44 protein-coding genes (1 of these 44 running past the window's edge) are annotated in these 57671 nt (G+C 53.8%); 20 read left to right on the top strand and 24 right to left on the bottom strand.

Annotation, left to right across the window (positions count from 1 at the left end):
* The 4 genes from ACT3TF_RS16385 to ACT3TF_RS16370 form a co-directional block, all read left to right on the top strand.
* A protein-coding gene (locus ACT3TF_RS16385) for a tripartite tricarboxylate transporter TctB family protein (RefSeq protein ID WP_096281757.1) crosses the window boundary here: on the top strand, window positions 1-53 show its final stretch. The gene continues 445 nt to the left of window position 1, outside the view; 53 of the gene's 498 nt are visible here — the last part of the coding sequence; the start codon falls outside the window, past its left edge; its stop codon occupies window positions 51-53.
* A gap of 8 nt (window positions 54-61) precedes the next feature.
* On the top strand, window positions 62-1588 hold the full coding sequence (locus ACT3TF_RS16380; RefSeq protein ID WP_096281759.1) for a tripartite tricarboxylate transporter permease: 1527 nt from the start codon (window positions 62-64) through the stop codon (window positions 1586-1588).
* Window positions 1589-1596: 8 nt separating this feature from the next.
* Window positions 1597-3204, top strand: a complete 1608-nt coding sequence (locus ACT3TF_RS16375; RefSeq protein WP_444672576.1) for a gamma-glutamyltransferase family protein — start codon at window positions 1597-1599, stop codon at window positions 3202-3204.
* A 129-nt stretch (window positions 3205-3333) separates the two neighbouring features.
* Window positions 3334-5211 carry an ABC transporter ATP-binding protein gene (locus ACT3TF_RS16370; RefSeq protein ID WP_444672575.1) on the top strand — a complete coding sequence of 626 codons (1878 nt, stop codon included), beginning with the start codon at window positions 3334-3336 and terminating at the stop codon, window positions 5209-5211.
* A 141-nt stretch (window positions 5212-5352) separates the two neighbouring features.
* Here ACT3TF_RS16370 and arfA read toward each other — a convergent pair whose 3' ends face one another.
* Together arfA and dkgB are read right to left on the bottom strand one after the other, a co-directional pair.
* Window positions 5353-5502, bottom strand: a complete 150-nt coding sequence (gene arfA / locus ACT3TF_RS16365; RefSeq protein WP_096281765.1) for an alternative ribosome rescue factor ArfA — start codon at window positions 5500-5502, stop codon at window positions 5353-5355.
* An 84-nt stretch (window positions 5503-5586) separates the two neighbouring features.
* Window positions 5587-6405: a 2,5-didehydrogluconate reductase DkgB gene (gene dkgB / locus ACT3TF_RS16360; protein ID WP_444672574.1), complete on the bottom strand. Its 819-nt coding sequence runs from the start codon at window positions 6403-6405 to the stop codon at window positions 5587-5589.
* Window positions 6406-6497: 92 nt separating this feature from the next.
* Here dkgB and ACT3TF_RS16355 point away from each other — a divergent pair, with 92 nt between their 5' ends.
* The gene (locus ACT3TF_RS16355; protein WP_444672573.1) at window positions 6498-7757 is read left to right on the top strand and encodes an MFS transporter; all 1260 of its coding nucleotides are present in this window, start codon (window positions 6498-6500) and stop codon (window positions 7755-7757) included.
* Between the two features lie 106 nt (window positions 7758-7863).
* On the opposite strand, the gene cobA is transcribed toward ACT3TF_RS16355, so the two are convergent.
* Entirely contained in the window at window positions 7864-8766 is a 903-nt protein-coding gene (gene cobA / locus ACT3TF_RS16350) for a uroporphyrinogen-III C-methyltransferase (protein ID WP_441685253.1), read from the bottom strand.
* Complete coding sequence (locus ACT3TF_RS16345) at window positions 8726-11443, bottom strand: nitrate reductase (protein WP_444672572.1); 2718 nt, start codon at window positions 11441-11443, stop codon at window positions 8726-8728. Before ACT3TF_RS16345 ends, cobA begins: the two co-directional genes overlap by 41 nt.
* Window positions 11444-12126: 683 nt before the next feature.
* Between ACT3TF_RS16345 and ACT3TF_RS16340 the strand changes: the two genes are divergently transcribed.
* The 3 genes from ACT3TF_RS16340 to nirD all read left to right on the top strand — a co-directional run bounded on the left by ACT3TF_RS16340 (window position 12127) and on the right by nirD (window position 16491).
* Window positions 12127-13443 (top strand): NAD(P)/FAD-dependent oxidoreductase, encoded by a 1317-nt coding sequence (locus ACT3TF_RS16340; RefSeq protein WP_441685251.1) that lies wholly within the window; start codon window positions 12127-12129, stop codon window positions 13441-13443.
* A 68-nt stretch (window positions 13444-13511) separates the two neighbouring features.
* Complete coding sequence (nirB, locus tag ACT3TF_RS16335) at window positions 13512-16025, top strand: nitrite reductase large subunit NirB (RefSeq protein ID WP_444672597.1); 2514 nt, start codon at window positions 13512-13514, stop codon at window positions 16023-16025.
* Between the two features lie 46 nt (window positions 16026-16071).
* Complete coding sequence (gene nirD / locus ACT3TF_RS16330) at window positions 16072-16491, top strand: nitrite reductase small subunit NirD (RefSeq protein ID WP_444672571.1); 420 nt, start codon at window positions 16072-16074, stop codon at window positions 16489-16491.
* Here the strand turns inward: nirD and ACT3TF_RS16325 are convergent.
* Window positions 16460-17359: a MurR/RpiR family transcriptional regulator gene (locus ACT3TF_RS16325; protein WP_444672570.1), complete on the bottom strand. Its 900-nt coding sequence runs from the start codon at window positions 17357-17359 to the stop codon at window positions 16460-16462. The two genes, nirD and ACT3TF_RS16325, sit on opposite strands and share 32 nt — an antisense overlap.
* Window positions 17360-17609: 250 nt before the next feature.
* Here ACT3TF_RS16325 and ACT3TF_RS16320 point away from each other — a divergent pair, with 250 nt between their 5' ends.
* A complete protein-coding gene (locus tag ACT3TF_RS16320; protein ID WP_444672569.1) occupies window positions 17610-18935 on the top strand; it encodes an aspartate aminotransferase family protein in 1326 nt (441 codons plus the stop codon).
* Window positions 18936-18968: 33 nt separating this feature from the next.
* Window positions 18969-19538: a carboxymuconolactone decarboxylase family protein gene (locus tag ACT3TF_RS16315; RefSeq protein WP_444672568.1), complete on the top strand. Its 570-nt coding sequence runs from the start codon at window positions 18969-18971 to the stop codon at window positions 19536-19538.
* 80 nt (window positions 19539-19618) lie between these two features.
* Here ACT3TF_RS16315 and ACT3TF_RS16310 read toward each other — a convergent pair whose 3' ends face one another.
* Window positions 19619-20455 carry an alpha/beta fold hydrolase gene (locus tag ACT3TF_RS16310; protein ID WP_444672567.1) on the bottom strand — a complete coding sequence of 279 codons (837 nt, stop codon included), beginning with the start codon at window positions 20453-20455 and terminating at the stop codon, window positions 19619-19621.
* A gap of 216 nt (window positions 20456-20671) precedes the next feature.
* Between ACT3TF_RS16310 and ACT3TF_RS16305 the strand changes: the two genes are divergently transcribed.
* Window positions 20672-21604 (top strand): cation diffusion facilitator family transporter, encoded by a 933-nt coding sequence (locus ACT3TF_RS16305; protein WP_193063535.1) that lies wholly within the window; start codon window positions 20672-20674, stop codon window positions 21602-21604.
* Window positions 21605-21622: 18 nt separating this feature from the next.
* Here the strand turns inward: ACT3TF_RS16305 and ACT3TF_RS16300 are convergent, their stop codons facing one another.
* Complete coding sequence (locus tag ACT3TF_RS16300) at window positions 21623-22777, bottom strand: MFS transporter (protein WP_444672566.1); 1155 nt, start codon at window positions 22775-22777, stop codon at window positions 21623-21625.
* A 174-nt stretch (window positions 22778-22951) separates the two neighbouring features.
* On the opposite strand from ACT3TF_RS16300, the gene ACT3TF_RS16295 reads away from it, so the two are divergent.
* Window positions 22952-24340 (top strand): aminotransferase-like domain-containing protein, encoded by a 1389-nt coding sequence (locus tag ACT3TF_RS16295; RefSeq protein ID WP_444672565.1) that lies wholly within the window; start codon window positions 22952-22954, stop codon window positions 24338-24340.
* Window positions 24341-24363: 23 nt separating this feature from the next.
* Here the strand turns inward: ACT3TF_RS16295 and ACT3TF_RS16290 are convergent, their stop codons facing one another.
* The 14 genes from ACT3TF_RS16290 to ACT3TF_RS16225 form a co-directional block, all read right to left on the bottom strand.
* Window positions 24364-24723, bottom strand: coding sequence for an Ldh family oxidoreductase (locus tag ACT3TF_RS16290; RefSeq protein WP_319022235.1), 360 nt, complete (start codon window positions 24721-24723; stop codon window positions 24364-24366).
* A gap of 51 nt (window positions 24724-24774) precedes the next feature.
* Complete coding sequence (locus ACT3TF_RS16285; protein WP_444672564.1) at window positions 24775-26349, bottom strand: aldehyde dehydrogenase (NADP(+)); 1575 nt, start codon at window positions 26347-26349, stop codon at window positions 24775-24777.
* 28 nt (window positions 26350-26377) lie between these two features.
* Window positions 26378-27115 carry a FadR/GntR family transcriptional regulator gene (locus tag ACT3TF_RS16280; RefSeq protein ID WP_225734321.1) on the bottom strand — a complete coding sequence of 246 codons (738 nt, stop codon included), beginning with the start codon at window positions 27113-27115 and terminating at the stop codon, window positions 26378-26380.
* Window positions 27116-27173: 58 nt separating this feature from the next.
* The gene (locus ACT3TF_RS16275) at window positions 27174-28499 is read right to left on the bottom strand and encodes an enolase C-terminal domain-like protein (protein WP_096281794.1); all 1326 of its coding nucleotides are present in this window, start codon (window positions 28497-28499) and stop codon (window positions 27174-27176) included.
* Between the two features lie 156 nt (window positions 28500-28655).
* On the bottom strand, window positions 28656-29663 hold the full coding sequence (yiaK, locus tag ACT3TF_RS16270; RefSeq protein ID WP_096281796.1) for a 3-dehydro-L-gulonate 2-dehydrogenase: 1008 nt from the start codon (window positions 29661-29663) through the stop codon (window positions 28656-28658).
* Between the two features lie 131 nt (window positions 29664-29794).
* Window positions 29795-31288, bottom strand: coding sequence for a tripartite tricarboxylate transporter permease (locus ACT3TF_RS16265; RefSeq protein ID WP_225734320.1), 1494 nt, complete (start codon window positions 31286-31288; stop codon window positions 29795-29797).
* 40 nt (window positions 31289-31328) lie between these two features.
* Complete coding sequence (locus ACT3TF_RS16260; RefSeq protein ID WP_096281800.1) at window positions 31329-31835, bottom strand: tripartite tricarboxylate transporter TctB family protein; 507 nt, start codon at window positions 31833-31835, stop codon at window positions 31329-31331.
* 119 nt (window positions 31836-31954) lie between these two features.
* Window positions 31955-32896 carry a tripartite tricarboxylate transporter substrate binding protein gene (locus ACT3TF_RS16255; RefSeq protein ID WP_096281802.1) on the bottom strand — a complete coding sequence of 314 codons (942 nt, stop codon included), beginning with the start codon at window positions 32894-32896 and terminating at the stop codon, window positions 31955-31957.
* A gap of 80 nt (window positions 32897-32976) precedes the next feature.
* The gene (locus ACT3TF_RS16250) at window positions 32977-34317 is read right to left on the bottom strand and encodes an enolase C-terminal domain-like protein (RefSeq protein WP_096281804.1); all 1341 of its coding nucleotides are present in this window, start codon (window positions 34315-34317) and stop codon (window positions 32977-32979) included.
* Between the two features lie 96 nt (window positions 34318-34413).
* Entirely contained in the window at window positions 34414-35331 is a 918-nt protein-coding gene (kdgD, locus tag ACT3TF_RS16245; RefSeq protein ID WP_096281806.1) for a 5-dehydro-4-deoxyglucarate dehydratase, read from the bottom strand.
* A gap of 179 nt (window positions 35332-35510) precedes the next feature.
* Complete coding sequence (locus ACT3TF_RS16240; RefSeq protein WP_441686588.1) at window positions 35511-36272, bottom strand: metallophosphoesterase; 762 nt, start codon at window positions 36270-36272, stop codon at window positions 35511-35513.
* A gap of 35 nt (window positions 36273-36307) precedes the next feature.
* Window positions 36308-37120: an alpha/beta fold hydrolase gene (locus tag ACT3TF_RS16235; RefSeq protein WP_444672562.1), complete on the bottom strand. Its 813-nt coding sequence runs from the start codon at window positions 37118-37120 to the stop codon at window positions 36308-36310.
* Between the two features lie 779 nt (window positions 37121-37899).
* On the bottom strand, window positions 37900-38451 hold the full coding sequence (gene speG / locus ACT3TF_RS16230) for a spermidine N1-acetyltransferase (RefSeq protein ID WP_444672596.1): 552 nt from the start codon (window positions 38449-38451) through the stop codon (window positions 37900-37902).
* Between the two features lie 52 nt (window positions 38452-38503).
* On the bottom strand, window positions 38504-39742 hold the full coding sequence (locus ACT3TF_RS16225) for an NAD(P)/FAD-dependent oxidoreductase (RefSeq protein WP_444672561.1): 1239 nt from the start codon (window positions 39740-39742) through the stop codon (window positions 38504-38506).
* Window positions 39743-39857: 115 nt separating this feature from the next.
* On the opposite strand from ACT3TF_RS16225, the gene ltaE reads away from it, so the two are divergent.
* Complete coding sequence (gene ltaE, locus ACT3TF_RS16220; protein WP_444672560.1) at window positions 39858-40865, top strand: low-specificity L-threonine aldolase; 1008 nt, start codon at window positions 39858-39860, stop codon at window positions 40863-40865.
* A 34-nt stretch (window positions 40866-40899) separates the two neighbouring features.
* Here the strand turns inward: ltaE and fhuB are convergent, their stop codons facing one another.
* The gene (fhuB, locus tag ACT3TF_RS16215) at window positions 40900-42900 is read right to left on the bottom strand and encodes a Fe(3+)-hydroxamate ABC transporter permease FhuB (RefSeq protein ID WP_444672559.1); all 2001 of its coding nucleotides are present in this window, start codon (window positions 42898-42900) and stop codon (window positions 40900-40902) included.
* 182 nt (window positions 42901-43082) lie between these two features.
* Here fhuB and ACT3TF_RS16210 point away from each other — a divergent pair, with 182 nt between their 5' ends.
* Both ACT3TF_RS16210 and ACT3TF_RS16205 read left to right on the top strand, forming a co-directional pair.
* Entirely contained in the window at window positions 43083-44015 is a 933-nt protein-coding gene (locus ACT3TF_RS16210; RefSeq protein ID WP_444672558.1) for a siderophore-interacting protein, read from the top strand.
* A gap of 4 nt (window positions 44016-44019) precedes the next feature.
* Window positions 44020-44631 carry a cytochrome b gene (locus ACT3TF_RS16205; RefSeq protein ID WP_444672557.1) on the top strand — a complete coding sequence of 204 codons (612 nt, stop codon included), beginning with the start codon at window positions 44020-44022 and terminating at the stop codon, window positions 44629-44631.
* Here the strand turns inward: ACT3TF_RS16205 and ACT3TF_RS16200 are convergent.
* Window positions 44617-46263: a cyclic peptide export ABC transporter gene (locus ACT3TF_RS16200; RefSeq protein ID WP_441686530.1), complete on the bottom strand. Its 1647-nt coding sequence runs from the start codon at window positions 46261-46263 to the stop codon at window positions 44617-44619. The genes ACT3TF_RS16205 and ACT3TF_RS16200 overlap by 15 nt on opposite strands.
* A gap of 234 nt (window positions 46264-46497) precedes the next feature.
* On the opposite strand from ACT3TF_RS16200, the gene ACT3TF_RS16195 reads away from it, so the two are divergent.
* From ACT3TF_RS16195 to ACT3TF_RS16175, 5 genes are all read left to right on the top strand, one after another.
* Window positions 46498-47613, top strand: coding sequence for a GNAT family N-acetyltransferase (locus ACT3TF_RS16195; protein WP_319022231.1), 1116 nt, complete (start codon window positions 46498-46500; stop codon window positions 47611-47613).
* A gap of 23 nt (window positions 47614-47636) precedes the next feature.
* Complete coding sequence (locus ACT3TF_RS16190; protein ID WP_193063494.1) at window positions 47637-48932, top strand: lysine N(6)-hydroxylase/L-ornithine N(5)-oxygenase family protein; 1296 nt, start codon at window positions 47637-47639, stop codon at window positions 48930-48932.
* Between the two features lie 65 nt (window positions 48933-48997).
* On the top strand, window positions 48998-49942 hold the full coding sequence (locus ACT3TF_RS16185; protein WP_441686531.1) for an alpha/beta hydrolase: 945 nt from the start codon (window positions 48998-49000) through the stop codon (window positions 49940-49942).
* Window positions 49943-50095: 153 nt separating this feature from the next.
* On the top strand, window positions 50096-52273 hold the full coding sequence (locus ACT3TF_RS16180; RefSeq protein WP_444672556.1) for a TonB-dependent siderophore receptor: 2178 nt from the start codon (window positions 50096-50098) through the stop codon (window positions 52271-52273).
* An 80-nt stretch (window positions 52274-52353) separates the two neighbouring features.
* On the top strand, window positions 52354-53238 hold the full coding sequence (locus ACT3TF_RS16175; RefSeq protein ID WP_444672555.1) for an ABC transporter substrate-binding protein: 885 nt from the start codon (window positions 52354-52356) through the stop codon (window positions 53236-53238).
* A 61-nt stretch (window positions 53239-53299) separates the two neighbouring features.
* Here the strand turns inward: ACT3TF_RS16175 and ACT3TF_RS16170 are convergent.
* The coding region (locus ACT3TF_RS16170) for an amino acid adenylation domain-containing protein (protein WP_444672554.1) at window positions 53300-57671 on the bottom strand (4372 nt) is incomplete at its 5' end.

Here is a 57671-nt window from a genome sequence, read left to right as displayed (position 1 = left end):
ACTATTTATTTTCTGAGGTCTTCAATATCTATCTTCCCCGTGCCCAATGGTAAGGTGATTCATGACTGATGCTTTTCTCATAGCGTTAGGGGGCGTAACAGAACCCTATACGCTATTGCTAATGGCAGTAGCGACGTTTGCAGGTATTGTTGCCGCTGCAATTCCTGGTTTCACAATCACAATGGCCATTGTCCTCACGTTGCCACTCACGTTCGCCATGCCCCCCATGCAGGGCATATCGATCATGCTCTCTGTTTACGTAGGTGGCTTGAGTGGAGGGTTATTTAGCGCTGCTCTCTTGGGCATTCCGGGAACGCCTTCATCAGTGGCGACAACATTTGATGCCTTTCCCATGGCCAGGCAAGGCAACCCTGGGAAAGCACTGTCTTTGGGGTTGTTCGCCTCCTTCGTAGGTTCAATCATTTCTATTGCAGTGCTGATTGTCGCAGCACCTCCTCTGGCTCTTCTGGCCGTCAAACTAGGCCCTTGGGAATACTTCGCGCTTATTATCTTTGCGTTGACCGTTATTGCTAGCCTTGTGGGAGATTCTCTCATTAGAGGACTAATTGCAGGTCTTATCGGTATTGCCATTGCAACTATCGGGCCCGACCCATTAATGGGCCGCGAGCGGTTTACGTTTGGCTTTGAGATTCTAACGGCGGGGATACCCTTCCTCGTTGTATTAATAGGCATGTACGCTATGAGCCAACTATTGTCGGAATTAGAACCCACAAAAAGCAGCGGTCAGCACTCTTCAGGCTCATTAATTAGCGGTGATATGCGGCCTCATCTCTGGCAGACAGTAAAAGATATCGTATTAAAACCTGCCAATGTCATTCGCTCGTCTTTACTCGGCGTGTTTATTGGCGCAGTTCCCGGTGCGGGCAGCTCAATTTCAAACCTACTGGCTTATGATCAAGCGAAGCGTGCTTCCAAACATCCTGAAACGTTCGGTAAGGGGGAGCCTCAAGGCGTAGTTGCCTCTGAGTCAGGCAACTCTTCTACGGTAGGCGGCAGCCTTATACCGCTGATTGCGTTAGGTATCCCAGGATCACCCGCTGATGCCGTGTTGATGGCCGCGATCATGGTACATGGCATCAGCATTGGCCCACGCCTAATTCTTGATCATCCTGATTTGGTTTACAGTATGTTTATTGCCATGGCGATAGCATCTGTATTTATGCTGTTGATTGGTATTATTTTGATGCGCGTTTTTTTACGCTTATTGAATGTTCCCAAGTACATCATAGTGCCGGTAGTACTCACTTGCTGTGCAATCGGCACTTACACTCTCAACAACCGCTTGTCTGATCTTTATTTACTGGCCTGCATTGGCGCTGTGGGTTATATCCTAAAGAAACTGGATTATCCTCTTGCCCCCCTCGTTCTGGGCGTTGTATTGGGCCCTATCGCAGAAACTAACTTAAGACGAGCTTTTCAGACTAGCACTGACTGGACGCTATTTTTTACACGCCCCATATCTGCGCTACTCCTCACTCTAGCGGTTGTTTCCGTGGTTTACAGTATTTATAGCTATGTAAAACAGCGTCGTCTAATCGCTCAGCGTCTAGCTGCCACATCTAATTAGGAAGACTAATGCAAACTAATCCACATCATTATCCTTCTGCCTCACGCCGTATGGTTACCTTCGGTAAGCGTGGCATGGTTGCGACATCTCAGTCTCTTGCCGCACAAGTAGGCATCGATATTCTACGCAACGGTGGTAATGCCATTGATGCAGCGATTGCAACGGCAGCAGCCTTAACCGTAGTAGAGCCAACATCTAACGGGATTGGTAGTGATGCGTTTGCTTTAGTATGGGTAAAGGGTGAATTGCATGGGCTAAACGCTAGCGGCCCGGCTCCCAAAAGTATTTCATGCGACGCTATCAAAGCACTTGGCTACGATGAAATGCCTGCCCATGGCTTAGTCCCGGTTACCGTGCCTGGCGCTCCTGGCGCCTGGGCCGCACTATCAGAGCGATTCGGCAAACTGCCTTTCGAGCAGCTATTGGCCCCAGCAATAGAGTTAGCGGAGCAGGGCTTCGCCGTATCACCTCTGGTAAGCCAGCTCTGGGAAAAAGCTGAAAAGCGCTATGGCCAGTATGGGACAAAAGAATTTTCACCTTGGTTTGCGCATTTCACTCCCAATGGACATGCGCCAAAGGCAGGTGAGATTTGGCGCTCGCCAGACATGGCTAGGACGCTACGTGCCATTGCCTCTAGCAATGGCACTGCGTTTTATCAGGGAAGCTTAGCGGATGAAATAGATGCTTTCTCACGCCAGCACGGGGGCTTCCTGCGTAAAGAAGATTTACAAGCATTCAAACCAGAGTGGGTCAAACCTATAAGCGTCCGATATCGCGGCCACGACATTTGGGAAATTCCTCCCAATGGCAGCGGGTTAATTGTTCTTGAAGCATTAGGCATACTTGAGTCATTAGGTAGCGAACCAGCGGATCAGGTAGAAGTTCTTCACCGTCGTATCGAAGCAACCAAGCTTGGTTATGTGGATGGCTTGAACTACATTACTGAGCGCTCGGCGATGAAACCAAGCGTTGAGCAAATGCTATCGAGTGACTATCTTTCACAGCGTGCTGATCTTATTGGTAAAAATGCGATTGACCCTGTCCATGGCAACCCAATAAAGGGCGGCACCGTCTATCTGGCAACGGCGGACGATGAAGGCAATATGGTGTCTTTCATTCAAAGCAATTTTGAAGGCTTTGGCTCTGGAATAGTCGTACCGGGTACCGGCATTAGCCTGCAGAACCGCGGCTGGTCGTTCTCACTTGATCCGCAGCATCCTAATGCCCTAGCGCCTGGCAAACGCACCTATCACACCATAATTCCGGGCTTTATCACCAAAGATAATAAAGCCGTTGGACCATTTGGCGTTATGGGCGGCTATATGCAGCCGCAGGGTCATGTACAGGTGGTGACGGCCATGCTTGAAGATCAACTCAATCCTCAGGCAGCGCTCGATATGCCGCGCTGGAAATGGACCAAAGGCAAAACCATCGAAGTCGAGGCTGATTTCCCCAACCATTTAGCCTTAGCGCTGGCCCGCCGTGGGCACGACATCGTTAAGGTGGCCGATTCAATCAGCTTTGGCCGTGGTCAAATTATCCTGCGCGATCCTGAAACCGGTGTACTGCAAGGTGGCACCGAGCCGCGCACCGATGGGGCCGTATTACCCTGGTAGATCGCTTTCCTGCTCACATGCTCTCCGTCGCGTTGCCGTTTCAGGCAACCGGCGGTTGAACTAGCTATCCACGCTTAACCCCCGCATCATGGCACTACTTTTTTTACTCAGTGTTTTGCCTCTTCAGCTATGCCGTCATCACGTCAGCCTTCATCTTCTTCATCTGTGCCCTCTTCTTCAGCGGCCACTTCACCGCTAAGCGGCTTTTTGGGCGTCTTTCGCTATAGCCGTCGCGCGCTTGGTTTGGTATGGCAAACCTCGCGCTGGATGATGTTGGGATTAGCGCTATGCACGCTGGTCGCGGGCATCTTGCCAGCGGTAGCGGCATGGATTGGCCAATTGATCGTGGATGGCGTCGTTAGTGCTATGGACGCCCATCAGGCAGCGTCAAATCCCAACCTGCTGGCATCCATTGCGCCGGTACTCACGCTAGTGGGGATAGAGGCGCTCATCATTGGTTTAATCGCGCTGGCCCAGCGCGGCCTTTCGGCTCAGCAGTCACTTTTGCGTGCCATGCTGGGGCAAAAAGTGAACGTCATGATTCTGGCGAAAGCGAGTACGCTGTCACTCAGCCAGTTTGAAGACTCCGAGCTATACGACCAGCTGACGCGTGCGCGGCGTGAAGCATCTACGCGCCCGCTGGCGCTGGTCAACAAAACCTTTGGACTGCTGCAAAATGCAATCTCGCTTGGTAGCTTCAGTGTCCTGTTAGTGCAGTTTTCCCCCTGGGCGCTACTGATTTTAGTGGTGGGCGCACTGCCGGTGTTTATCTCGGAAGCTAAGTTTTCGGGCGATGCTTTCCGGCTGTTTCGCTGGCGTTCGCCGCAAAACCGTATGCAGATCTATTTAGAGACGCTGCTTACCCGGGAAGACAGCATTAAAGAGGTCAAATTGTTTGGCCTTGAAGGATTATTTCTTAAACGCTACCGCGCTATTTTCACCCAGCTATTCGCCGAAGATCGCCGCTTAACGCTACGCCGGGAAAGCTGGGGATTTTTGTTAGGTTTGCTGGGCACTCTGACGTTTTACCTTGCCTACGGCTGGGTCGTGGTTGAAACAATTATCGGCGCGCTGACGCTGGGCCAAATGACCATGTATTTAATGGTCTTCAAACAGGGGCAAACAGCCCTCTCGGCGAGCCTCACCGCCATCAGCGGCATGTACGAAGACAACCTCTACCTCTCCAATCTTTATGAATATTTGGAGCAGCCGGTTGAGCCCGAAAACGGCACGCTAACCCAGGGTGTTGCCCCCGGAGATGGCCTGCGCTTTGAACAAGTCAGTTTCTCTTATCCTGGCGGCGCCGATGTTTTACACGATATCTCATTGCATCTTGCCCCTGGCCAAAGCCTAGCCTTAGTAGGTGAAAACGGGTCGGGGAAAACCACGCTTATCAAACTGCTAACGCGGCTTTATCGCCCCACGCAAGGGCGTATTCTGCTCGATGGTAGCGACCTGCAGGAGTGGAGTACCCAGGCGCTACGTGAACGTACCGGCGTCATTTTTCAGGACTTCGTACGCTATCAGCTCAGGGTGGGTGAAAATCTTGGAGTCGGCGATACTCGCGCGTTTGACGACGAACAGCGCTGGCAGCAGGCCGCGCGCCATGGCATGGCCGATGACTTTATTGGCCGCATGGCCAGCGGCTACCACACTCAGCTTGGTCGTTGGTTTAAGAATGGGCGGGAGCTCTCTGGCGGGCAGTGGCAAAAAATTGCGTTATCGCGTGCTTACATGCGCAAAAACGCCGATATTTTAGTGCTAGATGAGCCCACGGCGGCCATGGACGCCGCCGCAGAGGCCGACATATTCGCCCGCTTTCGCGAGCATAGTCAGCAGAAAATGACGATTCTGATCTCCCACCGCTTCTCAACCGTGCGCAGCGCTGATCTCATTTTAGTCATCGATCAAGGCCATATTATTGAGCGCGGCACACATGAAGAGTTATTAAAAGCACAGGGTCGCTATGCAATGCTGTTTCAACTACAGGCAGAAGGCTATCGCTAAATAGATCACGGTAACAACACATCAAACCGCTGCTTAATACAATGCGCCAGACTGGCGATGAGGTAAGGTTTGGAGGTGCCAGAAGAGCTTTTGGAGATGCCAGAGGAGATATTGCCAAAACGCTGAGCTTAAACACTTCGCTTAAGCGGCTTGGCGATATCCCCTCAGACCCTTTTGATCTTTACGCGAGTAGCTTCCTTTGCCTTTTTTCGGTGCCTGCTGCTGCATTTTAAACATGGGCGTTCGCAGCTGCGCTTTTAATGCGTTGTCTTGGACCTTGCGCTGTTTCATCGTTTTATCCTTACGTTAAAAGATGCCTGTTCAAAACAGGCATCCCATCAGACATCGGCTATCTTTTAGTGTTCAAGCACCCGCTTACTCATCCCATGCCGGTGCAAAGCCGGGATTAGCAATACGCTCTTGGCGATCCAACATAGCAATATCGTCCATCTCACTGTCGCTTAACACTAAATCAAAAGCGGCAATATTGCTTTGAATATTACGCGCCTTAGTGGAAGAAGGAATGGTAATCATCTCACGCTGATTAACCCAGGCCAAGGCAACTTGCGCAGGGGTTACTTTATGCGCGTCGGCAATTTGCTTGAGGATCGGATCGTCCATCACCTTACCTACCGCCAGCGGCATAAATGCAGTCACCTGAATACCCAGGTGCTCGCAGTGCTCTGCTAGCTTACGGTTCTGCAGGAAGGGGTGAACCTCAATCTGATTGGTCAGAATTTCATCTTTACCCAGGATGCTAACCGCCTCGTCCACCTGATTGCAGGTAAAATTAGAAATACCAATATGGCGGGCTTTACCCTCCGCTTTGACTTCTTTCAGAGCCGTCAAATAATCGGCCATAGGCACGTCACCCTCTGGTGATGGCCAGTGGATCAACAGCAGGTCAACGTACCCTGTGCCCAGTTTCTGGAGACTTTCGTCTACGCTGGCCTTCAGCCTTGAGGGCTCCAAGTTGTCAAACCACACTTTGGTGGTGAGGAAAATATCGCTGCGGTGCACGTCACTGTCATGAATAGCCTCGCCAACTTCCGCTTCATTGCCATAAAACTGCGCCGTGTCGATGTGCCGATACCCGGCCTCAAGCGCTGCATGAATGCTCTGCTTGAGCGTTTCGCCCTCCAGGCGAAAAGTACCGAATCCGGGATTAGGAATTACATTTTGCATCATTAACATCCTTTTCTATTGATAGCGTGTTAACTAACATGGGGCAGCCACCCGCGCACTTCAACCCATGCACCCAAATCTTCGCCTACCATGATGATGCTATGACCTCTGCTACCCATTCACTGCCCAGCTCTTCGGAACCATTAGTACCGCTGCATCGCCAGTCCGGCTTTTTAAGCTTTTTGCTATCGCGATTAGCGGCGGTATTTGCCATGCAGATTCAGGCCATTGTGGTGGCCTGGCAGGTGTATGACATAACCCGAGACCCGATGGCCCTGGCCTATGTGGGCCTGGCTCAGTTTCTACCCATGGTGCTATTGCTACTGCCTGCCGGCGATTTTGTCGACCGCTTTTCGCGCAAACGTATCTTGCAACTTAGCTGGGTCGTTCAGGGCCTGTGTAGCGCGCTGCTGCTGACGCTTTCGCTAAATGGAAGTCAAAGCGTTAGCGGCTTTTACGCGGTATTAGCATTGTTCGGTGCCGCGCGGGCTTTTACCGGCCCGGCCTTACAAAGCCTGCTGCCCAATATCGTTCCCCGCGCGCAGCTTGCCTCTGCGATCGCGTTAAACAGCTCTATCATGAAAGTGGCGGTAATTCTTGGCCCGCTATTAGGCGGCATTCTGTACGGGCTAGGGGGTGGCAGCCTGGCGTATAGCGTCTGCTTAGGATGCTTTATAGCCGCATTATTTCTACTGCTGCCGGTGCCCATTCGCTATGTTGAGGCGGCTAAAACGCTGGAGAGTACCGCCATCAAGCGTTTTACCGCAGGCATTCGCTACATACGCTATCAGCCGATTATTTTAGGAGCGATTTCGCTGGATCTGTTTGCCGTGCTACTAGGCGGAGTGGTGGCACTGCTGCCTATCTATGCACAAGAGGTGCTGCACGTGGGGCCCGAAGGATTAGGCGCACTGCGAAGCGCTATTGCTGTCGGCGCACTGCTTATGGGGCTGTACTTAGGCATACGCGGCATCAAGCGTCGCGCCGGGCTGGTTATGTTTGTGGCGGTCACTGTTTTCGGCATTGCCAATCTGGTGTTCGCTTTCTCGACGTTTTTTTGGCTTTCGATGGTGGCCATGTTAGTGGCTGGCGCTGCCGATATGATTAGCGTTTATGTACGTACCACCCTGATTCAGCTCGCGACTCCCGATGAAATGCGCGGGCGCGTCAACGCAGTTAATATGCTGTTTATTGGCTCCAGTAATGAGCTAGGTGAGTTTCGCGCAGGCAGTATGGCGGCATGGTTTGGCGCCGTACCGGCAGCCATCATTGGCAGCGTAGGCACATTAGCGGTCGTTGGCGCATGGGTGAAGATTTTCCCCACCCTGCGCCAGGTCGACCGCTTTGACGACGCTCGTTGATACAAAGCACATATTAACGCGCCAGCAGCGTGATAGCGGTAGCGGGGCGCGCTCTAAAAGCGATAATTGTGCACAGTGAGCATGATGGGAAGAGTGGTCTTAAGGGTCAGAGAAGTGATGCAGCACAAACGTCGATAGACTTGCCAGCCGGCGAGGTGGCAACCCGCTGTACCACGCTACCCACCACAATCAAGCACGGTGACGGCAGAGGATTCTTAGCCAGCATGTCTGGCATGCTGGCTAAGCTGCCCACGAGCGACTGCTGGCTCGGCTGGCTGGCGTTGGCCACTAGCATGATCGGCCATTCATCGGGCAGACCTGCCTGGCGTAAGCCTTGGCAAATAGCGGCTACTTTGGAGAGGCCCATATAAAACACCAGGGTTTCATCTTTACGTGCCAGCGACGCCCAATCCGGCGTGCCCTCTTCGCGACATAGCTGGGCGGTCACAAAGCGCAGCTGCTGCGCGTGGCCGCGATCGGTCAACGGAATACCCATGCAGGCAGCAGCGGCTGAGGCGGCGGTAATTCCCGGCACAATAGTGGCAGGCACCTGGGCGGCTGCCAGAGCATCCAGCTCTTCACCCATGCGCCCAAACACCGCTGGGTCACCGCCTTTCAGGCGCACTACCGACTTTCCTTGTTGAGCAAGTGCGACCATCAGCGCGCCGATTTCATCCTGAGGAACGCTGTGATGGCCACGCGCTTTGCCCACGTAGTAGCGCTCGGTGTGGTGAGGAATCAGTGCCAGCACGTCATCGCCAACCAAGCGGTCATAGACAACGGCATCCGCCTGCATGAGCAGCCGAGCAGCCTTGAGCGTTAATAGCTCCGCATCGCCGCTTCCCGCGCCGACTAAGTAAACCTGACCGGCACGGCACTGACCCAAACCTCCCCGCAGCGGCACATGTAACTCCTCAGTAGGGCGAGCTGACGACGAGCACCCACGGGCCAACATGCGCATAAAGGCGTTAAGCCAGTTCAGTATTAGGGGTCTGCTTAGCGCGCGCATGGGGCCGCTCCTCTTCAATAAGTGACTTCAATTCGGGAATACAGCTGCCGCACTGAGTGCCGCAGGCGAGTCTGGCGCCAAGCGCTTCGATACTGATATCGCCCGCGCGAATGGCGTTAGTAATCGTGGTTTGGCCTACTTGATGACAGCTGCACACCACCGGGCCGGTATCGACGGCACCATCGTCACAGCCCGCTAATAAGCGCCGCCGGTGGGTATCGCTCAGCGTCGTCTCGTTAAAGCGGGATTCAAGCCACGCCAGCCCCGGCAGCTCGCTGGGCAGGCCGACCATTAGCCACCAGCGAAGCTGGCCATTTTCAACACTCGCCGCCCGCAGTCGCCCGCTGGCGGCATCTTGGCTGAGTACCGACACAGGCCCTGGCAACCACGCGCTAAGCTGTGCTAACCAGTCGCCGACCGGCTGGATATCGGCAAGTTGCCAGCGCTGTAAGCCGTGCATAGGGATGCGTGTCCAGTAGGCGCTAGTGCACCACGGCGTTGATTCAACAGCTGTATCAGCAATAAGCAGCGTGGCCTGCCACTCCACCCTTAGCGGGGCCAGCGCTACAGCACCGTGTTTGGACTCCGGCTGACCGGAGAGCGGGTCCGTAATGCTATCGATCAGCGCACTGCTTCTAGCCTGCTGAGTGAAACAGTCGGTCCAGTGAATGGGCACAAACACCTCGCCACGCCGCTGGGCATTGGCAATCCGCACACGGGCACGAAACTCCCCCTTCGCAGCGGTTAATACTGCCAAGCCTTGATCGGTAACACCGGCGGCGTGGGCATCGTCGGGGTGCACGTCCATAAAGGGCTCCGCGCGGTGATTCATTAAGCGCGGCGCGCGAGCAGTACGCGTCATGGTGTGCCACTGGTCGCGAATCCGACCGGTATTTAAACGCAGCGGGTAAGCGGCGCTAAGCGCTTGCTCGGGCCACTGCGGAACAATCGCCAGCAGCTTGGCGCGGCCATTCGCAGTGGCAAATTCACCCTCTTCAAACAGCCGAGCAGTGCCATTTGGTGCGGCCTTGGTGACCGGCCATTGAATCGGCGCTAAGGCGTCGTAGCCTGCGCGCCCTAGCCCGACCAGGCCCGAGATATCAAATAGCCGCTTTGGAGTGGCGTGTCTGGCGTCGTTCTCAAACCCTGACAGCCTTGCGTGCTCATCAAAAATTTCCCAGGGATGCGCATAGTTAAACGCCTCAACAAACCCCAGCTGTTTGGCGACTTCACAGATAATCCACCAGTCGTGGCGTGCCTCACCCGGGGGTGCCAACATGCCCCGCTGACGTGAAATACGTCGCTCGGAGTTGGTCACGGTGCCATCTTTTTCCGACCAGCCTGATGCAGGTAGCACGATATCGGCATAGGGCAGCAGGTCGGTGTGGGCCGCGCACTCGGATACAATCACCAGCGGGCATTTTTCCAGCGCGGCGCGCACCCGCGCCGCGTCGGGAAGGCTAATGACGGGATTGGTGGCCATGATCCAAAGCGCTTTAATCTCGCCGCGTTCAATGGCCTCAAATAGCTCAACGGCTTTATAGCCGGGGCTTGCGGGTAACGTTGGCGTAAGGTTCTCGGTTGCCCAAAAGCGGCTGACCAGATCAATCGCGCCAAGGGTGTTGTAATCCATGTGGGCGGCTAGCTGATTGGCAAGCCCGCCGACTTCGCGCCCGCCCATCGCATTTGGCTGGCCGGTAATTGAAAAGGGCCCGGCTCCCGGCAAACCAATTTTTCCGCCCGCTAGGTGGCAGTTAATAATCGCGTTGCATTTATCGGTGCCGCTGGACGATTGATTAACGCCTTGAGAATAAAGCGTGACCACGTGCAGCTGGCTGGCAAACCAGTAAAAGAAGGTTTCTAGCCGCTCGGGATCCACATCGCAGGCGACCGCGACATCAGCCACCGGCCCTGCTGACTGCTGGGCAGCCACCAAGGCATCGTCAAAGCCCTCGGTGTGGCGCTCAATATAAACAGTATCGAGCCTGCGATGCTGCGCCATCCATGCCAGTAAGCCGTTAAACAAATACGCATCGCTACCCGGTTTAATACCTAGGTAGAGGTCGGCGATTTCACAGCTGTCGGTCACTCGCGGGTCAATCACCACCAGACGCATCAGCGGGTTGCGCTCTTTAGCGACTTTAATGCGCTGGTAAAGCACCGGGTGATTCCAAGCAAGGTTGGACCCCACCAGCACTACTAGCTCGGCCTCTTCCAAATCCTCGTAGTTACAGGGAACCGCATCCGCACCGAAGGCGCGCTTGTAACCTGCCACCGCTGACGCCATACAAAGTCGTGAGTTGGTATCTAAATGAGGGGTGCCTAAAAAGCCTTTAAATAGCTTATTAGCCACGTAGTAATCTTCGGTTAACAGCTGCCCGGAAAGGTACGCTGCCACGCTGTGATTGCCATGCGCTGAGCGCAGCGAGTTTAAGCGCTGCGCGACGGTGCTCAGCGCGACGTCCCAGGTAACGTTGACACCATCCACTCGGGGATGGTTTAGGCGCCCATGATGACCCAGCGTTTCATGCAACGCCGACCCTTTAACACACAGCCGTCCGTAGTTGGCTGGGTGCTCAAGATCGCCCTCTACGGCGCACAGCGTACCCGCTTTCACGGTTGCCGTTACGCCACAGCCGACGCCACAATAGGGGCATGTCGTTTTCACCTGAGTCATAGCTACTCCTCGGGTTGCTGATTAACGCCACGCATAAAAAAACGCCCAGTCCTTTTCTCTAATGCGCTATATAAACGCATTGGGAGAAGAGGGCTGGACGTCGTTGCCACAGCGTATCTTCGTCGGTGCAGACTAATTCACTAACACCTGCCTATTTCCTGACAGTGACACATTTTTAACGGCTACTTATTTTTCTAACGGCTTTGGAGTTATTCGCTGCCGTCGCCTATCAATGCGCTTACTGCTTATTAACTCATTTATTATCTCGCTTATTGATTAGACAACTGCAAATGACAGTCCGCTCATCGCTATTTTCTAAATTAAATATTTAAAAACAGAAGCTTATAAATTAAAAAAATCATAACCGAGCATCTCAAATCCGCTCAGTACACGCTAAATGATGCCTGGGAGTGCATACCAAGCACTTAACGCACCATTGCCGTGCAGGCTTACATTCGAGCAGCTAAGTTAGCCACCTTAAAAATCCCTCTAAGCAACTGACATAATTACAAAAAAAATAATTTAAAAACAGTTGGCTAGATAATTGCTTTTTAATTAGATATCAAGATTTTAAAAATGCTATCGGGCAACGGCGCCCCTGCTACCTCTTCTGCTTAGAAGGTGTAGCAGGGGCGTTTTTTGTTTGGTGCTCAAGCAGCCGCAAAGACACAGAGGAGCCGCCCATGGAAACCACACCCCAGTGCTCATCCATTCGCCATCTGGTGATTATCGGAAACGGCATGGCGAGTCATCGTCTGATTGAGGCGTTGGTGAAACAGCCTACTCGCCCACAGCGCATCACGGTCATCGGTGCAGAGCCGACCCCTGCGTATAACCGTATTTTACTCTCGCCGCTGCTCGCTGGTGAAATGCAACCCGACGTACTGATGCTGCGCGACGCTGCGTGGTACGCAGATCAAGGCATCACGCTAATACTTGGCGAAAAAGTCGACACGCTTGATCGCGCCCATCAAACGCTCACCACCGATAGCGGCCGCACGCTCACTTACGATCACGTGGTATTAGCCACCGGTTCCCACCCGGCAATGCCCGACATTCCAGGCATTGAGCTTGGCGGCGTGCATGGCTTTCGCGACTTACAGGACGCCGCCGCGCTTGAGACCATTGCCCTTCAAGGAGGCAATAGCGTGGTTATCGGAGGCGGTCTGCTGGGATTAGAAGCCGCCGAAGGGCTACGTAAACGCGGCAATAATATCCACGTTAGCGTGCTCCAGCGTAGCGAGCGGCTAATGAACCGGCAGCTGGATACGACCGCCTCACACCTGCTGCAAAACACCCTGACCCAGCGCGGTTTGAATATCGTTACCGGCGCCCAGCTAGTAAGGCTAGAGGGCAATGCCCAGGGCCAAGTCACCAGCGTCCATCTTGCTGATGGCCGCAAGCTGGAAGCGACCAGCGTGATTATCGCCGCTGGTATTACACCCAATGCCGCGCTTGGCCATCACGCGGGCCTAGCGACGGAGCATGCCGTTTTAGTCAATGAATACCTCACGACCAGTGATCCGGCCATTTCAGCGCTGGGCGAGTGCTGCCAGTTTAACGGTGCTACTTACGGCTTAGTGGAGCCGATTTGGCGGCAGGTAGAAGTGCTCGCCGCCACGCTATGCGGCATTGCGACGCCTGGATACAGGGATGCCCCCAGCGCCACCAAACTCAAGATCAGCGGCATTACGCTTTATGCATTTGGCCCCACACAGCCCAGCGCTGAGCACGAGGTGCTGAGCTACCGCGACATCGAACGCGGCGACTATCGCCGGGTGCTGCTACGCAACGGGAAGATTGAAGGCGCGGTGCTTTACGGCGATACCGCGCTGGGCCCTTGGTACTTCGAGCAAGCACTCGCAGGTAGCAATCTTAATGACTGCCGCCAGGCGCTACTGTTTGGCGCCGCGGATATTGAAGTGCTGCGTAGCGCGGCTGCTGAAAATTCGTCTGTCTCTTATGCAAACTCACCTCACACAACGCCGGAGGCAGCTTAGTCATGTCTGCTAAAAACTGGTCTGCTAAAAGCGGGTCTGCTAAAAACTTGCCTGCTAAAAACTTATCCATGCAAACAACGTCTACCCAACAGCAGCTTATTATTATTGGTAACGGCATGGTCGGCCACCACCTGGTCGAGCAGTTAGTCGAGAACGGTGCACTAGAACGCTATCAGGTCACCGTGTTTGGCGAAGAGCGCCACCGAGCCTACGACCGAGTACATCTTTCTGAGTACTTTAGCGGCCGCGATGCAGATGCTCTGGCGCTTTGCGAAGCGGATTACTACGCCCTTAGCAACGTGGAGCTGCGCAGCGGTGAAGCGGTGATCGAGATTGATCGCGCGACTAATGAAGTTATTACCGACCAGGGCCGCTACCCCTACGACCGCCTCGTGCTGGCCACCGGCTCCTATCCGTTTGTGCCACCGATTCCCGGCAATGATCGTGAAGGCTGCCTGGTATATCGCACGCTGGACGATCTTGATGCCATTCGCGCAGTTGCTGAAACGGCCACCACCGGCGTAGTCGTCGGGGGTGGTTTACTGGGGTTAGAAGCAGCCAATGCCCTGCGTGGTTTGAACTTAGACACCGCAGTTATCGAGTTCGCGCCGCGCCTAATGCCGATGCAGGTGGATAACGAAGGCGGCGAGCTGCTGCGCGAAAAAATTGAAGCGCTGGGCGTTCAGGTGCTCACCGAACGCGCGACGCAGCGTATTGAAGATGGTGAAGCAAGCCGCCATCGCATGGTTTTCCAGGACGAAAAGATCCTTGAAACCGACCTGATTGTTTTTTCAGCCGGCATTCGGCCTCGCGATCAGCTGGCGCGAGACTGCGGCCTGGAGATGGGCGAACGTGGCGGTATCGTGGTGGATAATCAGTGCCTTACCAGCGACCCGGCCATTCTCGCGATTGGCGAGGTGGCACTATGGAACCAGAGTATTTTCGGTCTTGTTGCGCCCGGCTATCAAATGGCCAAGGCTGCGTTTTCTACGCTAATGGGTGGCGACACGCTCTTTGCGGGCGCCGACATGAGTACCAAGCTCAAACTCCTGGGCGTGGATGTCGGTTCGATTGGGGACGCCCACGGCAACCAGAACCCCGGCGCTCGAATGTTCCGCTACTTGGACCCGATCAAACAGGAATACCGCAAGCTAGTCGTTTCCAGCGACGGTAAAAAACTGCTCGGCGCTATGCTGGTAGGCAACAACGGCGTTTATGACACGCTATTGCAGTATTATTCAAACGGCATTGAGCTACCTGCTGAGCCTGCGTCGCTGATTCTTCCCCAGAGCGGTGCGGCCCCTGCCCTTGGCCCCGGCGCACTGCCGGAAACGGCGATGATTTGCTCCTGCCATAACGTCAGCAAAGCCGACATTTGCGCCACTATTGACGGCGGTGCGGAGGACCTTGCTGGCGTAAAAATCGCCACGAAAGCCAGCACCGGCTGTGGTGGCTGTACCGCGCTACTCAAAAGCGTGGTCGACTATGAGCTGGAAGCTCGCGGCGTCGATGTCGACAAATCGATTTGCGAACACTTCGCCCATACCCGCCAAGGGCTCTACGATATTGTCCGCGTCGAAGGCATCAAAACCTTTACTGATTTAATTGAAAAGCACGGCAACCCCGATACTCACCGCCTAGGCTGCGATATTTGCAAACCCGCCGTAGGTTCAATTCTGGCCTCCTGCTTTAACGAGCCCATTACGGATGCCGCGCATATTCCTTTGCAGGATACCAATGATACGTTCATGGCCAACATGCAAAAGAACGGCACCTACTCGGTTGTGCCCCGCGTAGCCGGTGGCGAAATCACGCCTGACAAACTGATTACCCTGGGTGAGGTCGCTAAAAAATACAGCCTCTACTCAAAAGTCACCGGCGGTCAGCGAATCGATTTGTTCGGTGCACGCTTGGAAGACCTGCCGGATATCTGGAGCGAGCTGATTGCCGCAGGTTTTGAGACCGGCCACGCCTACGGGAAATCGCTGCGCACGGTCAAATCCTGCGTGGGCAGCACCTGGTGTCGCTACGGCGTGCAGGACAGCGTCGGCATGGCGATCTGGTTAGAGAATCGCTACAAAGGTCTGCGCTCTCCTCACAAGATCAAGTTTGGCGTTTCCGGCTGCACCCGCGAATGCGCTGAAGCACAGAGCAAAGATATCGGCATCATAGCCACCGAGAACGGCTGGAATCTCTACGTCTGTGGCAACGGCGGCATGCGCCCGCGCCATGCCGAACTGTTTGCCACCGATCTTGACGATGAACAGCTCTACCGCACTATCGACCGATTCTTGATGTTTTACGTACGCACCGCCGACCGGCTACAGCGCACTTCCGTCTGGCGTGAAAATTTAGACGGCGGCTTGGCATATCTTAAAGAGGTGATTTTGGACGACAGCCTAGGTATCAACGACGAACTGGAGCGCCAGATGCAAAGCGTGGTGGATACCTACCAGTGCGAATGGGCCGACGCCATCAGCGACCCAGAGAAGCTCAAGCGCTTCCGCAGCTTCGTCAACGACGACCGCCCAGACCCATCGATCATTATGACCTCCGAGCGCGGCCAGCTACGCCCGGCGTAAGCGATCCTGTGCACTGTCCCTGACACTGAATAAAACGAGGCACCCCATGACCGTAGCTGCATTGAAAGACGAGATGGATACGGCAGGCTTCAACCACACAAAGACGTGGCAAAAAATCTGTACCAAGGCCGATCTAGTGGCCTTCTCTGGCGTTGCCGCTTGGTTTGAAACCGCAAGCGGTCCGGCCCAAGTCGCCATTTTCCATTTGCCGGTCGACCCAAACGCCGCGGCGCTGCCTGGCCGCCCCACTGAGCTTTACGCCCTCGACCACTTTGATCCGTTCTCCAAGGCCAATGTGATCGCCCGCGGTATCGTCGGCGATATAAAAGGCGCAGCCGTCGTCGCCTCGCCTATCTACAAGCAGCATTTTCGCTTAGCAGATGGCCAGTGCTTAGAGGACGAGAACGTTGCGCTACGCACATGGCCAATCGCTTTTAAGGGCGACGCGGTTTGGATTGAGGGGTAGCCGTGGCATACGTTTTCAGTTGCGCAAAATGATCATCGGCACGCTGCAAGGCGTCTAATGATTTAGCTCGATCATGCTCAGCCAATAAGGTGCACAGTACTTCGGAGACGGCTAAGGCAGGGGTGAGCGTATGGAAAAAGCTGTAGCTTTCCGTGGCGCAAAAAATGGTGTGCGTGGACATTCCAACCAGCGGTGAAACTTCGCTGTCGGTGATCGAAAGAATGTCCAGTCCCTTGCCTTTAGCCAGCTGCGCAAGCGCTAGCGTCTCAGTCGCATAGGGTTTGATGGAGACGACGAGCACCACGTCATCCGCCGTCGCGCGGATGAGCGCGTCTCCACCGGTTCCCGCAGGCCCATCCAGATGGATCGAACGATCGCTTAACAGTGACATAACATAATGGAAATGCCATGCAACAGAATGACACGAGCGCAAACCTAACACGTATACCTTCCTCGCCGACCCCAGCCGCTCAGCGATGGCTTCAAGCCGCTGCAGCGAATCAGGCTCGCTGAGCCTAGCAATTTGGGCGCTCAGCCCATGCAGCATATGAGAGGCAATGTCGCTTTTGCGCGGCTCGGTATCTTCGCTGTCGCGCAGGCGAACCTGCGCAGCAAAGCCATCGCTTCCCCGGCGCAGCGCCGAGGCATAATGTGCCCGAAGTTCATCGTATCCTTGCATGCCTAAGAACTTTGCAAGCCGTGTCATCGTCGCGGGTTGCACCGCCGCATGACGCGCCAGCTCGCGCATGGACACCAGCGCCACTTCGTCCGGATACTCAAGCACGTAGCGAGCGGCCTGCTGGAGCTGCCCTGACATGGCATCGTACTGAGCAATAATCTGCTCTCTCAGAGGGTCGCTTTGCGCCATTCGTGTTGCCTCTTATCCGGCTCATGTCAGTGATTCATCATTCGTAGCCAGGCCGCTGAGACATAGGGTCCTCGCCGCTAAACAGCCCATGATTTAAACGTTACTGATCTAAAAAAACAATGATCTAAGTGTTTTATTATAAATATAATGATCCACTTGTTGCTAAAATCTATAGAGTTGTGCCAATCTACTTATCATCTAAAGCCCACACCGCCGAGTACTCAGGGCAGGGTAATACGGAGCAGACTCTATGACACGTATTCTTCATCGCGGCATCGGCGGAACGCTGCCTCATGCTGCGTCGGCGCAGGGCGTCTACATCACTGATACCAGTGGACGCCGCTATCTTGATGGGTCGGGAGGTGCTGCCGTTACCAGTGTCGGCCATGCTCACCCAGAAGTGTTGGCCGCCATGCGCTCGCAGATTGATCACCTTTGCTATGCGCATACGGCCTTTTTCACCACGGATGCTGCTGAAGCGCTTGCGGAGAAGCTAGTCGATTTAGCGCCCGAGGGGCTGAATTATGTCTATCTGGTCTCAGGGGGTTCAGAGGCCATTGAAGCCGCTTTGAAGATGGCGCGGCAATACTTTGTGGAGATTGGCGCGCCCCAGCGGCGACACATCATCGCCAGACGCCAGAGCTATCACGGCAATACTATTGGTGCTTTAGCCACGGGCGGCAACGCGATGCGCCGCCAACAGTTTCAGCCCATTTTGCCAGAAACTCATCACGTCTCGCCCTGCTATGCTTATCGCGACAAGGGCATTGATGAGCCACCGGAAGCTTACGCCGCTCGGCTTGCAGACGAGCTCGAAGCCAAGATTCTGGCGCTTGGCCCCGAGGAGGTCATGGCCTTTGTTGCCGAGCCCGTGGTGGGTGCTACGCTGGGTGCGGTCGGCTCGGTTGCGGATTACTTTCAGCGCGTTCGCGCCATTTGCGATAAGTACGGCGTCCTGCTGATTCTTGATGAAGTCATGTGCGGCATGGGGCGCACCGGCACCGTGTTTGCCTGCGAACAAGACGGCGTCATACCGGATATCGTCACCATCGCCAAAGGCCTGGGTGGAGGCTATCAGCCCATCGGCGCGGTAATACTGTCAGATAAAATATACGCAAGTTTTGCCAACGGTTCAGGCCAGTTTCAACATGGGCATACGTACATTGGCCACCCCGTTGCGGCCGCCGCTGCCAATAAAGTGGTTGAGATCATTGCCCGGCCAGAGACGCTTGCTAACGTTAATGCTATGGGTGCGAGGTTGCAGAGCGGCCTTGAAGCGGCTCTCGCGGCCTGCTCTCATGTTGGCGATATACGCGGCAGAGGCTTGTTTCGCGGTATCGAAATAGTCGCCGACCGAGAGTATAAAACACCTTTCGATCCGGCTAAAAAGATTCACGCTAAAATCAAGCGCCAGGCCATGGCACGGGGCCTGATCAGCTATCCGATGGGCGGTACACTGGATGGCACGTACGGTGACCATATTTTGCTGGCGCCGCCTTATATTATTGAGCCCAGCGATATCGATCTAATCATTGAGCGCATTGCCGATGCTATCAACGCCGCGATCGCAGAATAACGGCGATAACGCACTACTTGAACGGAGCCTCTCATGACGCCATCCCCCTGCCCGCCTATTGCTGACGCTGACTGGCCGAGCGATATTGCCGATCATCGCGAAGGTTTTGCCGGTGCACTGAATGTTTATCGCACCATGGCCCACCACCCGGCCCTGCTTAAGGCGTGGGCACCGCTGCGCCAGCATGTAGTGAAAGACAATGCGCTAGGACCCGAGCTCACCGAAGTGGTGATTCTACGCGCGGGCCTGCGTATGGAGGCGGCCTATGAATGGGCGCATCACGTCAGCCGAGCGCTCGCGCTGGGTTTCTCGGAGGCGCGGATCACGGCCATTCGAGGGATTCCAGAAGGCGTTGACGGCCTTATCGTCCAAGCCGTGGATGCGCTATTTGACGCACGCATGCTAGCGCCGGAGCAGGAGTCCGCACTAGCAGCAGCCATTGGGCGTAAGGCAGTGATCGATCTAATTGCGATGGTGGGTTTCTATTCGGTGCTGGGCTATCTGCTCAAGACCTACGACACGCCCCTTGATACCAATATTCAAAAGGAAGCAGAGAATAGGCCCGCGTTATTTTCGATAAACCCGACTGCCGCCTCTCTATAATCTGAGAAGATCATAAAGGCAGAATCGCCGCCTATAGTAGGCGGCGATCGTGGCGATGAAAGCGCCTATAAAGCACTTTTTTAGCTATTCAGAAACTTAATCAGCGCCTGATTAAACTCTTCCGGATGGGTAGCATTGACGCCGTGGGGCCCGCCTTTGATAACTTCTAGCGTCGCATTGGGCAGCATCTCTTGCGCCCGTTTACCGCTGACTTCAAATGGCACGATGCCGTCTGAATCGCCGTGCAGCACTAATGTAGGAATATCGATCTTAGGCAAGTCCTTGCGGAAATCGGTGTAGCTGAAGGCTTTGATGCAGTCATAAGTCGCTTGCGGTGAGGCAAAGGCAGCAATATCGCGGTGATAAAGGCGGTTAGGCTCACTGACTAAATCGCTACGCTCACCCGCGGTAAAAAAGTCTTTGGTAAACCCGTCTAAAAACGCGAGACGATCACCGGTTACCCCGTCTAAAAATTGATTGATCGTGGCATCGTCCAGTCCACCGTCCGGGTTGTCGTCTGACTTATACAAATAAGGTGGCACCGCCGACGCAAACACAGCCTTACTGACACGCCCTGTGCCGTAGCAGGAAAGATAGCGCGCCACTTCGCCGCCGCCCATTGAAAAGCCCACCAAGGTGGTATCATTCAGATCAAGGATTTCGATAAGCTTCTTTAGATCTGACGCGAGTGTGTTGTAGTCGTAACCACCGTCGGGCTGAGTAGACCAGCCGAAGCCACGACGATCATAGGTGATCACCTTATAGCCCGCCTCCACCAGCGCAGGCACCTGCTTTTCCCAGGAACGCCCGCTTAATGGCCATCCATGGATGAGCACAACGGGCTTACCCGCTCCGCGAACTTCGTAATACAGTTCTACCGGCGTGCCTTTCTCCGTTCCTACGCTCAGCATTGGCATCGTTTAACTCTCCTATTGGGCGTCAAGTGAATCAAACAAACACATCATCAGATGTTAGAACTTATGTTAGGACTTACGATCCGGCTTGATCGTTAATGTGAGGCCGCATTTGAGCATGAGCCACCTCTGCGCTAAACAAGCATTCGGTATGTAACTAGCAAAGTTGCTATGCTTACCGGCTCTATTATCTCTGTGTGTATTGGAGCAAAAAAGTTCGTGAAGACAGAATCAAGTACGTTAGCGTTCTCTGCCTTTATGGCACTGCTGATCGGCTGTGCTGGCATTACCGCCACGCTGGCATCTAACTCTCAGGCGATCTTGCTGGATGGGTTGTTCAACCTTATCTATTTCAGCATAGCACTGGTGACGATTAAGGTAAGCAAACTGGCGAGCCGTCCCGATAGTGAATCCTATCCGTTCGGGTATAACTATTTTGAGTCGCTGGTAAATCTATGCAAAGGGCTGCTTATTTTAGGCGTTTCTATTTTTGCCTTGGTGGATGCTGTCGCTGCGCTACTTACCGGTGGCCGTGAAATATCGGCGGGAATCGCCGTCCTGTATGCGCTCTTTGCCACCGCCGTCTGCTCGCTAACCGCCTGGGTGATGCATCGCAGCCAGCGTCATGTTAATAGCCCGCTGGTTAGCGCCGATAAGCTCAACTGGATGGTGAATAGCTTAATCTCTGCCGCGATCTTGATGGCGTTTTGCCTAGTGGTGCTTTTTGAGCAGATGGGCTGGTACACCGTGCTGCCCTATGTGGATTCAGTGTTGGTGATTGCCGTCGTTATTCTGTGCTTAGGTGTGCCGGTACGTATGGCTTCCCAAGCATTAAGAGAATTACTCAACAAAACGCCTGAAGAAGCTATCGCAGAGCCTGTACGCCAAGCCGTAGCGCGTGGCCTCGTTGACATTGATACCGTAGAGGTGCGCGTGCGCATGGTTCGCCCCGGCCGCATGCTGTATGTCATGGTGCACGTAGTGCTGCCTGAAACAGCCGATGTCTCAATCGCAAGCCAAGACGAACTGCGCGGCCGTATTGATAACGAAGTACGCCGTTATTACGCGCCGGTGGTATGCGATGTCGTGTTTACTGCCGATACCCGTTGGGCAGCACCCTCTTGTGGGCTATTGGTCAAAACGGACGTTTAAGTACCGATGACGCACTAACTACTGCGCCCTTCGCAACAAACCAATGGTGACGACGACTCCGCCAACCAATGCGAGCCCAAACAGCGTTAACGCGAGCGTATGGCCCACCGCATCAATCAGCATTCCCGTACTTATCACGGGAATACTGAAACCCATGTAAGCCATCAGAAAATAGCCCGCGCTCGCTTGAGTAGACAACATACCGGCAATTTCTAATACGCCGCTTAATCCCCCGAGATAAATAAATCCATAGCATGCGCTGCTAGCGGCAACCGTGCCGATCAGCACTACGAAGAGATAACCTTGAATCGCACCCCAAGCAATCAAGCTATAGGCCAGCGGTAGAATAACCAGGCCCAATACGGTTGCGGTACGGGGCGCCAGTTTTCTCGCCCAAGGTTGGAAAAGCACGCCGCAGCTGCAAATGCCAAAGATGGCAAACCCACTCCACGCCGATAAGCCGTGTTTCTGCAATGTCGATGGCAGTATCGCGATCACCAACCCCACCGTTGCCCAGGCTAGTAAAATCGCTAGCCCATACGCCAATGTTCCCGGCGGATAGCTTGGAAGGCGCAACATGGCGTTGTTAACCGCATTTGGCGCGTAATCATCGAGTGTGATAATCATCAGCAACGCCAGCGAGGCCGCCGCCAGGTAAAGCCATAGGCTTGGCGGCGATACGCTGGGCGCGTGGAAGATAAACAGGCTGGTAACGGCAGCCCCTAGACCAAACCCAAGCGCCGTACTGGCCGTTACGTAGCTCGTGGCATCGTTCGTGGCACGGTTAGTGGTATCGCTCTTTTGATCTTCAAAAAGCATTTGCATGTAAGCGGGCGCTACCGCTGACGTTAGCCCCATTCCGACACCCAGTAAAAAGCGAGCAATGCCCAACCCTAATAAACTAGGCGCCATCAGAGTAATAGCGGTTGCGAGCAGGCTTAGCAGCAAGGCAATTACGATTAATGGCTTGCGCCCCACTCGGCCTGCCAAATCGTTTAAACCGAGCAATACCGGCACAATGCCCGCCACGTAACAAGCAAAGGCAATGGTCGTAGCCCCTACGCCCAAGCCATCGCGAGCCGCTAGCGCATCATAAAGGGGAGCCTGTAAATTAACCCCGGCAGTTATCATACACAGCGCAAACGCCAAGCGGATGGCGTTACATCGTTTCATGAGCGGTTCCTAACGGATCATTTTGTGAACCGCTAAGCTCGCATTTTTACCAGCGCTGGGTAAGGTACACTTAATCACCATTATCCAAGCACTGTTCCACTCTTTTAAAGAACAGTTTAAATAACCGTTTCTAAGAATCGTTTCTAAGAACCGTTTAAAGCCACAGGACCACTCATGGAACTATCCATCAATCGGCATGGCGGTACGCCCATTGCGCAGCAGGTCGAAGCGAGCATTCGAGATTGGATTGAAACGCAGGGGTCGGGAGGTGGCCGTCGTTTACCCTCTATTCGCCGTTTAGCGGCCACGCATGACATTAGCCGTAATGCGGTAATCGAAGCCTATGAACGTTTGGTTGCCGCTGGATTGGTGTGCTCCCGACGTGGTTCAGGATTTTATGTCGCGGATAGCACTGCATCGTTAGTCTCACAGCCATCCATTAATGACGCATTGGAAGAGGTCACAAACGGCTTGTGGGGGCTTTTCAATGCCAATGAGCACACGCTCAAGTTAGGCTGTGGTTGGCTGCCCAGCCATTGGCGAGAAGGAGACGACCTAACCCACGCTATTCGCCACGTAGCACGCAGCAGTCGCGCAGGAATTTTCGAATACAGTACGCCTCAAGGGCCCCTAGCACTGCGCGAGTTGATTCAAGAGCGTTTGCGTATGCTCGCCGTGGGTGTGGACGCACAGCAGATCGTGATGACCGGCGGAGGTAGCCACTCGCTCGACCTGATAATAAGGATGCTTTTGGAGCCCGGTGACGTGATGTTTGTAGAGTCGCCAGGCTATTATAATCTGTTCGGGCTGCTGCACTTGCAGCGCATCCGCGTCATAGGTGTGCCTCGCCTTGCCGACGGGCCCGATATCGAGCGTTTAGAGCAATTATTAGCCGAGCATCGCCCTAAGCTTTTCTACATCAACAGCGTGTTTCATAACCCTACCGGCAGCACTCTAACCCCCGCCATTGCGCATCGAGTATTACAGTTGGCGGAACAGCACGATTTTCAAATTATCGAAGACGATATCTACGCGGATTTCCAGCATACACCCACCTCGCGCTTAGCAGCGTTAGACGGTTTAAACCGGGTTTTCTACCTTGGCAGCTTTTCGAAAAGTCTTTCTTCTTCGTTACGGGTAGGCTTTATCGCTTCCCCGCCGACGCTGATACAGCGCTTAGTAGATATCAAGATGTTGACCAGCATTTCCGCATCACGCTTTGCTGAGCAGGTCGTCATTACCATGCTGCAAAACGGTAGCTACCGGAAGCTCACCGAACGGTTAAGAACCAAGCTATCCAATCAAATGGCGATAGCACTCACGATGCTTAAAAAAGCTGGTTGGGAAATTTATACCGAGCCCGCGGGAGGAATGTTTATTTGGGCGAGGCCACCCTCTGACACCTCGCCCGAGACGCTGATTGAACTGGCTAATCGGTGGGAAATCACGCTATCGCCGGGGCATTTATTCTTTGCTGATCACCAGTCGACACCATGGTTACGCCTTAACGTTGCCTACATGCAAGACCCAAGAGCGAGAGCGTTTATTGAAGCGGCGAGCTAACAGCGCCCTGCTAAGCGAGTCATCTAACTTCCAAAGGGCAGCATGGCACCCGCTAGTGCGGCCACCGGATCGGTAGTGGAGTTGCCTTCATCATAGATCGCCCACCCGTGGGGAATCGACTTACCAGCGCGCCGATGAAGCTCTATCTCGCTGCGAGCGACCACACTGGTGGCAAAATCAAACGTATAGGGCATTCCACCAGGGCGTGGCCAGGAAAACGCGATGGGGTTGGTACCTAAAAGAGGCAAAGTACCGCCCGCAGGTGAAACAAAGGGATGGCTCGGCGTCATTGCCAACGCCACAAGCCCTTCTGCGGAAAGTGCTTCAACCTCAGACCACAGAGCTGAGAAATGAAAGCTATTGTTAATCGCGAGAGCTGCAATAAAAGCAGGTACCGAGTACCTGCTTTCTATTTACCTATCGTTCGAGCATTTTTACAGCTCGCGCTTACCGTCGACTAAGCGTGTAGTGCTCAGAGGATTACCATCTTTTAGCGCCTCGGGTAGCAGCCCTGCTGGCAACGACTGGTAGCAAACGGGGCGTAGGAAACGGTGGATAGCCGCCGTGCCTACTGACGTAGTGCGGGAATCAGACGTTGCCGGGAACGGCCCGCCGTGTACCATGGCATGGCAAACTTCAACGCCAGTTGGCCAGCCATTGGCCAGAATACGGCCAGCCTTGCGCTCAAGCGTGGGCAGCAGCGCTTTGGCGGCATCCAGATCTGCGTCATCCATATGCAGCGTTACGGTTAGCTGACCTTCAAGCTGCTCAGCCACACGTTTCACTTCGGCTTCATCAGCGCATTCAATCACTAAAGAGCTGGCACCAAACACTTCAGCCTGCAGCGCTTCTGAAGCAAGGAAGTCACTCGCTGAAGCGGCAAACAGGCCTGTCTGGCATTGGTAATCGCCACCCGCTTTACCGCGAGCAACTTCACGCACTTTATCCGCACTGCTCAAGCTAGCAACACCCTCTTGATAAGCACTGTGAATGCCTGGAGTGAGCATGGTCTGTGCACTGCTGACTTCAACGGCACCTTTCGCAGCTTCAATGAAAGCGTCCAGCTCAGCACCTTTCACCGCGATGACAAGGCCTGGGCTAGTACAGAACTGGCCGGCCCCCATATTGAGTGAACCAATAAATGCCTCACCTAACGCCTTGCCACGCGCTTTCAGCGCCGCGGGCAATAAGAACACAGGGTTAATGCTGCTCATCTCGGCATAAACCGGAATCGGCTGTGGCCGCGCCTGAGCTGTTTTCATCAGCGCCGTACCGCCGCTGCGCGAACCGGTGAAACCCACCGCCTGAATACGAGGGTCGTCGACCAGCGCCTGACCGATTTCTCGACCGGAGCCGAACAGCAGTGAAAAGACACCTTCAGGCAAGCCACAGGCTTTAACGGCTTTTTGAATCGCCCGCCCAACCAGCTCAGAGGTACCTGGGTGCGCAGAGTGACCTTTTACGACCACTGGGCAGCCCGCGGCTAGTGCAGACGCCGTGTCGCCACCGGCAACCGAAAATGCAAGCGGGAAGTTGCTGGCCCCAAACACAGCCACTGGGCCTAGTGCTATATGGCGCTGGCGCAAGTCAGCGCGCGGAAGCGGCTGGCGATCTGGCATGGCAGGATCAATACGAACGTCCAACCACTCGCCTGCACGTACAACGGAGGCGAATAAACGTAGTTGGCCGCAGGTTCTGCCACGTTCACCCTCAAGACGCGCCTGAGGAAGACCAGATTCCGCCATCGCACGCTCAATTAATTCGCTGCCGATAGCTTCAATTTCACTGGCGATGGTTTCAAGAAACGTAGCGCGCTCTTCAAGCGATGTTTCTCGATAGGTGTTATACGCTGCTTCGGCTAGTTCGCAAGCTTGCTCAACGTGGGTTCGACTTCCGCCTGCATATACTGGCTCTAAGGATTCGCCGGTTGCGGGGTTTACCGCTTGAATATTGGCCTGTGTACCGGTTACTGACTTTTGGCCGATTAGCATTTCGCCTTGAATCGTCATACGTTGCTCCTCATATGGTTCAGTGATATCACTGGTCGCGATATTTTGCGTACATGTTGCGCGCCCGGTTAAGGTGCTGAAACATCGTTTCACGGGCGGCTTGGGCATCGCGGGAAAGAATGGCTTCAATAATGTACGAGTGCTCTTCTTGAACCCTTTCCAAGTAACGTTCGGAAGAAATCGGGTTAATATCGGTACTCAGCAGCTTGGCCCGCGGGATCACGCTCTGGCTCCACTGCTTGTAAAAAGATTGGAAAAAAGGATTTTTAGTTGCCGTTGCGATGGCAAAGTGAAAAAGATAATCCTCTTCCCGCGCCTGGCTTTTCTGGGCAAATGCATTGCTAAAGGCTAAATGCTGAGTCTCTAATCGCTGACGGTCTTCATCATCATGGCGCAAAGCTGCCAGCTCAGCTGCTGCGGGCTCTAGCGTCAAACGCAGCTCCAGAAGATGTAAAATATCTTCCACCGTAGTCGGATTGATACGCTCAGCAGGCCGTGCTTCTAAACTAGAAGAACGCAGCACCGTGGTACCTACGCCACGTCGTGTTGCTACCAGCCCCAGGGATTTAAGATGGGTAATTGCCTCACGGATGACGGTGCGACTCACCCCAAAGGAATCGCAAAGGCTGTTCTCTGTAGGTAGCTTTTCCCCCACGCTGACCTTGCCTTGAGTGATCAAAGCTTCCAATTGATCGGCCACGTGCACGGACAAGCTTCCCTGTTTAGCAATTTTATGAAAACTTAAATGCATGTTATCCGACGGCATATTAGACACCTTTAATAATGCAAACCTGATGTAGCAACAGGTTTAGTTAAATACATCGCTAGCGCATTAATGCTGGCCGTTTAGGATCAAACTCCCATCCAGGAATCAGAAACTGCATCGCCATTGAATCATTTCTCTGTGTGGCACCTAACGAATTGTAAAGGTTGTGCGCCGCCTGGAGTCTATCTTCATCGAGCACAACGCCTAGCCCGGGCGTCGTTGGAACCGTTAACTTGCCATCGCTAATACGTAAGGGGGCTTTAGTAATACGCTGGCCATCTTGCCAAATCCAGTGAGTATCAATCGCCGTAATGTCACCAGGGCAAGCCGCGGCAACGTGCGTCATCATCGCTAATGAAATATCAAAGTGGTTGTTACTATGTGACCCCCACGTCATGCCCCACTCGTGGCACAGTTCGCCAACTTTGACAGCACCTTGCATCGTCCAAAAGTGACAATCCGCCAAAGGGATATCCACTGCATTCAATTGAACGGCGTATTGGAGCTGCTTGAAATCAGTCGCGATCATGTTGGTGGCCGTTGCTAAACCAGTACGCTTTTTAAACTCGGCCATGGTTTCGCGTCCCGAATAGCTTTCTTCCTGGCCACAGGGGTCTTCTGCATAGCTCAGCAAGTGCTTAATCGGCTCTAGAATTCGAACCGCGTCATCAAGCTTCCAAGCGCCGTTAGGGTCAAGCGTCAGTCGCGCATCAGGGAAGGCGTCGTGCAAAGCGCGGATGCAATCGGCTTCGTCTTCACCGCTTAACACCCCGCCCTTTAGTTTGAAATCTTTAAAGCCGTAGCGTTCATAGGCTGCTTTGGCTAAATCGACAACGGCATCTGGCGTCAGCGCTTCCTGGTAGCGTATTTCATCCCAACGGTCTTGGGGATTCTTTGCCTGAATATAGGGTAAGTCTGTCTTACCGGGGTCGCCTAACAAGAATAGATAGCCTAGCACATCGACTTGGTCACGCTGGCGCCCATACTGGCCAAGCAAATCTGCCACGGGCAGCTGGAGCGCCTGGCCATAGAGATCCAACAGGGCAGACTCGATACCGGTAATAACATGCACCGCAACCCGTAAGTCGAAGGTTTGACGGCCTCGCTCTTCACGCCCATTTTTAGCGAGCATCAGACGTACTTGATTAAGCGTTTGCTTAACATTATTGATAGGTGAGCCTTCCACTAACACACGGCACTTGGCTAGCCCACTCAGGATGCCTGCGCTGGAAGGAATTTCACCCACCCCTTTATTGCCTGCCGTATCTTCGAGGATAACCACACAGCGGATAAAATAGGGCGCATGCCCGCCGCTCAAATTAAGTAAAAAACCATCGTATCCTGCAACAGGAACCACTTTCATTGATTTAATCTTAGGAAACATATGACGCACACCCCTTTTATTATAGACCTCAATAGAGCGATCGTTTTCGGAATCAGATTACGAGTACCGAATAAACAAGGCGAAGCTGCTATTGATACTCAGCCGAAGATTAAGCTGCTTACAACTGGCTCTTCTTAATTTAAACGTCCTTGGCTACTAACCCGCGAGTTCACACACAGAACGCCACAGCATGTCGTCGATAACAACCGGCTCTTCTCCGTATCGCTGGCGAGAAGTAGACTCGCCTGGCCAGCGTACGGGGCTACCCGGCTCAGCAGGCGTGGTAGCGGCCAGATGAGACTGGATACCCTCAACAATGTTATCGCAAGCGTCACGCCCACCAAGTTGTTCAGGGTCAAAAATCATAAAAATTTGGCTACTTCCGCCGCCGCTACCACGCTGAACGTTATCAATTTCATGGCTAGGGCGCCCTTGAGATAGCAGGGCAGCCAACGCATCAAGCAGAACCGCTAATCCAGAGCCTTTCCAATAGCCTGTTGGCAGTAAACGACGCGTGGCTGCTATCACTGCAGGGTCACGACTCAACTGCCCATGCTCGTCAAAACCTCCGTCGATGGTTAACTGCTCTCCCTTCAATTGAGTCGTCTGAAGCTTACCGTATGAAAACTGAGACATCGCCATATCTAACACAAGAGGCCCTGTGCTATGCGGCACAGCCATCACCAGGGGGTTATTGCCAATCGACTGAGATGCCCCACCCCAAGCAGGCATGCAGGATTCGGTGTTAGTCCACATAATCGTAGCGAAACCTTGCTCAACCGCGTGCCAGCCGTAGCTTCCTCCACGCATCCAGTGCGTTGTGTCGCGTAGCGCGACCAGTCCCATACCGTGCTCACGTGCCAACGCAATAGCTCTTTCTGTCGCATGAAGTGCGTTAATCACACCGATTCCAAAACCACCATCAAGTACCTCAATCGCCCCCATTCGTTGCACAAGGCTTGGCTGAGCGTCGATATCGACCCAGCCGCGCCCGACATATTCAATGAACCGGGGAATCCGACCGATGCCATGAGAAGGTACGCCGTCGCGAGTGCTTTCAGCATGAATTCTCGCGCAAGTCGCAGCAGCATCAGGATTTAGTCCTGCCTTTAATAAAGACCTTTCAATAGTATTCCGAAGCGTTTCAAAATCGACATTAGCCATAACTTACTCCAGCTTAAAAAAAGGCCACTACTGCGAGTGGACATCGGCACCCTAATTGCCACACATGACGGCTGTGGATCAATAGCGTGCAGCAAGCCATCTTAGACATTGAAAAGGATTTCAGACGGTATCTAAGTAGCGCGCGGATGTTTGCTACGGTAGTTCTGCCATAGAGTCAAAGCCAATAATCCTGCGGCTATAACTAAGAAGGTAACGCTGATAGGTCGCGTGAAGAATGGCGTCCAATCGCCCTCGAACGACTGCAGCCCTCGGCGCAGATTTGATTCAGCGATAGGTCCTAGAATGAGTCCTAGAATGACCGGCGCTGTCCCAAAATCGTAACGATTAAGGAAATAGCCTAAAACGCCGAAGCCCAGCATCAAATAAAGATTAAATACGTCTCCATCCACACCGTACACGCCAATGAAACAGAACACTAAAATCGCGGCCAGCAGCTGCTTTCTAGGAACCATAAGTACACGAATGAATAACTTGATACCCAGGCACATGATTAACAGCATGAAGAAGTTGGCGACAAGATAAGCCAAGAAGATGCCATAAATCGTACCGCTTTGATCAGCGAAAAGAAGCGGACCAGGCGTGATGCCTTGAATCATCAAGCCGCCTAGCAGTACGGCGGTAGCAGCTTCGCCTGGGATACCCAAGGCCAAGGTAGGAATCAGCGCACCACCGAGTAGTGCGTTATTAGCACTCTCAACCGACACAACACCTGGCGCGTAGCCCTTTCCAAATTTCTCGGGAGTTTTAGAGAAACGCCGAGTTTGATCATAAGCCACTAGCGAAGCAATGCTACCGCCCGCTCCTGGTATCGGCCCAACGACTGAGCCAGATGCGATGCCTATCAATAGAGCCTTCCAGTGTTTCAGCGTCTCAACAAAGAGCGGTCGTGCGTTATCAATTCGGTGCGCACTTTCTTTCATCCGCTCATACGGATCATATTCAAAGGCATCTTTGAGCACTTGAGAGATCGCAAAAAGACCGATTAACGCAGGGAGTAAATTAACACCGGTTAATAGCGATAGTTCGTCGAAGGTAAAACGCCCTACCCCTGTAATCGGATCGGTGCCAATAGTTGAAATGAAAAAACCGATCAGTCCGGCAATCAGTCCTTTAAGTAACGATTTACCCGCTACTGAAGCAATAATCACTAAGCCGAATATACTTAGGGAAAAATACTCGGCTGGGCCAAATCGCAGCGCAAACTCCGCAATTGGCGGGGCCAGCAAACTAAGAATAACCATGCTCGCCACGCCGCCAAAGAACGAAGCAACAATTGCCAAACCAAGCGCACGACCTGCTTCGCCCTTCTGCGCCATTGGAAAACCATCAAAGGTAGTCGCAACCGATGAGGGAGTACCAGGTATATTTAATAAAATAGCAGGAATGGATCCGCTCGCACCGGCACCACAAAGCGCGCCAAGCAGCATACCTATTCCAGCCACAGGCGGCATACCAAAGGTTACCGGCAAGAGTAAAGCAATGGCCATCGCTGATGTTAATCCGGGGAGCGATCCCATGATGATACCGAGCAAAGTGCCGCCAGCTATAGCCAGCAATGTGCCCCACTGCAACACCATACCTAGGCCGTCTATATAACCGGACATAATAAAAGCCTCCTAAAGCTCAGGTGAAAGATATATCCGGTCACGTGGGGAGTGGGATATTAAAAAGCTCGGTGAATACATAGAAGATACCCAGCGTTAGTAAGAGGGCGAAGACCAATGTGGCAATTAGCGACTTCCCACGCTCGATAGCCGAAAGCGACGCCCATACTCCACTTACAAAAGCGAGCCCTACAACGCAGACAAAAGTAAAAAGCGCAGTGCTGGCGATATAGCCAAGAGGCTCAAAGCTCACAATGTAGCCAATGAGCAATAAGATAATAAATAGCCACTGCGCAATACTGCGTTTGCGCGAAACACCAGCCGATTGTGATCTCGCACCTGCAGCCATCCGCCATTCGTTAACGTCCTTCACCAAACAGGGAAGCGCTAACAAAAAGATCAGCCCTGATAAAAGCTGAGGGAAAAAGGCAGGAGAAAGATCGCCAACAATCTCGAAGTCGGGTATACCTGAGGCGACTACAAAGGCAATTGCCGATGTAATCATCAAAAACAGATTGAAGAGTGGCTTTCCAATATCACGTTCCATAAATAAAACTCCAACCACTCCTTAGTGGCGACACTAGCAACTATATTAACGACGATTTTTATGAAAGTCGGTTTTAGTGGTCGTGCTGCCAAAAATTCTGGCAGCACGCAGGAGCGCTATTATTTTGCCAAGTCTCCGGCAGCCTCCAGCATAATTGCGGCTGATTCATCGATGAAAACATCAAGTTCATCGCCATAAAGAGGAGCTAGCTCAGTTCCCAGGTTATTAGCGGTTTCTTCATAAGAGCCGTCTTCAACGATTTGCTGAATTGCAGCAACCCACTGTTCTTTAACGTCGTCGGGCAGACCTTGAGGCCCAACGAGACCGCGCCATACGCTAATCGTCAAATCATAGCCAGACTCTTGAAAAGTCGGTACGTCAGGCAGATTATCACTGCGCTCAGCATAGGTTGTCGCGAGAGCATTTAGGCGGCCAGCTTCAAGTCCTGAACGTAGTTCAGCACCACCAAGCACCACGGCCTCAACGTGACCACCCATTACCGCTGAGATAGCTTCAGAGCCTCCAGGATAGGGAATCAAATTAAAATTTGAGCTAGTGATGTTAGCAATAGCATTAGCGGTGATATGCGCTGACGAGCCGATACCGGAAACACCGACGCGAACTGAACCAGAAGAAGCGGCTTCGATCAAACTGTCGACAGTTTGGTAAGGGCTTTCGCTGCTAACGGCAAGCAAATATGGCTCTTCGACAACTTTTGCAATAAAGTCAAAATCTTCGTGAGTAAAAGGAACATTACCCATGGCTTCAAGCGAGAGCATACCGGTACTTGCCGCCATCATCGTATAGCCATCAGCAGCAGAGGCTACACCCCGGGACAAACCAACGGCACCGCCGCCACCTGCAATATTACGAATGACCAACGTCTCACCTAGCTGCTCTTCTAGCAGCGGCTGCAGCGCTCGAACGAAGGTGTCATTACCCCCTCCAGCTGAGAACGGCACGATCACTTCGATACTCTTATTCGGATAATCGTTAGCTAGTGCCTGGCCTCCGGCAACCATACCTATGGCGAGTGTTAGCGTGCTCAATAAATTTTTCATTATTTGTTTACCTTTTATTGATATTGAAAAGCCCAATTGTTTATTAGATGGATCCAGTACATCGGGTCGTGCGAGAAAGCCTAGCGAACCAGTGCCGGTCGGTTGGGATCGAAGGCCCAACCATCAATCAAATACTGCATGGCTGTAGCGTCGCTTCGTCCACCTGAGGGCAGGCTACGATAAAGCGCATTGGCTTTCTCAATTTCGCTCATGTCGACCTCTACACCCAGCCCTGGAGCGTCGGTCACAGCTATCTTGCCATCGACGATTTCCGGCGGATTGCGGGTTAGGCGCGCATCACCTTCCTGCCATATCCAATGAGTATCCAATGCGGTTGTGCGCCCTACAGCCGCAGCACCGACTTGAGCAAACATGGCAAGTGAAATATCGAAATGATTATTCGAGTGCGACCCCCACGTCATGCCGTGGTCTTGGCAGAGCTGAGAAACACGCACCGCCCCCGATAGAGTCCAGAAATGCGGGTCGGCGAGAGGGATATCAACTGAACGTAACATCAGCGCATGGGCCATTTCGCGCCAGTTGGTAGCAACCATATTGGTAGCAACAGGCAGGCCCGTCGCATGGCGGAACTCAGCTAGAATTTCTCGCCCGGAAAATCCTTGCTCTGCACCACAAGGGTCTTCAGCGTAGGCGATCACACCATGCAGGTCTTTACATAAACGAATTGCTTCATCAAGTGACCATGCGCCGTTAGGATCAATAGTGGTACGTGCATTTGGAAAAGCATTATGTAACTCGGTGACGGCCTCAATCTCTTGCTCACCGGGTAACGCGCCGCCCTTAAGCTTGAAGTCTTTAAAACCGTAACGATCATGAGCGGCTTGCGCTAGCTCCACAATCCGCTGCGGCGTCATCGCGACTTCATCCCGCTGACGGTACCAATCGTGGCTTAGCCCTTCGGAACCACGGCGAAAATCTAATGGAGTCTTATGGCCGTCGCCAATGAAAAATAGATACCCCAGCACATCAACGCTATCACGTTGCTTACCATTGCCCAGAAGCTCTGCCACCGGCACACCAAGAAATTTACCCATGAGATCTAGCAGTGCGGCCTCAAGTGCAGCGACCGCATTAATACGCAGCTCGAAGGTCCATGAGCCCTTACCGAAATCCTCGGAGTCAGCGCTGAGCCCCACGTTATGTAGCGAGGAAATCATAGAGCGCAACTTACTGATTGGCTGGCCCACCACACGCTCTCGAGATCGTTCAAGTGACTGCTGGATCGTTTCACCACCTGGCGCTTCACCGACCCCCACGTTCCCAGCGTTATCCTTAAGAATAACCAGGTTGCGCGTAAAAAAAGGCGAATGCGCTCCACCGATATTGAGCAGCATGCTATCGCGACCAGCAACTGGGATAACCAGCATTTCGGTTATCGTGGGAGTACCGTGGCTCGGCATAAATATGCCTCCATTAGATGTTTTTAGTACGCTTGCCATCATTCTCATGATGATTTTTGCACAAACCAATTACTCGCTATGACCAATAGCTAACACTTAAAGAGATTTTGCCTTCTCAATCAGCCTTTCAAGCTGTTGACACTCGTCTTTGGTTGGCATAACTAACGGAGCACGTACTCTACCTGCCGGGCGGCCAACAATTTCAGCGCCGGCTTTAATCAAGCTGACGGCATAGCCGGATTTTTGATCACGTAGGTCTACAAACGGAATGAAAAAGTCGTTGGTAATTTGTTTAACAACGTCTTTATTTCCTTTACGCAGTTCCTTGTAGAAGGTAACCGCCATATCAGGAACGAAGTTGAATACCGCCGAGGAGTAAGTATTCACGCCAATAGAGAGATAGGCTTCGGCAAAGATTTCAGCCGTAGGAACACCGCCGATATAGGACAGACGATCGCCAACCGTTTTGATAATTTTGTTTAACGCCTGAATGTCACCTTTGCCATCTTTCAAACCAATCAGATTGGGGCAAAGATCGGCAAGCCGCTGAACGGAAGGAGCCGTCATAATACCGTTGCCGCGATTGTAATAAATCACGTTTAGCTCAGTAGAGTCACACACTTGGCGTGCATACTCGACCAACCCATCCTGTGGGCACTCGGTAAGGTATGGAGGCATTAAGAGAATGCCATCAGCGCCCGCCTCTTCTGCCGCCTTTGCAAACGCCACGCTTGCTTCAACGCTCAACCCAGCGCTAGCAATAACGGGCAGTCGGCCATCAATGACCTCAACCGCAACGCGAACAATCTCACGGTACTCATCAAGCGAAAGACTAAAAAACTCACCCGTGCCGCCAGCTACGAAAACGGCTGAGATTTCATGGCTGATAAACCACTCTAAACGCTCACGATAGCTCGCCTCATCAAAGCGGCCTTGGCTATCAAAATCGGTAATAGGAAATGATAGCAGGCCATCGCCAATGGCATTTGTTACTGCTTCTTTTGAAAATTTCAAGTTGCACCCTCTTTTATAAATGCGTTGATCCCTGGGTGAGCTAGTACCATCGAGCCGCCCAACGCCTAATGTAATACATCATACAACTATGAAGATAAGTACCTCACGCTGGGGAAGCAAGCAGAACTCGCGAAATCTAAACCAAAGTAGTAGGCCAAAACTGACAATGATCATTATAGTTAGATATTAACGACCCAATCTGGCCTAAACAGCGCTGGGTTGAATTCATCCGGATAACCACCGGGATTGGCAAGAATCCGAGTGCCGTTACGCAAAATATCGACCGGCTCATGAACGTGCCCATGAATCCATACATCCATTTTTCCCATTAAATGAGGAAGATGAGAGGCAAACGCAGGGGAAAGGTCATCGCCTAAATATTGACCGGGAATGCAGTCGTGAAGCGGTGCATGATGACTGATCACCACCTTGGGGCCATCAAACGGCTGTGCGAGCTCCCCTTCAAGCCAATGACGCGCTTCACTATGCAGCTGGCAGCTTTCTTCAGGCGTAAAAATGCGCTCTGGCGCGGTTTTGACGATGCGAAAATCAGGCATATAGCGTAGTGCTTTAGACAGGGTATCAGCCGGATTTTTTGTTGGATCACCGGCGTAAAGCGCAAAATCGGTCCATAGCGTGGTGCCGTAAAAACGCACGCCGTTCAGCGTAATGCTACGACTATCCAGTAGCTCAATCTCGAGCCGCTCGGCTTCTTCTGCCAGCCCCTCGCGCAGCAATGGCAGGCAGGTATTATAGAACTCGTGATTACCGGGCACGTAGATAATGGGTGTGTTTGGAAAGCTCCGGCGAGCCCAGGCAAGCCCCTCACACTGGCGGTGAATATCGCCCGCCAGGATGACCACGTCAGCCTCAACCTCAGGCAATTCGCGGTATCCATCAAAGTACTCCAAGTGTAAATCAGACAAAATACGCAGGCGCATTGACTCCCCCTTTTACTCGTCACTCAGAGCAGAACTTAGCGCGAAATCTGCTCAACAAACTGGCTTACCAAGTTCACCACATCGGCTTCACATTCACGGTGAGGTACATGATGGATATTTGCCAGTATTTCGCAATGTGCGGGGCCGTTCAGATGGCGCGCAATGCTTTCCGGCTGCCGACGAGAACCATACTCATCGTTTGCCCCATGAATGATCAAGCTGGGGCACTTGACGCGCTCAAGCGCAGGCACTAATGACCAGTTTTCAAACGCTGGATTCAGCCATGTTTCTGTCCAGGCATTGAGCACCCAGCGGGCTTTATCGCCGTGGTATTTGGTTAGCTTAGCAAGCTGCTCTGGTGCCTGAAATGCGGCCTGGGCTTCTACGATGCCGCTTCGCGTGCGCTGTTCATTAAAGGCCTGCGCAGAAATAGTGACTAAACCATCGCAATCATCGGCGTAAGCCCCCGCACACTGAACGGCCATACAGCCACCCACGCTGTGCCCCATCGCGATAAAACGCTCTACGCCCAAAGCATCGCGAAGCGCTGCAAACCCTTGGCTGGGTTCATCATCGATAAAACTTAACGACAGAATATCGTTACGCGCGGCAGATAGGCCAAAACCAACGCGATCATAGGCAATCACGCGACGCTGGGTGGCGACGCATAGCGCCGCGGGAAAGCTGCGCCATAGCGCAACGCAACCTAAAGAGTCGTGCAGCAAGACGATGGGGGTTTCAGGCATTTGTGTATTACTTGGCTGCCAGGTGCGCGTAAACAGGCGGCCATCGGGCACATCGACCCACTGGTCATGCTGTTCGAAAGAGGATAAGGCTGAGTTCGTCATTAGCAGCTACGTGATTTTTATTAGTTGACGATGAACATAGCACGCCAGCGCGGTGGCTCCAATGATTGCCAATGTGTGCCGGCTAGATTGTCAGGAATGCTTCTTACGCAAAAATGCTGCGATGCAGCAAAAAAACAGCTATACTAGAGATGTTGTCCCACTAGGAGGGCCACAAAATGACATTTCTAACGTTACACCCTGCGCGCGATAATGAAGTTCTAGCGTTCTGGAACTTAAACGCCCAGTGGCATCGTGCCGCCGCCGAAGCACTGACAGCCTATTTAGGTTAATTCAGCTGCTTTTGCTACCCCAAGACCAAAAGATAAGCCATGCAGCCGGAATAATTTCCGGCTTTTTTAATTTTATGAAAACCTTTTCCATTCAAAGATATAATAGCGCTAACGCACCTTATGTAAGCCCAGGCTTACATAAAATAGCCGATTACCTACACCGTTTTGACTATCACAAGCCTCTGAAAGTCCTTACTATCGTGACCAATAGCGAAAATGCTGCTGCGCACAATACAGGCTCTATAACAAAATGTTGCATGCATTTCTGTCATGCACCTCTGACTAATGTCCCTTTAAATAAAGGAGTGAACGCCATGCAATATTCAAACGCCCAAGCTCAAACATTAAACGACGATGTCATGGAAGTATGGGCACAGCGCGCGAGGCAGCAGCTAGCTGCCCTTGATGCTATTAAGGATTTCCTGCGCTAAAGCAATTGCTCAAGATCTGTTTCAGCCCCCCAGCGCCTCGTATGAACGAGGCGCTTTTTTATAGCCAGTTAGTTTCTGGAGCGTCGGCACTGTCGAGCTGGGCTAGGAAGGTATCTTGTAGAATATACATTCGTTTTACATCGCGATATTTTCCGTTAATAAAGAACTCTTGAACCAGCTTTCCCTCCTCAATAAACCCGCTCTCTTCGTAAAGATGGATTGCTTTGACGTTTTCCACCGCCACAATCAGGTACACCTTATGTAGGTTTAAGATGGTGAAAGAGTAGTGCAGCGCCTGTTGAATTAATGATCGGGCAAAGCCTTTACCCTGATAATTGGGCGCAATGATAATTTGAAACTCACCGCTGCGGTGGATGTAGTCAATCTCAATCAGCTCTACCAAACCAATCGCGTCACTATTGCCATCCTCTGCCACAAATCGTCGTTCAGCATTGTCGTGAATATGCTTGTTATAAAGCTCCTCTAGCTCGTCAAATGACTCGTAAGGCTCTTCAAACCAGTACGACATAATGCTCTGGTTATTATTTAGCTCATGCACAAAACGCAGGTCGTTGCGCTCCAGTGCGCGTAAATAAAGTGCGTGGCCCATCATTTTCCATCCTTATCGATATCGCTCAATCATGCGCATCTTGAAGCGTGTGTTAAGGGTCGTCTTGCCGCGCAGCTAATTTAGCCAGACGCTGAAACGAAAACAGCGCTTCCAACGGGTGTTCTCTACCCTCTATAAGCGCGCGCAGCAACGTTGCGCCAATCATGCTATAGCTTATGCCATTACCGCCATATGCCATGGCAAAGTGTACGCGCGAGCCAAATACCTCGTGAGGGCCAAAAAAAGGCAGGCCATCCTCCGTTTCAGCAAAAGTGCCGCCCCATGAGAAGGTGGGATTCATATCAAGCCTCGGCCATAGCGCTTCTATCTTACGCGCCAAGCCCGCGGCTTTCTCCTCAACCCGAGCATCGCGACGCTTAGGAATATCTTCATCGTCGTCATCACCGCCTACTAATAAGCGGCCGTCACCGGTGCAACGCATATAAAGGTACGGGCGCGCTGACTCCCACACCATCGTGTGGCGTAATGCCCCTAACGCCTCAGGTGCAAGCGGGTCGGTGATAAAAGCGTAGCTGCTGCGATTGATCGCCACTTTCTCAGGTAGCCAGGCCTGTGACTCATACCCCGCCGCCATAATTAAGTGCTGACAGCGCAGCGTAGCCCCGTTAGTAAGCGTTAACGTCACGCCCTGCTCGTCAGGCGACATGGACGCCATTTGCGTGCGGTCGTATACCTCCCCTCCACGCTCGACAACGGCATTAAATAGCCGATAGGCCATACGGTAAGGATCAATACTGGCTGCCAGCGGGGTAAGAATAGCCCCAGGCGCTTCAAAGCCGTATTCCGCTAAAATGGCGTCACTGTCCAGCCATGTGGCATCAAATCCGTGCTTTTGGCGCAGCGTCAGCTCCTCTTTGAGGGCTGCCACATCTCCTTCGTGACTGGCATAGTAGAGGCTCTTCTGGCGCTCAAAATCTACGTCGCCTAGCGCCACCGCCAGTGCTTCAATCTCGTCAATCGCTTGAGCACAGGCGCGATAAGCGAGTACTGCATCGGCTTCTCCGTAGCGTTTGGCCAAATCGGTCATGTGCGTATCTATTTCGTATTGTAGCAACGCCGTGCTCGCCGCAGAGCTACCCCACCCCACATCACGCTGCTCAATGACCACCACGTGATGGCCGTGTCGACTAAGCTCATCAGCGATTAAGGCGCCGGTAATACCGCCGCCAATCACCACAACGTCACACGCATGATGGTGGATAAGCTTGGGAAACGCTGTCAGCAGGCCATTTTTGATCGCCCAATAGGGATAGCCACTTTTTAGATCCATCGGGTTGCCTATGCTGGAGAGACTTGCAGTATGCTGTTAACCATAGATGCATCCTTCAAAACGTGCTTGAGAAAACATGCCTAAGTAACTGCCACCACAAAAAAAGGAGAGGCGCATGATTGATTTACGCAGTGATACGGTGACACGCCCAACGACCGCTATGAAAGAGGCCATGATGGCGGCTCCGGTGGGCGATGACGTGTGGGGCGATGACCCAACAGTCAACGCCTTTCAAGCAACTCTAGCCGAGCTGGCTGGGGCAGAGGCCGCCCTGCTATTTCCTAGCGGCACGCAAAGTAATCTCGTCGGGTTAATGGCGCACTGCGAACGCGGCGATGAGTATATCGTGGGGCAGTCAGCCCATACCTATCGCTATGAAGGCGGGGGTGCCGCGGTCTTAGGCAGCATTCAACCCCAGCCGATTGAGAATGCCTCCGACGGAACGCTGCCACTTGAGAAAATAAGCGCGGCCATCAAGGCTGATGATTTTCACTTTGCGCGCAGTAAACTTCTGGCCTTGGAAAACACGATGGCCGGCAAAGTGCTATCGGCAGATTACGTCATTGCAGCAACGAATTTGGCGCGTGAACGCGGGCTGGCGACACACTTAGACGGCGCACGACTGTTTAATGCTGCCGTCGCTACGAACACCTCACTGAAGCAGCTCTGCCAGCCTTTCGACAGTGTGTCTCTATGCTTTTCAAAAGGCCTTGGTGCACCGATGGGCTCAGCCTTGGTCGGCTCACAGGCGTTAATCGATAAGGCACGCCGTTTACGCAAAATGGTCGGTGGCGGCATGCGCCAAGCAGGCATTATCGCCGCCGCTTGCCAGCACGCGTTGGACCATCACGTGGCTGATCTAAGTCATGATCATCGCCGCGCCGAACGCCTAGCAGAAGGCCTCGCGAAACTGCCCGGCGTTGAAATCACTTCCCAGGCTACCAACATGGTATTCACACGTTTCCCTGACGCCCATATCCAGCCACTTTCCGCTTGGCTTAAAGAGCATGGCGTGCTCATTGAGCTGCTTTACGCCACGCGCTTCGTTGTGCACCGCGATATCAACGATGCGGATATTGATAAGGTCATTGCGGTCATGAAAGCCTACTTTAGCCAGCACTAAATAGCATCTCGTGGGGCTAGCGTGTGATAAAGCACTACAGCCGCCGCAGCCCCCACATAAAGTATGCGCCGCCAATCAAGGAGGCGACCAAACCCGCCGGTATCTCATAGGGAAAAATCAACTGACGGCCTACCCAGTCCGCCAGCACCATCAACAGCATACCGATCAAAGCAGCCCCCAACAGGTGCTGACCCGCCCGTGAGAAGCCGACTAAGCGCGCCATATGTGGCGCCAGCAGGCCAATAAACGAAAGCGGCCCCACCACCAGCGTCGCGCAAGCAGTGAGCAGTGCCACCAGTAGCAACAGCGCCAAGCGAGCACGATTAAGCGTTACTCCTAACGCGCGCGCCGTTGGTGCACCCAAGGGCATGATATCCAGCCAGCGGGTAAACGGCAGCGTGACCAGCGCCAATACGGCCGCAATGCCGCCCACCACGACAGCATTGGTGATATCCACGTAATAGGTAGAGCCCGCCAGCCAAGCAATCACCTGCTGGCCACGCGGGTCACCGCCTGCCAGCATCACGCTACGCACTGCATCAAACAGCGCACTGACCGCCACCCCGGTGAGCAGCAAACGCTCGGGTAGATAACCGCTCTTGCGGTTGATACCCACCAACACCAGCAGCGTCGCGAAAGCGCCTAGGGTGCCCACACCAATCAGCATCATATTGGTGGGTGCAGGCAGCAGGAAAATCCCCAGAATCAGCGCAATGGCACAACCACCGCTAATACCCAAGACTTCAGGGCTGGCCATGGGGTTGGCCGAAAGACGCTGGAGAATCGTCCCGGCAATCGCCAGCATCAAGCCGCTGGCCGCTGCCGCCATCACTCGCGGCAGGCGCCACTGCATCACGTTCCAGTTATCCGGCGACAGCCAATACCAGCCGTCTACGCCCTGGCCAAACAGCAAGCCAAGAACCGTTGCCCCTAGTAACGCGAGCAGTAATCCGGTAGCTAAGCGTGACGGCGCAGGGTGACGGTGGGCGAAAACACCGGCCCCTTTCGGTGGCTGGTCGCCCTGTAGTTTCAGGCGAGGAATCAGCCACATTAACAGCGGCGCCCCTAGGGCACCGGTAATCGCTCCAGTAGGAATAAAGGCCGTCATCATGCCACCGAATTGCTGCAGCAGCAGATCAGTGGTGGCCAACAGCACTGCGCCCAATAGCGCCGACCAGATTAGCCGCGGCCCTAAGCGGCGCGCACCGGCCATGCGCACAATATTGGGCGCTGCCAAGCCAATAAAACCAATGATGCCCACCACGCTGACAATGCTGCCGGTAATAAATACTGCCAGTCCCATTCCAGCAAAGCGCAGATAGGTCAGCGAAACCCCTAAGCTCTTGGCGCTGGCGTCATCCAGCTCCAGCACTGCCAGAGGGCGCAGCAGAAACCACGCGGCAACACAGCTAATCGCCAGCCGTGGCCAGAGCACCGCCACCCCGTCCCAACCGTTTTGCGCCAGCGACCCCGCGCCCCAAATCAGCAGCCCCGAGAGCGCCTCGTGATTAAACAGCAACAACGCGGTGGAGAGTGCCCCCAGATACAGATTGACCACCAAACCCGCCAACACCACCACGATCGGCGCCAGCCCGCGCCGCCAGGAGAGCAGGAAAACCAATCCAACCGCCAGCGCACCGCCTAATAAGGCGACCCATTCGCGCCCGGCGACAAGCAGCCCCGGCGCCAGCAAGGTGGCGGTCATCAGCGCCAGGTTAGCGCCCGATGCCACCCCCAGGGTGGTGGGCGAAGCCAACGGATTGCGCAGGACCTGCTGCATGAGCACGCCTGCCACTCCCAAGCCACCCCCGGCGAGCAGGGCGACCGAAAGGCGCGGCCACCAGGCATAGTAGAGCAGCAGCTCGTCAACGTTCTCAAAAGAGGGCGCCACTAACGCCTGCAGGCCCAGCGCAAAACCGCCTTGGCCCTCTAGCCCGACCCAAAACAGCACCACCATCGGCAGGCTAAGCAATAGGCAGGCTTTCGCAGGCGACATGCCTCCCACTCGTTGGGAAAATTGTGCAGCGCCTAGCATAGCGAGCTGCCTTTTGTGATCGCCGAGCAGTTCGCCACATAGGACGTGATAGGCAGCAGAGTCATTGTCCAAGCCTTAATCGTTCTGGAGGTTAATAGTTAAATTATTGACAATGATTCTAAATGATAATAATTAGCACTACAATTGACACCTTGATCGATGAATAAATAATGGAGCCCACTATGGCCGCCAAACCGAGCTACCAGCTTTTCGATATCAAACTCGCCCGCCGTACCCAAGTCAGCGCCTCGCTTGTAAGGTTTACCTTTACTGGCCCAGGTATTGGCCAAATGGCGACTTACGCCCCGGATCAGCGCGTCAAGCTGTTCTTTCCTGAAGACGGTGGCAGTCTCGACCAGCTGTTTGAGATCGCCAAGCTGGAAGAGCACGACTGGTACGGTGCCTACCGCGCCCTACCGGATGCCCAGCGGCCATCTGCGCGTACCTATACCATTCGCGCCCTACGCTCAGAAAAAGCCGAGGTGGACGTGGAGTTCGTACTTCACGGCGACAATGGCCCCGCCTCGCGCTGGGCAATGCGAGCCCAACCAGGCGACCGCCTGGCGATGACAGCCCCGGACGCCAATGCGGAAGGCCCAAAACTAGGTTACGAATGGAAACCGCCCCAAGGCGTGCGCCGTATCCTGATTATCGCCGATGAAACCGCCCTTCCTGCCGCGGCCGGCATCTTGGAAACTCTCGATGAGCTGCCCCTTAAACCCAAGGTCGAAGCGCTGTTCGAAGTACCTCGCGGCGACGATGTTCAGCCGCTGCCTCAAGCCGCCAGGCTACGCTGGCTGGCTCGCGATACCGAGCCCGGCTGTCAACACGGTGAAATGCTGCTGAGGGCAGTGCGCGACATTGATTTGCATAAGGAAATTCAAGCGCTAGGCGGCTTTCCCACGACAGCCACTACCCACGATGCAAGCGACGATGAGGAAGGCCCTCTCTGGGAACCCGCCATCTTGGACGACAGCGCCCCCTTCTACGCCTGGATCGCCGCTGAAACCAAGGTCGCCATGAAGCTGCGCCGCTACTTGGTTAACGAGTGCGGGCTACCCAAACAGTACGTCACCAGCATGGGCTACTGGCGCATGGGCAAGGCCAATGGTTAAAGTCATGGCAAACAGCACCGCACTAAACAGTGATCACACCAGCATGCCAGCTCAAACGCCTATTGGCTGGCGAGACAGCTCCAACCACTACGGGCGCATAAGCCGTGCGTTGCACTGGCTCACCGCCGCACTGGTCACACTGCAATTTACCGTGGTGCTGGCTTGGCGGGGAATGGGCGAAAACGCTATCACGCTGTTGTTGGCGAGCATCGGGCCTCACGGCTCGTTAGGTTTTATGCTCCTGATCGTGACTCTGGCGCGCCTTGGCTGGGCATGGATAAATCGCAAGCAACGCCCGCCCTGCCCGCCGGGGCTAGGTGGCCGCATAGCGCGGCTCGTACATATCACCTTTTATGGGCTGCTGTTGTGGCTACCCGCTTTAGCCATTTTGCGTCAGTATGGCCGCGGCGGCACGCTGCGCTTTTACGGTATGGAGCTACTGCCCGAAGCAAAACGCGACATCACCTGGATGATCGCCCCCGCCGAGCTCCTTCACGGCCCGCTCTCGTGGCTGCTATGCGGATTAGTCATCGGCCATATCGCCATGGCGCTGGTTCACCGCTTCTGGTTCAAGGACAAGGTGTTGGAGCGCATGATGGGATCAAGAGACCGGTGAGGGCTCCGCCAGAGGCTCTTCGGCAGTCTCAGACTCAGCAGCCAACAGCTTGCCGCTCTCCAGCCTCACCAATCGATCCGCGAGGTGGAAGTAGCGGTCATCGTGGGTGATGACCAGTACCGCTTTGCCCATGCGTTTTAGCTCGGGCAACACCTCGCAATAGAACACCTCTTTGAATAGCGGATCCTGGTCTGCCGCCCACTCGTCAAACACCAAAAACGGGCGATCTTCAAGGTAGGCCACTACCAGCGCCAAGCGCTTACGCTGCCCCTGGGAGAGCGCCTGAGTAGTGAACGCACCGTTCTCAACCCGCACCTTGTGCTGCAGATGCAGCTTGGCCAGCAGTCGGTTGCCCTCTTCGTCGAGATCTTCCCGCGGCGCTTCCAACAGGCGCTCAAAGAGATGGAAGTCCGAGAACACCACCGAGAAGAGCTGCCGGTAGGCATCCCAGCCATCCGCTTCGACGCGCTCGCCGTTGAGCAACACCTCGCCACCTTCCGGCGGATAAAGCCCCACCACTACTTTGGCCAGCGTGGTCTTGCCGCTGCCGTTGCCCCCCACCAGAAACACCACTTCCCCCGGCGTAAAGCTTAGGTTAATCGGCCCCAGCTCAAAGAAGTCATCGCTCTGCTCGTGGTAGTACTGGTGGGTAACGTCGTGCAATTCAAGCCGTTGAAAATCAGGCGTCTGAGATGACGCCAGCCTCTCCTGCCCCTGGGGCATCTCGCGGGTGATGTCATCAATTCGGCTAGCGGCTACCCGCGCCATATTGATCCGCGGAATATTGATCAACAACCCTTCCAGGGGCGTCACCATAAACACAAACACCAGGGCAAAGCCGGTCATTACCTGGGTTTGATTAGGCCCATCGCCCGCCAATACAAACAGCACCAGGCCGATGAAGGCGTACATCAGGAACTGCCCCCAACTGGTCGAGATCACGAACAGCGACATGCCATAGGTGCGCAGCCGCCGCACGCCTTCAACCGACTCCCCCAGTATCTGATCCATAAAAACCCGACTCTTGCGCTGATGCAGGCGCAACTCTTTTGCCCCATCGGTCAGCGCGCGGAAATGACCAAACAAGCGATCCTGCTCTGACGAGGCACTCTGGAGGTAGTTAATAGCGCGTAAGTGCACCAAGTGGTAACCAACCGCCCCAAGCCCAATCACCCCCAGTGCAAATAAGAACACCTGCCAGGAGAGCATCGCCAAGTAGCCCAAGCACCCCACCACGATGACCGTATTGGTCAAAATAACCGGCAAGCTAACGAACAAGATCGCCACATTGTTGCTGTGCTCGGTAAGCGCCGACTGGATCCGCGCACTGCCCACACGCTCGAAATGAGCAAAAGGGGTCTCGGCCACGCACTGGGCAACAAAACGGCGTAACTCGGCCAGCGCCCGCTGCCCCAACCGCTCAAACAGCGCCGTCGACACCATCCGACAGGCCATCAGGGCCACGGCAATGACCGCAAAAGCCCAGGCCGCACTAGCGCGGCTGGCGGCATCGCTGGTCAACGCTGCATTGATTTGGGCAATCAGCAGCACGCTGAAAAGCCCCGAAAGAATACTGGCCAGGGCAGCGGCGGTCATCAGCCCGCGGGTTCGACGAAACAGATAGGAAAGCACATTCACCTCGTTGGGCAGAGATTGGAAAGCGATTGAAAACCGACACCTATCTCTAATGACGAACCGCGCACGCAAAAAGTTAACCAACATTCTTGTAAACAAGCCTCATTCTCATTCGTCCTTAGATAAAGAAGTCAGTACCGCCGCCCTCCGGTGGGGTGATTTTTACGGCTGTTTTTTCTTCGCTTTTTCGATTCGTTTTTGTGATTCGTTCTTATTGATAGGAGCTAAGCGGTGTCCAGTTCTGTCCAGGCACAAACACAGGTACATGTATCCTCTGAAAGCCACACGGCGGCGGCCCCGCTGCTCTCACGCCCAGAGGGTTACACCTATCAAGTCACCGGTAATGCCAACACACAGTCACTTCTCGTAAAGGGTGATCATGAGCACCTTGAGTGGTCATTGGTGGACGATAACCATACCTTGACGCTGCGTTGGCCGAAGCGCTCGGCACCGCCCTTACCGGTGCTGCTTGCTGCTATCGAAGGGGCTTTTAACGTTTACCCAGGTACTGTAGCCCTTCGTTTGCAGCTCCCCACGGTTTTACACCCCACTCTGTGTGCCAACGGTATCGCGGTTAAAGATCGCCATGGAGAACTCTGGGCCTACGCGGAGCTATTTTGGCAGTTGCCAACCCTTTGGCTCACCTCCCCCTCCATGCACGCCTACCCTCAGCAACCCATCCTGGAGAACGAAAAGCGACATCCACGCCGCCCACCGCGCCCCAGTGGCACGGTCTATCAGCGCCATATTGCCTGGCTGGATGCCACATTAAGCTTTCGAGTGCTTGACCTGGAACTTGATCTGGAGCGCTTCAACCGCTGGATGAACGACCCGGTCGTCGCCCATTTTTGGGAAGAGCAGGGTGATTTGGAACAGCATCGCGAGCGGCTGGAGAGCACGCTCCAGAACCCCAGCGTTGTACCTCTGATCGGCTGTATCAACGGAGAGCCCTTCGGTTATTTCGAGACCTACTGGGCCAAGGAGGATCGCATCGGCGCTTATTACGACGTTGGTGACTTTGACCGTGGCTGGCACGTGCTGATCGGCGAAGCCGCTTTTCGCGGGCGGCCCTATGTCGCCGCTTGGCTGCCCTCTATCTCTCACTACCTGTTCCTGGACGACTGCCGCACCCAACGCCTGGTGATCGAGCCCCGCGTGGATAACGCCAAGATGCTGCGCAACCTTGCCCAGTGCGGTTATGCCCATGTGAAGGCGTTCGATTTCCCCCATAAGCGGGCCATGCTCGGCATGCAGCTACGCGAACACTTTTTTAACGAGCGCAGTTGGATACCGCTGGCTCCGCACCTTGGGTCAGCGCCACGACCCGACCCACGCTTCACCCCATAAACACGTCAGCCACGAGGACTCTTATGCATATTCATGATTTGATCGGCATCGGCTTCGGCCCCTCCAATATTGCCCTGGCCATTGCGCTCGACGAGCAACGCCAAGCAGGGCAAGCGCGGGATGCCGTCTTTATTGAACGCCAGCCCAGCTTTGCCTGGCACCCGCATATGCTGCTGGAAAATGCCCATATGCAGATCTCTTTTCTCAAAGACCTGGTCACGCCGCGTAACCCAGGCAGCCGTTTCAGCTTCCTCAATTATCTTCACAGCAAAGGCCGCCTGCAGGACTTTATCAACCTGCAAACCTTCTTCCCCAGCCGCCACGAGTTCAATGATTACCTAAGCTGGACCGCCAGCCACTTTGAACACCAGTGCGCCTATGGAGAGGATGTGTTTGAAGTACTGCCCGAAACTGAAAACGACGAGGTCGCCTACCTCCGCGTTCGTTCACGGGATGAGAACGGCGCGGTGCAGGAAAGACTCACCCGTTCATTAGTGATAAGTGTAGGCGGCGCGCCCAATGTGCCTGAATGCTTCTCTGGGCTAAAAGAAGACCCACGGGTCTTCCACTCCAGCCACTATCTTCGGGAGCTAGCCAAACAAGACGCCCCCAAACGCATCGCCGTGATCGGTGCGGGCCAGAGCGCCGCTGAGATATTCCTGGATCTGCACGGCCGTGAAGGCATTCAGGTGGACCTTATTAGCCGGGCATGGGCCTTTAAACCCTCGGACGATAGCCCCTTCGTCAACGAGATTTTCAACCCCGAATACACCGACTACGTGTTCAACAACCCCACCGGCCAGAGGGAAGCGCTGCTGCAGGAGTACAAAAGCACCAACTACTCAGCCCCTGACTTGGCGCTGATTCAGGAGATTTACGATGTGTTCTATCAGCAAAAAGTAACCGGCCTAGTCCGTCACCGCTTCCGCCGCCGCCATGAGGTCATTGGCAGCGAAGCAACTACTGAAGGCGTTGAGCTACTGGTGCGCGATTTGGAGAGCGGCCATACCGAGTCCACCCGTTACGACGCAGTGGTATTAGCCACCGGCTATGTACGCGACACCCATAAACGGCTGCTGGCCCCCGTTGCGGGCTACCTGCCAGATTTTGCCGTCAACCGCCACTATCAGCTCTACACCAAGCCTGCGTTCAAACCGGCTATTTTCCTGCAAGGCAGCTGCGAACCCACCCATGGTTTAAGCGACACCCTGCTGTCGATTTTGGCGGCGCGGACAAGTGAGATTTGCGAAGAACTGAATGAGGCACTGCCAACAGTCCATTCCGGCGTATCAACTCCCTCTCTCGTAGGCGCGGACTAACCAAGCACTATCGACGCATGGCCGCTCTCTCGGAGCGGCCCCTAATATCGAGACTTACGCCCATTATGCCCTTACATTCTGATGTCGCCGCTTTCTTAGACCTGGTTGCCGATAGCGGCAACCCACCTTTCCACACTCTCTCACCAGAACAAGCACGCGCTGCCTACGAGGCATCATCACAGATGCTTGATGAGCCAATATCTAACGATGCAACGTCACTGAGCATCACCTGTCGAGATGGCCACCCTCTTGAACTGCGCCGCTACCAAGGCGAGCAGCCTTTAGCGCCCACTCTGCTCTACTTCCATGGTGGCGGCTATCTACTGGGCAGCCTGGACTCCCACGATTCGCTCTGCCAAAGCATCGCTCAAGCAACTGGCTACACAGTGCTGGCTGTCGACTATCGCCTAGCCCCCGAGCACAAGTTTCCGACAGCGTTTCACGATGCTGAAGATGCCTACTGCTGGCTGCTGAAGCATGGTGAAGAGATGGGGCTCGATACCTCACGCATTGCCGTGGGTGGTGACAGTGTTGGCGGCACCCTCGCCACAGCTCTTTGCATATCAGCACGAGACAATGGTTGGCCCCCGCCGCGCTGCCAGATCCTGCTCTACCCTTGTACCAGTGCCTGGCAGGAGAGCGAGTCTCACCGCCGATACGCACAAGGCTACCTGCTGGAAGCAGACACCCTGCAGTGGATGTTTGGCCACTACCTAAATAGCGATGAGGAACGTCACGACTGGCGTTTTGCGCCGTTGGAGGCTGCGGATCTCAAAAACTTACCACCTGCCTTCATCGCCCTGGCCGAACACGATCTCCTAGTCGACGAAGGCATCGCCTACGTGAACCGCTTACAGGAAGCGAATGTGGATACCCAACTGACCATATACCACGGCATGGTGCACGACTTCGCACGCCTGGGCAGCATTACGCCTGATGCCACCGGTCAGGTGCGTGGGGATATCGCCAAGGCGCTACGGCAGCATTTTACGAGCCCTCCCGCACAGTAGATATGGCTGCCAGCCTATGGGGCATTCATATGACACCGCTTACTACGCGTACCATTTTGAGCAACAGAGTGTTGCAAGACAGTACAAACCCAGAACATAATACTAATAATAACAATTATCATTAACGCATAAATATCATTCAAGGGGATTACTATGCAGCAACTTCGTACCGGCCTGCGCAGGCAACTGATCACCGTGGCCATTGCCAATGCCTGCGCGGCAATGCTATTCGCGGCACCGGCTGCTCTCGCTCAAGGCACTGATCTACAGCCTAATGAAAGCAGCGACACAAGCACCACACTGCCTACCCTGCAAGTAACCGAAAGCCGTATTTATGAAGAAGCAACGGGGCCTGTACAAGGTATTGCGGCCACCCGCAGCGCAACAGGCACCAAAACCGATACACCGATTATTGAAACGCCGCAGTCTATCTCGGTAGTTAGCAGTGAGGAGTTTAAAAACTACGGGGCTCGGAACTTCACTGAAGCGCTGGGCTATACTGCTGGCATCTCCAGGTTCGAAGGAGCCGATCGAACCACAGAAGGGTTAAGAATTCGCGGTTTTCGCAACACGACAACCTACCGAGATGGCAGCAAATACCAAGCAAACGTGTATGACGGTCAGCAAGAACTCTATGGTCTGGAACGGCTGGAAGTACTTAAAGGCCCCTCATCAATCTTGTATGGCGTGGCTGCCCCGGGTGGCATTCTTAACGCTGTTAGTAAACGCCCCACCAGCACTCCACTACGCGAAGTTAATATCGAGGCAGGCAGTTTCGACCGACGTCAAATATCTGCGGACTTCTCCGATTCATTGGATGAAGATGGCGTATTGTCATACCGTATTACCATGCTGCATCGGGACAGTGACAGCTTCGTCGACCACGTACCGGATGATCGCACCTATATCGCGCCAGCTTTAAAATGGCAGCCGAGCGAGACTACTTCACTCACCCTACTGAGTGAATATCAGCGCGACGAAACGGCTTATGTGTATGGACTACCCACCAGCGGCACCATTCTTTCTAACCCGAATGGGGACATTCCTCGGGAGCGATTCGCTGGAGAGCCTGGCTTCGATGAGTATGATAACGAGCGTTACTCGATCGGATATTTACTTGAGCACGATTTCTCTAATAGCCTCCACCTCAGCCATAGCCTCCGCACCTTCCGATCTGAGCGAGACTTTCCTCAGATAGGTCTTGGCCAAAGTAACGATCAACGAGTCTATATGAGAACCGCTTTAGATCGCCATGATGACTCTAGAGCGCTCACCTCAGACACATCTTTACAGTATAATTGGGATATGGGTGATACCGCTAACACCAGCCTGATAGGTATTGATTATCATCGTCAACGCCATGATGTGTCGCGTCATTTCCGTGCGTCAGCCCCGCCGCTAGATGTGTTTGACCCCATTTATGGCGCTGAGGAAATCAGCAGCGAACGAATACCTGGACCATCTAGTAGACAACGCAGTGAACAGATTGGCCTGTATGCTCAAAATCAGATGAAAATCGCTGACAAATGGGTGCTCATGCTGGGTGGACGTCAGGACTGGACTGAGTCTGAGAGCTCACCCTACTTTGGCCCCACAGAGTGGAGCAGTGAAACGGAAAATGCTTTCACTGGACGCGTGGGGGGTGTCTATCTTGCCGATAATGGTTTGGCGCCCTTTATCAGCTATAGCCAGTCGTTTGAACCGACCAGTGGTACTGACCGTAATGGCAATAGGTTTGACCCCACGCGAGGCGAACAATATGAATTAGGCGTCCGCTTTCAGCCAGATAGCTGGGATACCATGCTCACCGCCACCGCTTACGAGCTGACACAGGAAAACGTCAGCGTCACCGATCCGGTGGATACCAGCTTCCAGACACAGATAGGGGAAGTACGTTCACGTGGTGTCGAATTGGAAGCGAAGACGGCAATAGGCCCCAATGCCAACTTGGTAGCCGCCTACACCTACACAGATGCGCGTACAACGAAAAGCAGCCCCGTTACGCCAGATCAGGTGGGCAGGAGAACAGCTAATACGCCCTATAATCAGTTCTCTTTATGGGGCGACTACCGTTTTGGCGATTTCGGCCTACCAGGGCTGAAAGTAGGAGGTGGCGTTCGCTACGTAGGCCCAACCCGGACGACTTGGGTAGAGGGAGAAGTGCCGTCGATTACACTTGTCGATACGCGAGTGAGTTATGAAACTGGATCTTGGGTATATGCAGTGAATGCCACCAATCTCACTGATAAGACCTATATTGAGTCTTGCACTTATGGATGCTTCTATGGCGAACCGAGAAGCATCATAGGCTCAATCAGTTATCAATGGTAACGTCATTACCAATAGAGGCAATGGCAGGCGGCATCACCGCCTGCCATTGTTTTATAAAAGCCAAAATAGAAAGTATATAAATGATCGATATGGGCAACTTACCACCGTCAGGCCACAGAGCATTTTTTTTAGTCATACTGCTATTTTTACCGCTGGTCGTGCCACTTGCTAACGCTGAAGAACCCAAAAAACTCGTCACTTTCGACTATGCTATTGCAGATACACTTGCTGCTTTGCAACGCCCTCCCATAGCAATGGCGGGTTTAGCACAGTATAGAAAATTAAACCAAGAATACTTACTGCCTGACACCCTTGAGCTCGGACTTAGGTTTCAGCCCAATTTTGAATATATAGCATCATTGGAACCTGATGCCATTCTGATATCGCCACCGGCCCACTTGAATTTAGAGAATAAGCTTTCCGATATTGCTGATGTAATTAAAACCCGGTTGTTTGGGAAAGCATTAAATATTTGGCAGAGCCTTGAACAACTTACTATAAATTTGGGGGAACTGAACGACCAGCAACAGCAAGCTCAAACATTCATTGACTCTGTAGACGCTGAGCTATCATTAATAGCCACACAGATTGAAAGACCTATAGATCCTCTGTTGATCGTAGAAATTCGAGATGACCGACATGTTCGTGTCTATGGGCCTGGAAGTCTGGAAGATATGACCCTCACCCAACTTGGATTAGAGAATGCCTGGAAAGGCAACACGAATGACTGGGGGTTCAGCACCTTAACTATCCCAGAGGCATTTCAGTTAGAAGGGAAAATAATTCTGCTTCGCTCGAATTACTCTCAAGACTTACCTGACTCAACATTACCAGCGTCAGGACTATGGCAGCATTGGTTGGATGATACATCAGTAAGTATCAATAGAAATTATTGGCCATGGGGAGGGTTCCCCTCCATGCTTCGCTTTGCAGAGTCACTCAAGGATGCGCTAGAAAATACTTAACTTCCCGACTGCCTTCATCAGGCAGCCGGGAAGAGTAAGCATACTTGTCAGAAACCGGCCGTTAGGCCGGTAAATTCTCCTCTACGCGCTTCGTTGTTTGGGTATCCTCTTGCAGCTTTCCCATCACTTTTAGCAATAGCGAATCGCTGGAAACAATCGAGAAGTGATCCTCAGAAGTTTCAATAGCCCAACATGGCACTTGTCCCACTTGATGCATTAGCGCTTGCCGTTCCTCGTGTGGACGCCCCTCAGACCACCAACAGTCCACTTCACAACTCAACGTCGGCAACATACCAGACTTTAGGGAGAGTCGCTTCAGATGGCGTGCCACACAGAAGATCCGTGCCAATTCCTCACCACCCAGAGCGGCATAACCTGCCCGTCCGCGGGCCGCATCCAACGCCAGCAAACGTTCTAGCATAGTGGCAAGCTCCGTTTCGCTTGGCTCCTTACAGGTCGATGCATGAGTACTATTAGCGACCATCTCAGGTGAGATACCCGGCAAGATTACCGACACATAGGCCGCAAAATCCCGGCGCCAATCATCTTCGCTCTTCTGGCCGCTACCGGGGATATAGGGATCCACCAACGCCAACAGGATCACCTCCTGGGCCTGCTTTTCAAGCCGTGCCGCAATCATTGCTGCCACGGTACCACCTAGGGACCACCCCAATAACCGATAGGGCCCTTGAGGCTGCAGGCGACGGATAGTGGCTGCATAGTCATCAGCCATCGCTTCCAGCGACGTATCACAATGCTGAGGATCGGTTAGCATCCGACACGGCAGCCCATATACCGTGCATACTCCCTGTAAACGCCGTGCCAAAGGCTGATAGTCGTAAAGGGTGCCCATACCAGCATGCACGCAAAACAGCGGTGACTGACCCTGACTTTCGCCATTCAGCTTAACCACGCCATCCAGCGAAGCATCCGAAGCTGCGCCCAGCCCTAACAATCCAGCAATGGTTGGCTTCTGCATCAGGTCGCGAAGTTTGAAATCAAGCGCAGTCTCCTTTAGAGCGCGCACTCGGCTCAACACCTTCAGGCTCAGTAGGGAGTCTCCACCCAGCTCGAAGAAGTTATCCGTTTCTCCGACCCGCTCTATACCCAATACTTCCTGCCAAATCTCGGCAAGCTGGCGGGCTTCCGATGTAGAGGGAACCACGTGCTCGCGGTTTTCATCCAGCCGCGGTTCAGGTAGCGCCGACTGATCCAGTTTACCATTGACCATACGTGGCAGGGCTGTCAGTACCATCATATGTGCTGGCACCATGTAGTCGGGCAGATGCGCTTCGAAATGTCGCCGTGCACGGCGCACTAATCGATCGTTATCCGCCTCCTCATCAGCTACCAGATAAGCAACCAATTGATGTCCATTCGAGGTTTCATGGGTAACGATGGCGACGTCACTCACGCCAGGTATTTCACGGGCACGTGCTTCAATCTCACCCAGTTCAATACGGAAGCCACGCACCTTCACTTGGTGATCTGCACGCCCCATATACTCCATATTGCCATCTTCCCGCCAGCGCACCAGATCTCCAGTGCGGTAGAGGCGCCCACCCAAGGTGTCGAAGGGATCGGCCACAAAGCGCTCAGCGGTCAAGCCGGTGCGCCCAAGGTAGCCCCGCGCCAAACCATAACCTCCGATATACAACTCACCCACAACGCCCTTGGGTACCGGCTGTAGGTTGTCGTCCAACACGTAGAGCGACCGCTCGCCAACGGGGCGACCAATCGGTGCATAGGCACAGTCAAAGGTCTCCTCAGCGGGTGTCTTCCACAGCAGTGGCGTCACCACTGTTTCGGTGGGGCCATAGCCATTAATGAACCAGCGCGGCCGCAGTGTGCGGCGCGCCTTGTCATAGGCTGTCTTGGGCATCGCTTCACCACCGAAAACGTAAAGCTCCACCGGTGGCGTATCATCACGCCCTTCTGCCCAGTCAGCGACTTGATTCAAATAGGCCGGCGGGAAGGCCACGTTCGCTGCCCGATAGTGTTGCAAGGCCGTATAGGCTTGTTCCGCTGTCCATAGCTCTTCTTCCCGAATTGCTAGGCTCATCCCCGAGCATAAGGCTGTTAGCCAGCGCTCATGGGCACCATCGAATGAGAATGACATGAAGTGTAACTCGCAGGAGTCTGGTTCCATATCATAGAGCTCGCTGATCGCCTGGCAATGCATCGCCAGCGGGCCATGAGCCACCGTAACGCCTTTAGGTGTACCGGTAGAGCCCGAGGTATAGATCACGTAAGCCAGCGACTCTTCGTGCACGGTCACATCGGGGTCAGTATCGTCATAACGGCTTAGATCGAGCGCCTCGCAATCCACATAAGAGATACCCTCCACCTTTGCCAAGCGCGGCAGTACCCCGTGCTGCGTTAGTAGCAGGGCCATACCACTATCCTTGATCATAAAACTCAGACGTTCGGGCGGGTAAGTCGGATCGAGTGGCACATAAGCACCGCCCGCCTTCAGTACAGCCAGCAGAGTGACAATGACTTGGGGGGAACGCTCCAATGCCACGCCGACCCGCACATCTGGCCCCACGCCTTGCTCGCGCAGATAGTGAGCAAGGCGATTAGCCTGAGCGTTGAGCTGCACATGGCTTAAAGCCTGGTCACCCATGCGGAGCACAATATTATCTGGCCGTGTAACAGCATGCGCAGCGATGCGGCGATGCACTGGCATGCGGGAGAAGCCACTGCGGCCACTCTGGCCTAATTCACTCAGCGCATCCCATCGAGCTGATTCAATCCATTCCAGCCCACCCACAGGCCGATCCGGCGACTCCGCCATCTGACGAATGAGCAGCTCCATAGCGCATTTCAGTTCATCAATGAACGGCTCTGGGAAGTCCCGTCGGCTATAGCAGTACTCGATCTCCAGCTCATCATCGATCACCACCTGCAGATCCATCGAGTAGCCAGTTATGCCTTCCCCGGCAACCTCACCAAAGCGCAGACCATGCCGCTGCTGATCACGCATTGTTCTATCGACGGGGAAGTTCTCAAATACAATGATACTGTCGAACAAGGCGCGACCCGATGACCCAGACCAGCGTTGAATATCTGCTAACGCGGCATGTTCATACTCACGAATGCCCAGATTGCTCGCCTGCACGCTCTGCAAGTAAGCCCCAACACTCTGCTCAGGCCGCGCCGCCAACACCACAGGGATGGTGTTAATAAACAGACCTACCATCTCCTCAGCACCTTGCAGGCTCGGTGGGCGGCCGGATACCGTCGCGCCAAACATCACCCGCTCCTGATGACAGTGGCGCTGCAGTAGCACCCCCCAGGCAGCCTGTATTAAAGTATTTAGAGTCACTCGCTGTCGCTGGGCAGCAGCTTTTAGGAGCTCGGTATCTTGCCGTCCTAGACGGGTATAGCGTTTGGCGAAGCCCTGGGCATCACTCTCTTGACGGCTCGACTCGGCCAGCAGCGTCGGCCCCTCCAGCCCTTCCAATTCTGATGTCCAGAATTTTTTGGTCGAGTCGGCATCCTGACGCTGCAACCAGCGAATGTAGTCACCGTAGGGCCTCCCAGCCGGCGCCAAAGGTTCTTCTGCGTAGCTGGCCAGCCACTCGTTAATTAGACGGGCTTCAGACCAGCCGTCGGACAAAATATGGTGCCGAGTCCATATCAGTTGATAGCGGTCATCATCAAGCCGAATCAAATGTAACCAGGCTAATGGTGGTGTCAGCCAGTCAATTTGGTGCTTGAGCACTTGCTCAGCATAGGTGGCAAGGGACTCTTCAAGCCCATCTTTCTTATCGCGCCAATCCAACAGTACTATTTCCGGTTCCACTTGCGTAAAGACGAGCTGTAGTGGGCGCACCATACCCGCTTGCCATAAGAAACCCGTTCTTAACGTGGCGTGGCGCTCGACCATAGTTTGCCAAGCCCTTACTAGCCTATCAGCATCCAAGCCACTGACGTCTACGTTCAATTGATTGACGTAGAGCCCCGGCTCTTCCGCTTCAAGAGAGTGGAAGAACATCCCCTCTTGTGTGGGCGACAGGGGGTAAACATCTTCGATATTGCCTTGGTCTAAGCCTAGGGCTTCGATCTGCTCACCGCTCAGATAATCTGCTAATTCATAGAACTCAATCTCACGCCTTTGCGCTTCCTCCTGTGCACTGGTCGCATTCAGCGCTAACTGGGCTATGCTCTGATGCTCAAAGACTTGCCGAGGAGTGACCGTCCAACCAGCCCGTTGCAACCAAGAGACGATCTGAAGACTGAGAATCGAATCCCCTCCCAGCTCAAAGAAGTTGTTGTGTCGGCCCACCTGCTCAACGCCAAGTATCTCTGACCAGATCTCCGCCAGCGCTTCTTCTACCTCGCCTTGAGGCGATTCATACTGCGTACCACTGGCAAAGTCCGGCTCGGGTAGGGCCTTACGGTCGACCTTACCGTTCGGGGTTAGCGGC

Source organism: Halomonas sp. AOP25-F1-15 (genome assembly GCF_052378675.1).
In the GTDB taxonomy this organism is placed as follows: Bacteria; Pseudomonadota; Gammaproteobacteria; order Pseudomonadales; family Halomonadaceae; genus Vreelandella; species Vreelandella casei.
Note: the sequence above shows the minus strand (reverse complement) of the source record. Positions and strands in the feature narration are given on the sequence as shown.

What these genes read in the sequence shown, in the direction of transcription:
- ACT3TF_RS16370 (WP_444672575.1), top strand. Translation starts at nt 3,334, where the DNA reads ATGCCGTCATCACGTCAGCCTTCATCTTCTTCATCTGTGCCCTCTTCT.
- ACT3TF_RS16320 (WP_444672569.1), top strand. Translation starts at nt 17,610, where the DNA reads ATGACACGTATTCTTCATCGCGGCATCGGCGGAACGCTGCCTCATGCT.
- nirD (WP_444672571.1), top strand. Translation starts at nt 16,072, where the DNA reads ATGACCGTAGCTGCATTGAAAGACGAGATGGATACGGCAGGCTTCAAC.
- yiaK (WP_096281796.1), bottom strand. Translation starts at nt 29,663, where the DNA reads ATGGCTAATGTCGATTTTGAAACGCTTCGGAATACTATTGAAAGGTCT.
- ACT3TF_RS16180 (WP_444672556.1), top strand. Translation starts at nt 50,096, where the DNA reads ATGCAGCAACTTCGTACCGGCCTGCGCAGGCAACTGATCACCGTGGCC.
- ACT3TF_RS16190 (WP_193063494.1), top strand. Translation starts at nt 47,637, where the DNA reads ATGCATATTCATGATTTGATCGGCATCGGCTTCGGCCCCTCCAATATT.
- ACT3TF_RS16380 (WP_096281759.1), top strand. Translation starts at nt 62, where the DNA reads ATGACTGATGCTTTTCTCATAGCGTTAGGGGGCGTAACAGAACCCTAT.
- nirB (WP_444672597.1), top strand. Translation starts at nt 13,512, where the DNA reads ATGCAAACAACGTCTACCCAACAGCAGCTTATTATTATTGGTAACGGC.
- ACT3TF_RS16285 (WP_444672564.1), bottom strand. Translation starts at nt 26,349, where the DNA reads ATGACGATTCAAGGCGAAATGCTAATCGGCCAAAAGTCAGTAACCGGT.
- ACT3TF_RS16250 (WP_096281804.1), bottom strand. Translation starts at nt 34,317, where the DNA reads ATGCCGAGCCACGGTACTCCCACGATAACCGAAATGCTGGTTATCCCA.
- ACT3TF_RS16260 (WP_096281800.1), bottom strand. Translation starts at nt 31,835, where the DNA reads ATGGAACGTGATATTGGAAAGCCACTCTTCAATCTGTTTTTGATGATT.
- ACT3TF_RS16210 (WP_444672558.1), top strand. Translation starts at nt 43,083, where the DNA reads ATGGCCGCCAAACCGAGCTACCAGCTTTTCGATATCAAACTCGCCCGC.
- ACT3TF_RS16310 (WP_444672567.1), bottom strand. Translation starts at nt 20,455, where the DNA reads ATGCCAATGCTGAGCGTAGGAACGGAGAAAGGCACGCCGGTAGAACTG.
- ACT3TF_RS16375 (WP_444672576.1), top strand. Translation starts at nt 1,597, where the DNA reads ATGCAAACTAATCCACATCATTATCCTTCTGCCTCACGCCGTATGGTT.
- ACT3TF_RS16255 (WP_096281802.1), bottom strand. Translation starts at nt 32,896, where the DNA reads ATGAAAAATTTATTGAGCACGCTAACACTCGCCATAGGTATGGTTGCC.
- ACT3TF_RS16265 (WP_225734320.1), bottom strand. Translation starts at nt 31,288, where the DNA reads ATGTCCGGTTATATAGACGGCCTAGGTATGGTGTTGCAGTGGGGCACA.
- ACT3TF_RS16205 (WP_444672557.1), top strand. Translation starts at nt 44,020, where the DNA reads ATGGCAAACAGCACCGCACTAAACAGTGATCACACCAGCATGCCAGCT.
- ACT3TF_RS16340 (WP_441685251.1), top strand. Translation starts at nt 12,127, where the DNA reads ATGGAAACCACACCCCAGTGCTCATCCATTCGCCATCTGGTGATTATC.
- ltaE (WP_444672560.1), top strand. Translation starts at nt 39,858, where the DNA reads ATGATTGATTTACGCAGTGATACGGTGACACGCCCAACGACCGCTATG.
- ACT3TF_RS16240 (WP_441686588.1), bottom strand. Translation starts at nt 36,272, where the DNA reads ATGCGCCTGCGTATTTTGTCTGATTTACACTTGGAGTACTTTGATGGA.
- ACT3TF_RS16225 (WP_444672561.1), bottom strand. Translation starts at nt 39,742, where the DNA reads ATGGATCTAAAAAGTGGCTATCCCTATTGGGCGATCAAAAATGGCCTG.
- ACT3TF_RS16300 (WP_444672566.1), bottom strand. Translation starts at nt 22,777, where the DNA reads ATGAAACGATGTAACGCCATCCGCTTGGCGTTTGCGCTGTGTATGATA.
- ACT3TF_RS16175 (WP_444672555.1), top strand. Translation starts at nt 52,354, where the DNA reads ATGATCGATATGGGCAACTTACCACCGTCAGGCCACAGAGCATTTTTT.
- ACT3TF_RS16275 (WP_096281794.1), bottom strand. Translation starts at nt 28,499, where the DNA reads ATGTTTCCTAAGATTAAATCAATGAAAGTGGTTCCTGTTGCAGGATAC.
- ACT3TF_RS16325 (WP_444672570.1), bottom strand. Translation starts at nt 17,359, where the DNA reads ATGGCGCAAAGCGACCCTCTGAGAGAGCAGATTATTGCTCAGTACGAT.
- ACT3TF_RS16295 (WP_444672565.1), top strand. Translation starts at nt 22,952, where the DNA reads ATGGAACTATCCATCAATCGGCATGGCGGTACGCCCATTGCGCAGCAG.
- dkgB (WP_444672574.1), bottom strand. Translation starts at nt 6,405, where the DNA reads ATGTTAATGATGCAAAATGTAATTCCTAATCCCGGATTCGGTACTTTT.
- ACT3TF_RS16235 (WP_444672562.1), bottom strand. Translation starts at nt 37,120, where the DNA reads ATGACGAACTCAGCCTTATCCTCTTTCGAACAGCATGACCAGTGGGTC.
- ACT3TF_RS16315 (WP_444672568.1), top strand. Translation starts at nt 18,969, where the DNA reads ATGACGCCATCCCCCTGCCCGCCTATTGCTGACGCTGACTGGCCGAGC.
- fhuB (WP_444672559.1), bottom strand. Translation starts at nt 42,900, where the DNA reads ATGCTAGGCGCTGCACAATTTTCCCAACGAGTGGGAGGCATGTCGCCT.
- ACT3TF_RS16355 (WP_444672573.1), top strand. Translation starts at nt 6,498, where the DNA reads ATGACCTCTGCTACCCATTCACTGCCCAGCTCTTCGGAACCATTAGTA.
- ACT3TF_RS16280 (WP_225734321.1), bottom strand. Translation starts at nt 27,115, where the DNA reads ATGCCGTCGGATAACATGCATTTAAGTTTTCATAAAATTGCTAAACAG.
- speG (WP_444672596.1), bottom strand. Translation starts at nt 38,451, where the DNA reads ATGGGCCACGCACTTTATTTACGCGCACTGGAGCGCAACGACCTGCGT.
- ACT3TF_RS16345 (WP_444672572.1), bottom strand. Translation starts at nt 11,443, where the DNA reads ATGACTCAGGTGAAAACGACATGCCCCTATTGTGGCGTCGGCTGTGGC.
- ACT3TF_RS16185 (WP_441686531.1), top strand. Translation starts at nt 48,998, where the DNA reads ATGCCCTTACATTCTGATGTCGCCGCTTTCTTAGACCTGGTTGCCGAT.
- arfA (WP_096281765.1), bottom strand. Translation starts at nt 5,502, where the DNA reads ATGAAACAGCGCAAGGTCCAAGACAACGCATTAAAAGCGCAGCTGCGA.
- cobA (WP_441685253.1), bottom strand. Translation starts at nt 8,766, where the DNA reads ATGCGCGCGCTAAGCAGACCCCTAATACTGAACTGGCTTAACGCCTTT.